The organism is Calothrix sp. UHCC 0171, assembly GCF_034931845.1.
GTDB lineage: Bacteria > Cyanobacteriota > Cyanobacteriia > Cyanobacteriales > Nostocaceae > Brunnivagina.
This window is the reverse complement of the sequence record NZ_JAYGHN010000028.1, coordinates 1-57,671: the sequence shown is the minus strand read 5'-3', so window position 1 is coordinate 57,671 and position 57,671 is coordinate 1. Positions and strand designations below refer to the sequence as shown.

Sequence of the window (57,671 nt, the reverse complement as noted above, 5' to 3'; positions counted from 1 at the left end):
GGGAATACAGCCGAGAGAGTCCGCGAAACCCTGGAACTTTTTGACCGTTTGATCGATAGTCCCGAACCCGCAGTCTTAGAAGCATTTGTAGCGCGAGTTCCAGCAATATTCCGTGTGGTTTTGGTATCCGTCCACGGTTGGGTTGGACAGGAAGGAGTTTTGGGAAGACCCGAAACCGCAGGACAAGTGATGTATGTATTAGAACAAGCCCACAGCTTAGAAAGTAAATTACGCGAAGACATAAAGCTAGCTGGGCTTGACTCTCTGGGAATTCATCCGAAAGTCATAATTCTTACTCGTCTCATTCCCAATTGCGAAGGAACCGCTTGTAACCTCCGCCTGGAAAAACTCCAAGGTAGTGAAAACGCTTGGATATTGCGTGTACCCTTTCCTGATACTAACCCGCCAATTACCCAAAACTGGATTTCCAAATTTGAAATATGGCCCTATCTGGAATCCTTCGCACTAGAAGCCGAACGGGAATTAATTGCCGAATTTCAAGGTAAACCCAATTTAATTATTGGTAACTACAGCGATGGGAATTTAGTCGCCTTTCTCCTCGCTCGCCGTCTCAAAGTTACCCACTGCAATATTGCTCACTCCCTAGAAAAGCCAAAATACCTATTTAGTAATCTTTACTGGCAAGATTTAGAAGACAAATATCATTTCTCCGCCCAATTTACATCTGACTTAATCAGTATGAATGCAGCTGATTTTATTATTAGCTCCTCCTACCAAGAAATCGTCGGCACACCCGATAGCATTGGGCAGTATGAATCCTACAAATGCTTTACCATGCCCCAGCTATATCATGTCGTCGATGGGATTGACTTATTCAACCCCAAATTCAACATGGTACCACCAGGGGTCAACGAAAACCTCTTTTTCCCCTATAATCAAATCGCAGATCGCGATCGCGAAGCCCGTGCTAAAATCCACGAACTTCTATTTACACAAGAAGATTCGCAAATTGTCGGTAATTTAGAAAACACCAAAAAACGTCCCATTTTTGCGGTTGCACCGATTAACTTCATTAAAAACCTCACGGGGTTGGCAGAATTTTTTGGGAAAAATAAAGAATTGCAGGAACGCTGCAACTTAATTTTACTCACCAGCAAATTCACCTCCGAACAAGCGACACACCCCGAAGAAGCCGCAGAAATCGAACGGCTCCATGAAATAATCAATCAGTACCAACTCCAAAATCACATTCGCTGGTTGGGGATAAGACTTTCCAGCCTCGATTTAGGGGAAGCTTATCGAACTGTAGCCGACTGTCGTGGTATTTTTATCCATTACGCCCGGTTTGAAGCCTTTGGACGTACCCTCCTGGAAGCCATGATTTCCGGTTTACCTACCTTTGCCACTCAATTTGGTGGTGCTGCGGAAATTATCGATGATAGCGAAAACGTCTTTCATCTTAATCCCACCGATTCCGAAGGAACTGCAAAGAAAGTATTGCATTTTCTAGACGAATGTGAGGCTAATCCCGAATATTGGCATGAAATTTCTGCAAAGGTAATTGAAAGAGTGCGTAACAAATACAACTGGACACTCCACTCGAAACAATTGCTATTAATATCGAAAATATCTAAATTCTGGGATTATGTCACCCCGGAAAACCGCGAAGCGAGATTACGCTATCTCGAAACTTTATACCATTTAGTTTTCAAACCAAGAGCCGAAAAAATTCTGGAACAGCATATACAAAGGTAAGTCAAGGGAAAGGAGTATGAGGGAGAGGGGGAGATGGGGAGACACGGAGAGGGGGAGATAGGGAGAGGGGGAGACACGGAGAGGGGGAGATAGGGAGAGGAGGGGGAGATAGGGAGAGGGGGAGAAAAATAAAATTTTATAATCTTCCATATATATCCTCGTCCCCGCGTCCCCGCGTCCCCTCGTCCCCGCGTCCCCACATCCTCGCATCCCCACATCCTCGCGTCGCGTCCCTCAACCCTATTGCCCATGCCCGATTCCCCGTATTAATAAGGAAGCAGTGCTGATGGATGCAAAAAATCTTAATCTTGATTTTATTTATACTGACTGGTCGTTAATTGAAACCCGATTCGACCCCGAAAAGATTCACCAACGCGAAACAGTATTCACGATTGGAAACGGTTATTTAGGAACGCGAGGCACTTTTGAAGAAAGTTATCCTCGTGCGACTACTGCGACTCTTCTCCAGGGTGTCTACGATGACGTTCCCATTGTCTATACAGAACTGGCAAACTGTCCCGACTGGCTACCGCTAACTGTTAGTATTGATGGCGATCGCTTCCGTTTGGATAGAGGCGAGGTTATCGGTTACGAACGCAAACTCGATTTACGGCGAGCTGTTCTCAGTCGCTTTATTCGCTGGCGTAGCCCCAATGGCAAAACTGTAGACTTGCAATTCGATCGCTTTGCAAGTTTGGCAGACCCCCACATACTTTGCCTGCGTTGTCAAATCAAACCTGTGGACTTTAGTGGCTTAATTGAAGTTCAAGCCAGTATTAACGGTTATCCAGAAAACCAAGGCTTTAACCATTGGGAATTAATCGATCAAGGTAAACATCATCAAAATGCTTGGCTACATCTCCGTACTCGTGGTTCGCGGATCAGTTTGGGAATCGCCACTGGCTTAACAGTTACCGATGCGGAAGCATCCCTACAAATTAACAATTCTCCGGGATATCCCACCCTGATTGCAGCTTTTCAAGGGACATCGGGGCAAGCTGTCACCGTTGAAAAAATGGTGACTATTTTTACATCCCGCGATGTCGAAAATCCTCTGGAAGCAGCCCAAGAAAAACTGACGACATTACCCCCATATCCCATCCTGTTAAAAGAACACCAACAAGCATGGGAGCAAATTTGGGATCAAAGCGATGTTGCTGTAGAAGGAGATGTCCGAGCAGCGTTAGCAATTCGCTATAACTTATTTCAACTACTAATTGCCGCACCCCAAAACGACGATAAAGTCAGTATTCCAGCAAAAACCCTATCGGGATTTGGCTATCGGGGTCATGTATTTTGGGATACAGAAATCTTTATCCTGCCATTGTTCATTTATACCCAGCCAGCCTTAGCTAGAAATCTACTCACATACCGCTACCACACCATCGCGGGTGCTAGACGTAAAGCCATCCACTACGGCTATAAAGGGGCAATGTATTCCTGGGAAAGTGCCGATACAGGTGACGAAGTTACCCCCCGTTGGTTGCCACCGAACGACCCCTACGGCGATGATATTCGGATATGGTGTCGCGATCGCGAAATCCATATTAGTGCTGATATTGCCTATGCCATGTGGTACTACTGGCTGGTGACAGGTGATGACGAATGGATGCGGGACTATGGGGCGGAAATTATTCTCGACACGGCGGTATTTTGGGGCAGTCGGGTAGAATACAACACCAAATACGAACGTTACGAAATTTGCGGTGTCATTGGTGCCGATGAATACCACGAACTCGCCAATAACAATGCCTTTAACAACCGCATGGTACAGTGGCATCTAGAAAAAGCCATTCATACCCAAGATTGGTTACGGGAAAAGTACCCCGACAAAGCCAAAGAACTGGAAGAAAAGCTGCAACTTACCCTAAGTCGCCGTTTGCGCTGGCAAGATATTATCGCCAATCTGTGGATACCCTACGACGCGAAAACAGGACTGATTGAACAGGCGGATGGATTTTTTCAACTCGAAGATATCAATCTTGCCGACTACGAACCGCGTACAAAATCAATGCAGTCTATTCTCGGCATCGAAGCTGCCAACAAACGTCAGGTTCTCAAACAGCCGGATGTGTTAATGCTGTTGTACTTGATGCGGGAATCGGAAGAGTTTCCCTACTCTTTAGAAGTGTTGGCGAAAAACTGGAATTACTATGCCCCGCGTACCGATATTACCTATGGTTCCTCCCTGGGACCAGCGATTCATGGGATTTTAGCTTCTGATTTAGGTAAATCAGAGGAAGCATACGGCTACTTCATGCAAGCTGCGATGGTTGATATTGAAGATGTACGCGGCAATGCGGACGACGGCATACATGCTGCCAGTGCCGGGGGAGTTTGGCAAGCTGTTGTCTTTGGTTTTGGTGGCATCAAACTCACAGAAAATGGTCCCGTTGCCACACCCCATTTGCCCAAAGGTTGGAAACGCTTGCAATTTAAACTTTATTGGCGTGGTGACTGGCACGAATTTGATTTGAAAGGTGAAACTGAAACCATGGAAGCACAAAATACGAATATGTCTGAGTCGTCAGGGCAAACACCCATCAAAGGCGTGATTTTTGATTTGGATGGAGTATTAACTGATACGGCGGAATATCATTATCGAGCTTGGCAAAGATTAGCAGATGAAGAAGGTTTACCTTTTAATCGTCAGGCAAATGAGGAATTGCGAGGGGTTTCGCGCCGTGAGTCCTTACTGAAGATAATTGGTGACAAGCATTACAGCGAAGCTCAAATGCAAGCAATGATGGAGCGGAAAAACCGCTATTATGTGGAATCAATTGAAAACATTTCCCCAGATGATTTGTTACCAGGGGCGCTCGACTTACTCAAAGAATTACGCAGTGCTGGTATAAAAATTGCTCTCGGCTCCGCGAGTAAAAACGCCCGTCCCGTAGTTGAGAAACTGGGAATTGGTGAATATATAGATGCGATCGCAGATGGTTTTAGTGTGCAGCAACCCAAGCCTGCACCCGATTTGTTTTTATTTGCGGCGAAGGAACTGGGTTTGGAGCCAGGGCAATGTATTGTAGTTGAAGATGCAGGTGCTGGAGTCGAAGCGGCATTAGCGGCAGGAATGCGTGCAGTTGGACTTGGACCAGTTGATCGGGTTGGGGAAGCAACCGTAGTTTTACCTAGTCTTGCAGGTGTTAATTGGCGTGACTTACAAGCCAGTTTAAATGGTTTAGTATTGCAAAATTAAAATTTTGGGAGAGGGTAGGATAGAGAAACTGTGGACACGGAAGTATTCTGCTGATTTTTCCGTGTCACATTCTGTTCGGCGGGAGCATCTTGCTCCCTAATCTCCAAGAAGCGGGCTAGAGCCGGATTTCTCAAAACCTTATAAAACTTGGGTTTGTGCGTTTCATACTGTAAAAAAATATTTCCATCAAAAACGCCTGAAATATAGTCTGGGCAAAGGTTATGATAAATGCGATCGCTAGGCTTGTGAGAAATGCGGGCTAGAAGCCCGCACTACTATTCCTGTAATAATGTTAACTCCATCCAATTACTTAGTTCTTTGGCAATTAAATCAAGCTCATGATTAGTCACAGCAAATGGAGAAAATTCACTAGTTGAGAACTCATACAATCTACGTCCTGAGGATATTCCTAAAAAATAACGATTCCATGAATTTTGAGTTTTCGTGATCCGAATTATTCCTTGTATTGCTGCTGGATAAGGGTCTTTTAATTTCCATCCGAATATTTCATAAGCCCAAGATATTTTTTTGCGAGTTATAGATAAACGTTTCTGGGCAAATTCTGATAATAAAATAATTCCTATTCCGACTACAGAGATTAAGAAATTAAAAATAATTACTGGAGCTAGAAATCTAGCATTTTGATAGGGCAGGGACAGCATAAACAGGTTAATTAAATATGCTGGAAAAATCAGAAAAACCAAATTTATAATTGTAAAACGTGAAAATAATCCAGATGCAGGGATAAAAATCTCGATAAAATCATCATTTTTCAGCAGTATCATTCTTCGTTGTAATCTGTTTTTAGAAACAAATTTAGAGACTTGAAAAATAAATTCAGATAAATTCATTTCAATAACTTAAATATGAGTTTTTAAACATGAGTTTTTAAACATTTTGATACTCAGTTCAGTTCTCTAAGCTGATGTGCGGCTAAATTGTATAAGGCGAAAACGTCCAATTACTGTAGTGCGGGCATCTTGCCCGCGTCTAATATACAAATTAAATGCACCACAGCTTAGTAGTTTCAATCTGATGAGATTGCTACCTTCCGAGCCGCAATTCTCGCAATTAAAGGTGTTATCTTTGATTGCAACTGAGTATGAGAATGTATCGCTTTTATAGCTTTACTTTATCGCTATATTCCACTGTAAGATTACTTATATAATTGCTAAACTGCTGGTTTAAGTAGTTTCGCTAGATTTCTTGTGTTTAAAACCCAAAAAATCGGATTTCTGATTAACTAATTCTGAGGATATCGCAGATTATATGAGGTTATTCTAAAATATAAAATGCCAAATCTGAAATCTACAATCCAGAATCCAAAATACAGAATCTAACATTAATATGAGTAAAACTTTTTCGCGGCTGGCTCCATTTATCCAAGAATATATATATAACAATAATTGGACAGAATTACGACCAGTTCAAGATGCTGCATGTGAAATTATCTTTGACAGTGATGCTCATTTATTAGTTGCTGCGGGGACTGCTACGGGAAAAACAGAAGCAGCTTTTTTGCCAGTTGTCACAGTGCTATATGAACAAAAACCTCAGAGTATTGGTGCAATTTATATTGGTCCCATTAAAGCTTTAATTAATGACCAATTTGAACGACTAAATGACTTATTACGAGAAGCTGACATTCCTGTTATTCCTTGGCATGGAGATGTGGCTCAAAGTCATAAAAATAAAGCTGTCAAAAATCCTCGCGGAATCCTGCAAATTACACCAGAATCATTAGAAAGTTTATTAATTAATAAAAGTAATGATTTAGTGAGATTATTTGGTGATTTGCGATTTGTAATTATCGATGAAGTTCATGCTTTTATGGGGACTGAGCGCGGTTGTCAGATACTTTGTCAACTGGCAAGACTTGCTTATATAACTGGAAAACAGCACCGTCGGATTGGTTTATCTGCGACTTTAGGCGACTATTTACTAGCAGAAGAATGGTTGCGATCGGATACAAATAAAGAAGTAATGACACCAAAAATTGAAGCTGGGAAAAGGAATATTAAATTAGCTTTAGAACATTTTTACACAGCACAATATCCCTCCTCTGGAAAGATTTCCGAATTTAGTAATTATGATAGATATATATTTAATTTGAGTAAGGGCAGTAAATGCCTAATTTTTGCCAATAATAAATCACAAACAGAGTCAATCATTGCTTCATTGCGACAAATTGCCGCAGCAGAGAGAGAACCCGATATTTATCATGTCCATCATGGCAGTATTGCCGCCAGTTTACGCCAAGTTGCTGAGAATGCAATGCGGGAAAAAAATCAACCGGCGGTGACTGCGGCAACTTTAACCTTAGAAGTTGGAGTTGATATTGGTAATTTAGAAAGAGTGATTCAATTAGAAGCACCGATGTCGGTAGCCAGTTTCTTACAACGATTAGGGCGCACAGGAAGGCGGGGAAAATCGGCAGATATGCGCTTCGTTTGTGTGGAGGATGAACCTTTACCAGAAGCACCAATATTCGAGCAAATTCACTGGCAATTGTTGCAGAGTATCGCGATTATTCAACTGTATGTAGAAGAACGTTGGGTAGAACCTTTTAAACCTGTGAAATACCCGTTGAGTTTGTTATATCACCAAACAATGAGTATTCTTGCTGCAATGGGAGAAATTTCACCGGCGGGATTAGCAAAACAGGTGTTGAATTTATCTGCATTTAAGTACATTTCCCAAGATGATTTGAAATTATTATTAAATTATTTGATAGATTTAGACCATATTCAAAAAACAGATACAGGTAAATTAATTTTAGGTTTAGCTGGTGCAAAAATTACTAATCGCTTTCAATTTTATGCTGTTTTCCCTGAAAATCTAGAATTCATCGTTAAGCATGATGTCAATCATATTGGTAGTATTGCGATGATGCCGAATGTGGGTAGTCAATTTGGTTTAGCAGGGAGAAATTGGCAAGTTGTAGAAGTTGATTTTCGCAAAAAATTAGTGAATGTGAAACCAGTGGAAGGACAAGCAGGTATTTTTTGGCGTGGCGGCAGTGGCGTAATTCACACGAAAATTTTGCAGAGAATGCGGCGAGTTTTGTTGGAGGATATTGAGTATAATTATTTGCAGCCAAATGCGTTAAAACGGTTGCAGGTTGTGAGGGAATTAGCGCGGGATTTAGAATTAGATCAAAATTATATTGTTAAACTACCGAAGGGTAAATGTGTGATTTTTCCTTGGATGGGGACTGTGGCATTTCGTACTTTAGAAAGGTTGCTAAATTGCTTTTGTCGGGAGTCATTGGGGATTAAAAGTATTGGCGGTGCAAATCCTTATTATCTGACTGTGAGATTACCGCAAGATAAGTTTGAAAGTTTGTATGGTGAGATTATTTCATTATGTGAACAAAGGATTATTCCTGAGCATTTAGTGAGTGATACGGAAGCTCCAGAAATTCAAAAGTATGATGAATATATTCCCTATCCGTTGTTAAGAAAAGCGTTTGTGCATGATTTTTTAGATTTGGATGAGGTAAAGAGTTTAGTTAAAGGGTGGTTATGACATCTCAGTTTGAGTAGGTTGGGTTAGACGCACGAGAAATCTTTGATGCTAAACAAACAATTTTCTGAAAGTGTCGTAACCCAACATAAATATTTCGGGAAAACGAAAATTATTTTGTCGTAGATTCAATTTTGTCAATGCTCAACAGCTATAATTTTGAATTACGTTAGAATCAAACTTTGAATTGCTACCGTTTACTGGGGTTTTGGCATTGGGAGAGAAACCCGGTTTCTTGGTTTTTTCGTGCTAATTTGAGCTTTTGCGTGGGGGAGAAACCGGGTTTCTAAGATGGTTTCTTGGGTAATTCTATTTTCGCCAAAGTGGAAGGGTGTTGTAGTTCCAGCACGACAAGCATATTCCCATTCTGCTTCGCCGGGGAGACGATAGTGATTGTGATGTCACTTTGTTCAAATTTAAGCACAATTCCTTGAATCCAACTGATATTTTTCTGTTATTACAGCTAAAACCAAGAATTGGGAGAAGTTGGGGGGGAGATTTTCTTCCCCCAAACTTCGGTGGGGATTCTCCCCCAAACCCCCTATTGGGTGAAGTTTGTGGGGAAGGTTTCCTTCCACAAAACTTCGGACGGTTGCGTCCCCCAAGCCCCCTCCAAATAAGAAAGACAAAAATTTTTGCAATCGACAAATTGCAGGGCTTCTTAATTCAAATGGAAACAAAACTCTTAACCCGAACTCAGGTTAACTACAATTTTACATCATTACGTAGGCGCAACCTTGCTTAAGCCATTGCTGCAACTTTCTCCAACAATCCGGCAAACATTTTCAACCCATCGCTACCACCTAAGACTTCATCGGCTGCGCGTTCTGGATGTGGCATCATTCCCAACACATTACCTGTAACATTGCAAATGCCTGCAATATTATTTAACGAGCCATTGGGATTTTCGCCTACGTAGCGAAAGACAATTTGCCCATTATCTTCTAAGGCTTTGAGGGTGTCTGCATCAGCTTGGAAGCGTCCTTCACCGTGGGCGATGGGTAAAGTAATCATCTCGCCTTGGCTATATCCTTGCGTCCAGATCAAAGTATTATTTTCCACAGTGAGAGGAGCGCGATCGCAAATAAAATGTAAATGCTGGTTGCGTGTCAAAGCGCCAGGTAAAAGTCCAGCTTCAGTTAGCACTTGGAAACCATTACAAATACCTAAGACGGGTTTACCTTGGTTAGCATGATTAGTCACCTGCTGCATTACCGGAGAAAATCGCGCGATCGCACCACATCTGAGATAATCACCATAGCTAAAACCACCGGGAATAATGATGACATCCAAGTCGGAAATATCCGTATCTTGATGCCAAACCATGCGAGTTGGTTGTTTGAGAATATCACGAGTTACATAAGCTACATCGCGATCGCAATTAGAACCTGGAAAAACTACAATCCCAAATTTCATCGGTTATTGATTATTGGTGAATTAATATTTGGCAATGGGTAGTGGAGAAGACAAGCAGAGGGGGAAATTATGAAGACATCCTTGTCTTGTTCCCGTTTCCCTGTCTCCGCATGTTCCCCTAGCTAAAAAACACCCGTCTGCGATTCGACTTCAATCAAATCAAAACGGTAATTTTCAATTACGGGATTTGCTAACATTTGATCGCACATTACCTCTAAGTCACGGCGTGCGCCTTTTTCATCTGGGGAAATGAGGGTTAATTCAATATATTTACCAATCCGACAAGATTCAACGTTGCTGTAACCTAACTGCTTTAGTCCCGATTGTACCGCAGTCCCTGCCGGGTCTAAGACAGATGGACGAAGGGTGACAAATATTTTGGCTTGATACTTTCTTAGCACTGGCTTGAATTGAATACTGCTACGCTCATACTATCTCTTTACTGGAGTCGGTAGATGAAAATCGCTTCATCATTTCCAAAATAGATTTCCCAGCAGATTCAAAAATATCATCAAAACCATCATCAAAATATATCCAATAAAGATAATCTTGGAGTTGGGTTGTATGAAGAAACAAAATTTACCAATATTTTATCCACAGAGAAGTGAAAAACGCTCAATTGCTTGTATAGTAGCATTTATCACAATTTGGCTCTCTTGACAATTGATGTAACATCATGAAAAATTATGAACTTGATTTTAATAATCCTATAGGTTTTTAAAATTACAGAAACATTAGAGTTAAGCTAGAGCTGGATAAACATCAAAGATCGACGATACTATTGGTACGCAAAGTCTCATGAAAGCTGTTCGCACGCGTAGTCAGGAGCGGATTTTAAACCTGCTCAAAACAACAAAACAAGGCATCTCTGCTCAGGATATTTACGTAGAGTTACGTAACAGAAATCAGAGCATGGGTTTAGCAACTGTTTACCGCTCTCTGGAAGCTTTAAAGCTAGAAGGCTTGGTGCAAATGCGAACCCTTGCCAACGGAGAAGCACTTTATAGCTTGGCACAACAAGACAAACATCATTTAACTTGTCTGCAATGTGGTACTTCAATACCCATTAATCAATGTCCAGCACATGCTCTTGAAATCGAATTGCAAGATACTCACAAGTTCAGAATTTTTTACCATACTCTGGAATTTTTTGGATTGTGCAGTCAGTGTCAATTAGCACATACTCCGGAAGTGAGTCATTCATGATAATTGCAATTGGGAATCGAAAGTATACTTGCAAAGCGTAAGCATTGAGCCTAGAATCAGCAAAAGTTTCTACCCTTGATGCTTGCCCTTCTCATCATGTGTGCTTCCCACTCCCTTCAATTCTCGGTTTTGACGTTGCTTACTGTTGATAATCCGATGTGGGCACTATGTGGGCATGGTAGGTATTACTGTGCCCATAAAGCAATCAGCGATCGCATCCAAAAATATTATTAGAGATTATTGATTAACTAAACCTGAAAACAAAGAAACCGGGTTGCTTGGATTGAAGTATTGAGCATCATCTGACTTTTTGATGAACGCTGGGTTTCTCCCTGTGCGACTATGCTGAATATTTACTTAATAAATGGTCTCCTATCCAAAAATTACTACTATTGAAGAAGGCTACCTAATTAACAATCTCACATCCAAAATCCCTATGACCTCAACTTTACCGGAGGAAAGTAAACCAAACACCCAGGCTTCCCAATGGGAAGAAGAAATGGATCGGGCTATTTTCAGCTTTGAGGAAATTCAAACTGAATTAAATTACCGACAAGCCCAAACAGCACTACGTAATTTAGTGGCAAAACTCGATTTAACGCCCCAAGAACAGCAAGGACTCGAAACCGAAATCAATGACTTGGAAACCATGTTGGCAAAATTAGACCGCATGGTAGTACAAATTGCCGCCTTTGGGATGGTGGGGAGGGGAAAATCTTCGTTATTAAATGCCTTAGTCGGTCAAAATGTATTTGAAACAGGACCGTTACATGGGGTGACTCGTTCCGCACAAAGTGTAAATTGGAGTATTAGCGAGGAAAGTGTAGGAGGAAGCGATCGCGCTTTGCGGGTAAGATTGCAAGGGAGTGGTCAATCCCAGGTAGAATTGATTGATACGCCGGGATTGGATGAAGTTAATGGCGAAACCCGTGCCAACTTAGCGCAGCAAATCGCGAAGCAAGCTGATTTAATCTTGTTTGTGATTTCTGGGGATATGACAAAGTTGGAACATGAAGCCCTCTCTTTGTTACGGGAAGCAGGCAAACCAATATTATTGGTATTTAATAAAGTTGACCAATACCCGGAAACAGACCGGATGGCGATTTACCAAAAAATTCGCGATGAAAGGGTGCGAGAATTATTATCACCCGATGAAATTGTTATGTCTGCGGCTTCGCCAATGGTGCGGACAATGGTGCAAAATGCAGATGGTACAAGACAGGTACAAGTGCGATCGCGTCCTTCTCAAATTGATAATTTAAAATTGAAAATATTAGAGATTTTGCAGCGTGAGGGCAAAGCTTTAGTTGCTTTGAATACGATGATTTATGCTGATACCGTTAACGAACAATTGGTAGAACGTAAGTTAGTTATCCGGGAAAGTGCAGCAAATCAATTAATTTGGCGAGCAACAATGACAAAAGCTGTGGCGATCGCTCTGAATCCAATTACAGTAGTTGATATTTTGAGTGGTGCTGTAATTGACATTGTTGTGATTCTTGGTCTTTCCCGGCTTTATGGCATTCAAATGAGTGAAACTGGTGCAGTAAAGCTACTCCAAAAAATTGCCTTGAGTATGGGTGGTATTAGTGCTAGCGAATTACTCGCAAATCTAGGGCTAAGTTCGTTAAAAACATTACTTGGTATTTCGGCACCAGCAACAGGTGGGATTTCCCTAGGAGCCTATGCAACAGTAGCAGTGACACAGGCGAGTGTGGCGGGAGTCTCCACCTATGGGATTGGTAATGTCACCAAAGCATATTTAGCCAATGGTGCAACTTGGGGAGACGATGCCCCAAAAGTTGTTGTCAATCGCATTTTGGCAAATCTGGATGAAGAGTCAATCCTTAACCGCATTAAGGAAGAATTAGAAATTAAGGTGAAGGGTGTGAGGAGAAGAATGTGAGGTGTGGAAGGGGACGCGGGGACGCGGGGATGTGGGGACGCGGGGACGCGGGGATGTGGGGACGCGGGGACGCGGGGATGTGGGGACGCGGGGACGCGGGGACGCGGGGATGTGGGGACAAAAAAGAAAGAGGTTTCTTTTATTAATCTCCCCCTCTCCGTGTCTTCCCCTCTCCGTGTCTCCCCCTCTCCGTATCTCCCCCTCTCCGTGTCTCCCCCTCTGCCCATCCCCATTTGCCAATAAAAAAAATACTGAACTCTAACACTACACACTTTTGATAATTTAATTTTTACTCTTAAACGAGTCCAGCCATTCTTGAACTTGGTTGCGAGCGATATCACGTCCACCTAAACCAAAAGCCAGGGCAATTGCCACTGCGATCGCACCTAATAATAAACCGAAAGCGAGGTTAACGATATCCGGTGCAACGCCAATTTGTTGTAGTGCCATTGCGGATACTAAGGTGACGATAGATATGCGGGCAACTTGTCCTAAAATCCGAGCTTGGGCATTACCAGAACTGGTAATAATGCTAAACGCGAGATTTGCAAAGAACAAACCAATGGCAAAGATAATTAATCCTGCCAAAATTCGAGCTAAAACAATCAGGATGCCATTTACTAACGCCGTTAAAGCCGGAATTCTCAAGATATCGACTGCGGCAACAGTTGCAAACAGCATGATACCAACTAAAACAATAATCCCCGCAATTTCCGAAGGAGTACGTACAGGTAGGATTGGTTCTGTGCTGCTGTTAGCAGGTGCAGGACGACTTAAGGAAGGTAATCCAATGATGTTGAAGATATTGTTGAAACCAATACTAGTAAGAATACTGGTGACTAAATCGGCTACAAACCTTCCTAAGAAGTAGGCGAGAATCAAAATTGCCGCCGCAGTAAAGATTAATGGCAAAGCATTGAGTATCTGTTGCAACATTGCGATCGCAGGCACGGAAATTGCCTGGATTTGCAGTGCATTCAATGCGGCAATGCCAATGGGAATCAGAATCAAGACATATACAATCGTACCAATAATGTTTGATAGCGACTGCATTCCCGATACACCACTGAAACCAAATCTACTGCCCAAATGATCTACACCAGTCGTCGCCAGTAAATTGGTGACAATCCGACGCACAATATTGGCAACAAACCAACCAACTACACCAATCAATATTGCTGCCAAAATATTCGGCAGAATTGACAAAATCTCCGTAATTAAGGTTTGTAATGGCAATAAAGCTTGTCGCAGTCCTAAAGTATCGAGAACTGGAACCAAAAACAGTAGGAAAATAAACCAGTAAAGGGCATTACCTACTGTTTCCGATAATGACAGTTGATTCAAGCTTGTACCGTCATCGCTAGGCGGGTTCAACCGCTCGTCAATCCGTAATGCATCCAGTGCGCGCACCGTAATCAGTCTTACGAGAGTTGCGATCGCCCAAGCAACAGCTAATAATATTCCTGCACCAACTAACTTCGGTAAAAATTCACCAATTTGGTTGAGGAAAGTATTAAGTGGCTGTGATGCCACCCGTAATTCTAGAGTATCCAGCACTGCCACTATGGCTATTAGCAGCACACCCCAAAATACCAAGCTAGAGATAATATTCTCAATTTGAGGTACATCTCTACCACCTGCAACGCTGCTGGCAATGCGATTATCGAGCTTTGTCCGGTTCAGTATTCCCCGCACAATTGCAGCTGCAATCAACGCAATTACCCAACCAACGATCAGAATTAAGACAGCTCCAAATAGTTTCGGTAGGAACTGAACCACCTGTTGAAGCGTTCCTTGTACGTAATCAATAGGCTGATTCACTGGCAAATTTGGCGACTGTGCCAAAAGTTGCTGACTCCCCATCCAAAAACCAAAGTCTATTACTTGGTTTATCTGTTGCCAAGTTGTATTCATGGTTTTCCGATATTAAAGTTCTGTGTTATTCACTAAAAACACAGGAAATATTCTGGTACCAACTGCCGAAACAAACCAGCACCTCGATTCAGTGTTTTAGTGTTTCGCATAGTAATTTACCAGTAAAATACTACAGTTTCTTGATTACGAAACTACTTTTTATTTTTTTATTTACAATTTATTTCTTTTTAGTCCCAAAACATCTCAAAAACAAAAATCATGAGTTTATTACTGATTGTTTTGTGATAAGATATACCATTTTTCCTTGTAATAATCACGATTTCAGGTTTTTAATGTTATTTAATGTTAAAAAAGTTTCCAAAATACTTAATCTCGATTAGTAATCTCTGCCTATCCGATTTCATCAAGATTTATATTCGTTAAATTATTTTATTTAGGTTTTAGATTTTAGATTTATCCAACAGAACAACTTTTTAGTTATATCGTCAATAAATTATGATTTATTTCTTAATCAGAGATTAATCTTTTTTCACTTCCGAGAGAAATTATAGAGATATTATTAGGGATGCGAGTAGAGAGAGGTTTTTGCAAACTGGCACACCCCAATAATCGGATATTTTGGCTCTTCAATACTGAATATAGACACTCACAAGCATCTACTTAGAGGTAAGTATCAAGTAAACGCCTAATATTTACTTTATCAATACTCTCTTACTATTACTGTTAATTCAATTAGTGCTTCTGACAGTAATTCCCGGAGCATAAGCCTCAATCACTTTTCCTGTGCGAGTGCAACTAACCATTAAATAATCACACACAGGACATTGGGTTCTCGTCAATTGGCTATGAGTAATATAGTGTCTTTCCCCTTCGCTACCACAATTAGGACAGCGAACTTTTTGGATTGTCTGCATTTTAACACCCCTGAGATTAACATTTTTTCTGCTTGGCGGGACTAAAAATCTAGAACTAAAAATCTAATTTTTAGACTGTTTACACAAATTGCTTTTAATTTGAGACAAAAATCTGAGGAATTTTGAATTCCCCGATAACTAAATTGGGATTTTAGGGAAATTGGTGAATTTACTGAGGATGATTTACAATCCTCTGCTCTAGCCTAAATTTCTTACCGAATATTTCACAGTACGCTAATCTATTGTTTTCTTTACATAACTAAACAAAATGCAAAATTTGCATTAATTACAAAACTTCTCAACACCCTATCTCATTATGCTAACATTTTGACTAATTGACCATATAACTTTAGATATAAATTTACTTTTTGTACTGATATTCTACTTAGAAAATTTGTGATCCCTATAACGTAAATGTTGAGACTGAATAGTTTGCTGTTATCAACAGAAATTATTTAGTGCTAAATATCTAGCTAGTTTATTTAAATACAAGACTATTATTTTGTAGCTATTTTTACCATTTGTCGAACTTTTTCTCAAAATATTTAATACAGCAGTATATAAAGCTGGATAAAGTGAAGAAATTTAAGTTTTTTTTAATATTTGCTGACTATAAAAATCTAGGTTGAATGGGAGTAAAAAAATTAATCAAAATTTCCAATGTTAGACGTTAACAATAATGACTAAATTTGCTAATCTAGTTCTTGGTAATGGGTAATGGGTAATCGGTAATGGGTGATTGATATTGGAGTTGTCCAATTCTCAATTGCCCATCATTTCTTTTGAATATTTTGAAAGCTTATTTAAAGCTTTAAAGTTGAGAGTTTTAGTGTTCAGTCAGAAACGAACTTTTGCTCACAAGTATTTAAGGTTTTTCTAATTACCTTGGTGATGACGTTATATCATGTCCGCCTAAATACCAACGACAAAACTGACGCGGAAATGGGAAGATAAAGGGACGTGAAGAAAACTAATAATAACTGACTTACCAGACTCGATTTTAGTTAATATTTATTTAATATTTTATTTAATAATTCTTTAATAATTATCTAAAAAGCAGCATTCAAGAGGGATGAAAGTAGTCGTAAATTTCTTGAGCTAAACGCGAACCGATTCCAGGGACTTCAGCTAGTTGTGCGGGTGTCGCTTGCCGAATATAGTCAACTGAGCGGAAATGAGCTAAAAGTTGTTTTTGTCGATGCTGTCCTAATCCAGGAATGTCATCTAAACGCGATCGCTTGAGTTTATCACTACGTTGTTGACGATGGAAAGAGACGGCAAATCTATGGGCTTCATCACGTAAGCGGCGTAAAAGTTGTACTCCAGGTTGTTCGGAGTCTGTTTCTAAAGGTAAAGATTCCCCTGGGAGGAAAATTTCTTCGCGTTTTTTTGCCAAACTACAAACGCGGACATCCTCCAGTAAATTCATTTCTTGGAGTACAGCCACAACTGAGGAAAGCTGTCCTTTGCCCCCATCTATCATTACTAAATCGGGAAAATCAGGATTTCCCTGGCGTTGTAAATCTGGTTCCTCAATAAACTTGCGAAATCTTCTTTGGATAACTTCTGCTAAAGAAGCAAAATCATCCGAATGTCCAATGGTGACGGTGGGATTTTTAATTTTGTAATGACGGTAATGTTGTTTTGCGGGGATGCCATCGACAAACACCACCTGGGAAGCGACTGCGTTAGAACCTTGGATGTGGGAAATGTCGTAACCTTCGATGCGGTGCGGTAATTCTTCTAAATCGAGTATAGTTGCTAAATCTTGTATGGCTGCGTGATTACGATCGCCAAATTTTTGCATCCGTTGTAATTCATACTGGGCATTACGTTCCACCATCTCAATTAATTCAGCTTTGAGTTGACGCTGGGGGGCAACAATCGTCACTTTTCGACCTTTGCGTTGCGTCAAAGCTGCCGCCAATATATCGCTATGAGGTGACTCATGTTGGACTAAAATTTCCGCAGGAATTTCCACATCATCGGCGGTTTGGTAATGTTCCTCTAGTACCCGTTGGAGAATCGCACCGGGTTCGGCATGGGCATCGGCAACAAAGGCGAGACGACCAACTAATTGACCAGCGCGAATCTGAAATAATTGAATACAAGCGTGATTTTCGTCTTTTGCTAAGGCGATCGCATCACGGGAAACAGTATCATCGGGTAGGGAGACTTTTTGGTCGGCATTCAGGGACTTTAAGCCGTGAATTTGGTCACGATATCGAGCCGCAGCTTCAAAATTGAGTGCTTCTGCTTGGGCTTGCATGGAATCACTGAGAATATCCACAAGCTCCTGGATTCTGCCTTGGAATACCATCGCCACCTTTTGGACAATTTTGCGGTATTCTTCCGGGGTTACGAGTTTTTGACAGACACCGGGACATCTCCCTAAATCGTAATTTAAACAGGGACGGTCTTTAAATAGGGGTTGGGGGCGTTGACGCAGGGGAAAAATCCGTTTGCAAATGCGTAAAATTTCCCGCAGCAAGTGGGAATCTGTATAGGGACCGTAATATTTATCTTTGGGTTTACCTAATTGGCGTTTGCGAGTAATAAAAATGCGGGGATAATCTTCCGACCATGTGATACAAACATAGGGATACTTTTTATCGTCTTTGAGCAGGACATTAAAATAGGGTTGGTGCTGTTTAATTAAATTTGCTTCTAATGCCAGTGCTTCAACTTCAGTATCGGTGACGATAAATTCAATATCGGTGACTTGCTTCACCATCGTCGCAATCCGTTCACTCAGACGTTGGGATTCGCGAAAATAGGAACGTACCCGCGATCGCAATTTTCGAGACTTACCTATATAGATAATGCGATCGCTACCATCACGCATAAAATAAACCCCTGGTTCGGGCGGGATTTCCGCGAGACGATTTTCCAAGCGATCGGGGTCTTTAACAAGTGGTAGTGTGTTAGCAGATATTTTCACAGTTTAAATAATGCTAATCCTATAAATCTACCGATATCCATAATATTTATTTTAGGGTAAAATTCACGATCCCAAACCAGGAAAATCAGGGGATAAATCAGCCGAGCAATCTAGAAATATCTATCTCTCTTGACTTATCAGCATCTGCGACAATATCGAATTCTTCATATTCAGTCTACTAGGCGATCGCAATTTTGATAAATAAAGCGTAAACAACTATGGCTAATTTTAAAGGCTGCGTATTCAGTGGGAATTAAGCGATCGTATCTCATCTACAGTGATGATTTTTCTTGATAATTTCGTCAAATCACTATTTGCGTTTATGTTTTCTTCTTAAAATCGAATAAATATCTGGCATAAGTCGTAAATTGTGCGGATATTTGCAAAAACCATTCTGATTGGGAGAATTAACGGATATATCTACTAATCTCCACTGATTATCATAAGTATCGTGAGAGATAAAGCTGAAGATAAGGAAAAAGTCATGAATTTGAACGAATTTGAATCCCAATACCGCGATGCAATGGTAGAAACTCTCAATGAATTACAAACAGCAATGTTGCTACTAGCCCAGGCACAGCGTAAAATTTCTCAAATTGGGAGTTCGGTACAAGGTCTTAGTCAAAGCGTGGAAGAATACATTAATAATCAAAAACCTGAATAAATTTAGAATTACTGGGCTAATTATGTAGTTCAAAATCGAACAAGTAGGTCGGTGTTAAAATTTGTCGTTATGACAAGGCAGGAGACAGAGGGCAGAAGGGAAGAGGGTTTTAGGTAACTTTACTTTTCGTTATATACTACTCTGCGAGAAGCCGCTCCGCGTCTATGGTTTATTTGCGCTGTTCTACTTATTGCATCGAATATTGTTTTACTGAAGTCATATTCTGGATTTGATGAATTAAACTTCTTAAAAATCATCAATAATCATTAAAAGCCACGGCTACCCTAGAAGTAGTAGCCGCATTTGCAAAATATCATCAATACTATTTGAGATTTAAGTTGGTACTAACTCACCCGGACGCAACTTAGACCATTTACCCTTCTCTTCTTGAAAACTCAGGCATCCCACTACATCCCATTCCATCTCAATGATGTCTCCTTGTGAACGGATGTTAACATTGATGGATGGCTCATTTGGATCGAAATCTGGTGTTTCGGTCAAATGTGGCTGTTGGTGTTGCCCTTCTACAGCATGGTAGGTAAGGCAACGGTCTACATAGTGGCAGTTGACACAAACGCACATAATAGAATCAACTCCAAAACCTTGTATTGTTAATCTAGCGTACACAAAAGCTTTCGTGACTAAACTTTTGACTTTTTTTTATTAAAATATGTAATCGTTAAGATGTATAAATCGGCTTTATCTTCTCTATCCCCTGAGAATTATCCCTTTGATTTGGACTTATTACCGCAACCTGTATATTTAGTTGGTGGTGCGGTGCGGGATGGGATATTGGGAAGAAAGCGCGAATATTTGGACTTAGATTTTATTTTGCCTCAAGATGCGGTCAAAACTGCCAAGAAACTGGCGACGCATTACAAAGCTGGGTTTGTCCTACTCGATAAAAAAAGGCAAATTGCACGGGTGGTATTTCCGAATGCAACTGTTGATATTGCCCAGCAAGAAGGAGATAATTTAGAGACTGACTTGAGAAGAAGAGATTTTACGGTAAATGCGATCGCTTTTAATCCTCACACACAGGAAATTATTGACCCATTGCAGGGTTATGATGATATTGAAAAGCGCCTGTTACGGATGGTATCGTCAAAGAATCTTGAAGATGACCCGTTACGACTGATGCGGGGCTACCGTCAAGCTGCACAATTGGGGTTTAATTTAGATGGTGAAACTCAAGTTGCGATTCGTCAGTTAGCGCCGCTTTTATGTAAAGTTGCCGCCGAAAGGTTTAGAACGGAACTTGGTTATATGCTGGTTGATTCCCCAGGTACGCAGTGGATAATTCGCGCTTGGGAAGATGGTTTACTGGCAGCCTTTTTTAAAAATGTCACCACAGCAGGATGTGAATATTTGCTAAAAGTCGAGGCAGCAGCAGTCAAACTTTCGCAAACTTGGCAGCAATTGGGGATTGAATTAAATAAATACGTGCGTGATACGGTGAAAACTAATTGGCTGGGGATTGCCAAACTTGCATGTTTAGTTAGTCCAGAACCAGAAACCGCAGAAATAGAACTTACCCAATTAACCTACAGTCGCGCGGAAATTAAAGGTGTTACTACTGCTTTAAAACTGTTCCCGAAGTTAAATAGGTTACAGATGCCCTTACGAGAACAGTATTTTTTATTTCAAGAAGCGGGATTAGTATTCCCGACGACCAGCATTTTAGCAGTAGCTCATGATACCTTGGTAGAGGGGATTGCACCCTTAATCTCCCGCTACCTCAACCCTGATGATCCGGTGGCTCATCCCACCCCATTATTGAGTGGGAAGGAGATAATTCTAGCATTGAATATACCTGCTTCGCCAGTAGTAGGTGACTTACTGACGGAAATTGCGATCGCACAAGTTGAGGGAAAAATTGCTACAGAGAAAGAAGCGATCGCATTTGCGCGACAATTGATCAAGTAGTTGAGAGTAAGTAATTTTCGCTACTTTTATTTTTTGTGATGTATGTTTTCGTGTTGTTAATTTGCTTGCCGATTTGCTGGATAACTAACTATATTGTTCAATAATATACGCAAAATTGCGATCGTGTTTTATGTGATATCACGTGCGGCTAATCTTTTCAATTAAAATTTCTCCGCGTTCCCGCGTCTCTAAGTCTCCGTGTCAGTCTTAATAATAAGTATTCAACCGGACATGATATTAGTCGCATATTCTAAAACTCTTTCCCAACCCCATCTCCATGCAGTCTCAACTAGCATTTCTTTCCCATTCATAAATTTAATATATTCTCTTCCTTCTTCAATAAAGATATCAGCAACTAATCGGTTTCTCACGTCATTACCCCATATTTTAGCCGCACCATCCCACCATTTCTGTCCTTGTGACTTTAATCCTTCTATCTGCAAAAAACTATCATCCCATTCTCTTGGTTTCCATTGTTCAGTTAATGCCCGTAACAATATTTGATTTGGTGCAATTTCTTTTTTCTGTTCATACAACCAAAAACTGTAGCTAATAGTTGCTTGCAATGCATCTTCAAGTCCATAATTACAGTTTTTTAACGCATCTTGAATATGATTATTTGCAAAGTTAACACCAATCGCAATTAGCGCTGGCTCATATTTTTTGAAAATCTCGTATTCAATCGAATCCTGATTCCACAACAAGCTTATTTGTCCTCTTTTTCACCAAATATATGATTACATATAGCAATATAACCGATTTGATGACAAAGATTAATTGAATTACAAGTACAGGTGACACTCAAATGAATGACTTCACAATTATCTAAGTAGGTGGATAAAATTAAATGTAGGATGGGTTAGCAAAGCGTAACCCATGCGGTTTTTAAGGTTGAGAGCTTATTTGGCATCAACATGCATTTTATAAAAAATTAAGCCTTTCTACTTATAAGTAGTTCAAATTAAATATGATAAGAAGTAGTCAGAGTTGGAAAGCTCGTATTATCAAGGGAACTACTATGTCGCTCGCTGGGTGGAATTAAAGCAAAGCAGATGCTTATCTAGTAGTGGCTTTGAGCATTTTGACTACGCTCAATGCTCAAAACAAATAATTCCGCCTTCCTAGCTTAACAAGAGTAGACTAAGTCAATATAAATCAAACCACATGACTATAATAATTCTAAATATTTTTTGACAAAATGGGTCTTCATTAATCAAAAACTGATATTATAATTTGTTTATAATAATATTAGGTATACTGATTTGGTTGGGCGTGGTTTAAGTCGAGTAGTCAGGCGAAAATTGACAATATTTTTACTACTATTTTTTTTAGTAGTCCTGATGGTATTACAAATTTCTCCACGAGAAACACAGTTAGGACAACGTGAAAGCAATTATGCAATACATAGTCGTCAAAATGTGAATCAACCTGCTTTTTATCCCGTCACAAAAATTCCACCCAAAAATCTGTATAAACCTGTTGCTAATTGGATAGGAAGGTTAATTTTACCGACGAAACAACAATTACAAGATGGTTTAGATTGGGTATGGATGGAAGTACAATATGCACCACCAACAGCACAAAATTTGGTAGGAAAAATTGTCCGTTTGCAATGGAAGAATAATCAAGAATTACGTACTTACATTCAAAATATCCAGCGAGATGTAGATTTCACCCCCGAAGTAATTACAAGTCAGCAAGCAGGAATTATTCATCCCTTTCGACTAAATGGTGTGCGTCAGGTAGGGGCTTTGCGTTCTTTGGCTGGTGCGAATCCTAACGATGATACGATTGTGGCACTAGATTTAAAGACAATAATTACAGAAAATAATCAAGAAAATAATCAAGAAAATAACTATATTTTACAAATAGATAACGAACCTATTTTAGTAACTGGTAGATTTTACAGTTTAGTGACAATAATTAAACCAATTCCATCTCATTCTCTAAATCTGTCATCTAAAAATTATCAACAATCCGAAAATTATTATCTAGTCAAACATTACAACCCTAATTCTCATCAATTTGACGGAGTCGAAGAAATAATTCAGATTCCTCAACAAGTAATAGATACACGACATTTTGCACCTTCAACCCCAGAGCAAATCGAAAAATCATCCGCAGGTAGAGATGGATGGTATATTTACGGAGCAAATAATGTCAATAATATTTTCGTTGTTCAAGCGATCGCACCCCGTTCTCTTTTTGCACTGCAATCAAATGAAACAATTACAAATAAAGACTTAGCGCTAAATTATATTCACAAACTAAATTGGCAAAATACGCAAAAAAATAAAGGTAAAATCAATACAACTTTAGTTGTTAACCAGAAAAAATCATCGCCACAGATTTGGCAAGAAGGAGATAAAGCCATCCTCCTACACTTATTTGGGGGAATTGGCGGGCGTAAAGCTGAACGCCTGGGAGTGCCATACACTATCACTGGACATTTTGCCTTTGGCAGTGCAGAAGTGATTCGCGACGAATTTACGCAGCAATTACGCTTTGACATCAAATATCACCAAGTTTACGCCCATAACCCCGATGGAATTATTGCCGGAATACATACCTGGGCAAACTATATGGGTAATTTACAATACGGATGGCTGGCAACCCGTCCAGTATCAGATATTCTCATTAAATTTGCTCCCGTCACCCAAGATTATGACTTTGATGGTATCAAAATTTCACCTCTAACTCAGTTACAGCAACAATTACAAATTGCGATCGCTCGTTATCGAATTGGAGATGGTACGGGTGGAGCAACAGTATCGCCTGCGACTTCCTGTGTTCAGGATTCTAGTCAAGCACTGTATGCAACAATACAGGCAATTAAAAAACAAGTGGCGACAAATCCACAAATTCAAACTTGGTTAAATGCCAACCCCAATCACCCACAAACATTACGCTTTCAGCAACTAGTCGAATTAGGTAAATCTTTAGAAAAACAACTAGTACCCTTAGGAATTATTCGTGCTGATTGGCAAAGTCAAGTAGATATGCTGGCAGGTACAGGGGCAAGTACGACAGAAAAACCCAGGAAACCATTTAAAGATGGTAGCATCTGGGCAGGATTGACAACATGGCGAACAATGATGCCAAGACAAGTGCATGATGACCTCGCCGCGATATTCTTAAAACATGGTGCAACTATGCAATTTTTGCGAACTAATCAAGTAGGTGGTTGGCAAGCTGATATTACACCTATTGCACCCACAGTATTTTTTGGACAAATTCAGATTCCTTTTACCGATATTGCACCGCTTCCTATTTGTCTGAATCGGATTTTAGCGTCTTTGGCGATTCCCAAATTACAAGATTGGTTAATTATCTGTGTAACACTAATCATTTATAGCCTCATTGCCATACCTTTGGGTTTCAAGTTTGGATTTTTACAGCTACAAATTTGGGCTGGAAATTGGTTTGAACAATACTTATTAATGTTGCGCTGCTTATTTTTGCCTGCAATTGTGGAAGAATTATTTTTCCGAGTTTTACTACTTCCCCATCCCAGTGAAATTATCAATTGCTGGAAATGGGGCATGTGGGGAATTTTAAGTTTATTCTTATTTGTTGTTTATCATCCCTTGAATGCGAAAACCTTGTTTAAAGCTGGATTTCCTACATTTTTTAATCGGGTTTTTCTGGGGTTAGCTGCATTATTAGGAATTGCCTGTACGATTGCATATGCAATTACAGGTTCTTTATGGGTGGTTGTTTTGATTCACTGGGCTGTAGTTGTAGTTTGGTTAATTATTTTTGGGGGGATGGCAAAATTGGATATTAGGAATCAGAAATTTGGGAATACTCAAATGTAGTAACTCTATGAGATATTCTACAGAAGGTGTTTATGCTTGGTTTGCCTGTCTTGCTTGCTGTCATCATCATTGTGATTACAGCTTTTATACTCAGCAAAGTTTGGAAACGTCAAAAAGCCCAAGTGCATGACATTTATCCTTCTCGAAGTGAAGAAAGTAGTGATTTTGATGTTGATTTTGATTACGCAAATACTAGCTACAAAGTTAGCAACACTTTAGAGACAAATGATGGTAGCGATAATTCTCATCATTGCTCAGATTCTCACCACAATCAAGACTATACCAACAGCAACAACGAGTATACAAATAGCGATAATAACAATATTTGCGAATCAAGTAGTAATTACGAATCTAATGATAGTTCCAGTTATAGCTATGATTCAAGTAGTAGTCACAGTTGTGATTCCAGTAGTAGCTATGATTCCGGTAGTAGTGACAACAGTTATGACTAAAGAACGGGAATTTAATAACTTGCAATTCTCACGGAATCTAAAATTGTGCGTTACATTGCGCTAACAGCACCCTACTTTTGTAATTTATTTAATCCATATTCCTAAATACTCCCCTAAATTTAATTTAGGAGAGTATAACGAACTAACCTTAAAATAAATCCAAATCCGTCACCGCACCCAAACTACTTGAAGATACCAACTTGGCATATTTAGCCAAAATACCTTTGGTGTAACGAGGCGGTTTTGGTTGCCAATTTGCCCGTCTTCTCGCTAATTCCTCTTCAGATAAATTCACTTGCAATAACCGTGCTGGTGCATCGATGGTGATACTATCGCCTTCCTCAACCAAAGCAATATTTCCCCCAACCGCAGCTTCTGGAGCCACATGTCCAACAACCATACCGTAAGTACCGCCAGAAAAACGTCCATCGGTAATTAACCCCACCGAGTCGCCCAAACCAGCACCAATAATTGCTGAGGTGGGAGCAAGCATTTCCCGCATTCCCGGACCACCTTTTGGTCCTTCATAACGGATAATGAGGACATCCCCCGGTTTGATTTTATTGGCGAGAATTGCATCCAAGCATTCTTCCTCTGACTCAAATACACGAGCAGGTCCAGTAATTTTCGGTAATTTAACGCCTGTAATTTTTGCTACTGCTCCTTCTGTGGCTAAATTACCTTTGAGAATTGCCAAATGTCCCTGTGCATACATTGGTTTATCCCAAGGGCGAATGACATCCTGGTCTGGCGATGGCTCAGAAGGTACATCTTTGAGGACTTCAGCAATTGTTTGTCCAGTAATGGTGATACAATCGCCGTGCAATAATCCTTTATCTAACAACATTTTCATCACCAGAGGCACACCTCCAGCCCTGTGTAAATCCGTAGCTACGTAGCGCCCGCTAGGTTTTAAATCACACAAAACAGGTACTCTTGCCCGAATACTCTCAAAATCATCCAAGTTAAATTCGACACCAGCAGCATGAGCGATCGCTAGAAAATGTAATACTGCATTTGTGGAACCACCGACTGCCATAATCACAGAAATGGCATTTTCAATGGATTTGCGGGTAATAATTTGTCGGGGTAAAAGTTGTTTGCGGATGGCTTCGACAAGTACATGTCCTGATTTTTCGGCACTATCAGCTTTTTCTGCGTCTTCAGCAGCCATTGTCGAGGAATAGGGTAAACTCATTCCCATAGCTTCAAACGCCGACGACATGGTATTTGCTGTATACATACCACCGCAGGAACCCGCACCAGGACAAGCACGACGTTCAATTGCCATTAATTCATCTTCGTCCATTTTGCCAGCTTTGAAAGCACCTACAGCCTCAAAGGAACTGACAACAGTCAAATCGCATTCTCTGTAACTACCGGGTTTAATTGTACCCCCATAGACAAAGATAGCAGGGATATTCATGCGAGCGATCGCAATCATCGAACCGGGCATATTTTTATCGCAACCGCCAATAGTTAGCACTCCATCCATGCTTTCGCCGTTACAAGCGGTTTCGATAGAGTCAGCAATAACTTCCCGTGACACCAGAGAATATTTCATCCCTTCAGTTCCCATCGAGATACCATCGCTAACGGTAATCGTACCGAAGATTTGCGGCATTCCCCCCGCCTTGCGAATTCCCTCTTGAGCGCGATTTGCTAAATCATTCAACCCCATATTGCAGGGAGTAATGGTACTGTAAGCATTGGCAACGCCAACTATAGCCTTAGAAAAATCCTCATCTTGGAATCCGGTTGCACGCAACATGGCGCGATTGGGTGAACGTTGTACCCCTTGGGTGATAGCTTGACTTCTAAGATTTTCCGACATTGTGATTCCCTTACGCGCCACCTTCATTAATCACGGCGCTTCTCCTCTGTGGTGATTATTTCAGCGTATCAGAAAGGGGGTTTATCTTGAATTTGCGATCGCTTGGTTAATTTTATTTTGATATGATTTTATCGTTTAGTATGCGATGAATATGCGATCGCTCCACTTAAATTTATCTCATCCTACTTACTGGCTTGCTGAACTTGGTTAATATCTAAACCCAGCGCTTCTGCTACTTGTTCGGCAGTCAAACCCAATGCTAGCAGCTTGGGAACCGCTTCTAACTTTGCTTCCAAACGTCCTGCTTGAGTTCCTTCCTTTCTTCCTTCCTCTTTTCCTTCTTCTTTTCCTTCTTCTTTTCCTTCTTGATATACCCGTGTTTGTTTCAAATCGCTTAATCCAAACATTGTTTCTATCTCCTTTCTTGTCATTGTGGGAAATTTATATACCAAGATTGTTTCAATTAATTCTAAGAGTCGCTGTTGTTGGAATGGTAAGTTATTAGTTTGCTTCGTACGTTCTATTATTTCCCTGGCTGTGGCAATTGCTGTATCTTCATTTTCGACGATTAATTTAATGGTAGCAAGACCAATTGGCAGCGATGCAGTTTCACCTAATTCGTTTAAATAAATTCGGGTAATGCGTTGACTGGTAAAGAATTCGTGACAATCTTTGATTTCTCCTGTGTCGGTGTTGCGATTAGGATGGATGACTACTCCTCGCCAAGTATTTTTACACGGATTTTGTCGCAAGTATAAAAATACTTCGGAAACAATGCGGGAATAGATGTCAGAGTCGGGTTGAAATTGAACTTCTGCAAAGTAAATTGGGTTTTCTTCATTTTGGATGGGAAGAAAGACACCATCGATTCTAAAGGCTGTTTGCTTGACTTCGATGGAGGAAAATTGGTAGAGATTAGCGGTTTCTGGTGGGCGATCGATTAGCTCAAAGAATATACTGGGAAATTCTTGAAATAGTCGATAAAAGATACTATCTGTTTTCACAGGTTGCTGCTTTTTTGTTTTTATTTTTGGGGAAATTCTTCAATTTCTAAAGGTGTATTTTCCCACGATTATTGTTCAAGTGTTCTAGTTTTACTTTATTCTGACGTTAGCGCGATCACGTAACTTAAATTCATATATAGTTTCCGATTACCCCTTGGTAAAATTAAGACTAGATAGAAATTTTTTTATAGACATATTTATGGATTCAACGACTAGCTTACTGACTCGTATTACCCAAACACCTGGTCAATGTGGTGGTCGTCCTTGCATTCGAGGGATGCGGATTCGAGTCAGCGATATTTTGGAAATGTTAGCCGAAAACGTTAGTATGTCCGAGATTTTAGAAGATTTCCCCGATTTGGAAATGGCTGATATCCAAGCTTGTCTGATTTTTGCAGCACGACGCACTGAGTTCCCCAGATTGACAGCATGAAGATTTGGGTTGATGCTCAACTTCCTCCGGCATTGGCAAACTGGCTAACAACAACCTTTGGCTTAGAAGCTTTTTCTCTACGAGATTTGTCACTTCGGGATGCTCAGGATATCGAAATTTTTGAAGCGGCACGTTCCGAAAATGCTGTAATCATGACCAAGGATAGCGATTTTATCGATTTGGTTTGTCGCTTGGGAAGTCCTCCTCAGATTTTATGGATAACCTGTGGCAATGTTACGAATCGTAATTTGCGACAATTGCTGACAGCGACTTTATCTAATGCATTAGAGCAACTGCAACAAGGGGAGGCGATCGTAGAAATTAGTAATACTCCCTAAATTTTGAAAATTTTGGTGTAAAAAAGAGCAAGAAGGCAAAGGGTAAGGGAATCCTCACGTCAAAAACAACACAACTCGAAAACCAAAGTTGCCGTTAAGATAGTTGCGCGTCTTGCTAATGCTATTGGCACTGCGACAGATGCCTGGGAAACTGAGCCAGGAACCACCACGTAGCAGTTTCGTTTCATTATTATCAATCCACGCACTACCATCAACGGGTGCACCATTGTAATTTTCATGCCAGGAATCTTGACACCATTCCCAAACATTCCCATGCATATCATATAAACCAAAGACATTAGGTGGAAATTTACCTACTTCTGTAGTTGCTCCTCTATAAACCCCTTTGGGTGCAGAAGCATAAGTGTAATTTCCATCAAAATTAGCGAAATCAGTGGTAATTGTCTCACCAAAATAAAAAGGTGTAGTGGTTCCAGCACGACATGCATATTCCCATTCGGCTTCACTGGGTAATCTATAGGTTTTTCCTGTTTTCTGGCTTAATTTTTGACAAAAGTCCACTGCATCATCCCAAGATACCGTTTCTACAGGTCGATTTACACCTTTAAATCTAGCAGGATTTTTCTTCATAATCGCTTGATACTGCGCTTGCGTAACGACATATTTCCCCATGAAGAAACTGGGAACATTAACTAGATGCTGTGGACTTTCCCTGCTAGTTCTTTTTTCTTCTGTTTTTGGGGAACCCATCATAAATGTTCCCCCTGGTATCTCTACCATTTCCAAGGTAATACCATTCCCTAAGTCTTCGACAAAATATCTAATAGGTTGATTTTGTGGTGCGTTTGAAACCTGTTTTGGTGATTTATTTATAGGTTGATGTAATAATTTCATTGCTTCTAGCGCTTCTGATGCATTTTGATAACGCCGACTAGCGCGACTATTTACCATCTTTCCCAAAACATTGGCAAAGCGACTATTCACACTCACTTTATCCTGCCAAATCACTTCCCCGTCTTCATCATCCAAGAATTCGGGTGATATTCCCGTCAGTGCTTGTACTCCCACCATCCCCACAGCGTAGATATCGCTGGCTAATTTGGGTTTCCCCATAATTTGCTCTACAGGCATAAAACCAAGTGTGCCAATTCCCATAGTCAAACTTGTTTGCCCGGTGCTTTTCACCATGATTTGTTTGACTGCGCCAAAGTCAATTAAGATAATTTTCCCATCAGTGTTGCGCCGCATGATATTTTGTGGCTTAATATCGCGGTGAATAATGTTTTCTTGATGGACAACTACCAATACTTCTAAAATTTCTGTTAAAAGTTGAATTACAGCAACTTCAGGAATTTTCTTCCCTGGTGTCATAATATTTGCGAGTTCGACACCATCGATATATTCTTGAACTAGGTAAAATTCGTTACCAACTTGAAAATATTCCGATAAGCTAGGAATTTGTGGATGCAGTCTGCCCAAATTGTACAAAGTGGCTGCTTCTTTGACAAAGGAATTTTTCAACCACTCCAATTCCTCATCTTTGAGATTTGCTGTTTTCAACCGTTTAACAACACATCTTGGCTTAGGTTCGATAGGAATACCTAAATCATCAGCAAGAAAGGTTTGACCAAAACCTCCTTCCCCCAGTAGTTTAATGATTTTATAGCGATCGCGCAATATTTCCCCTACCTGCATCATAATTTACCCAAGCCAAAGAATAAGCTAATTCTGGCAAATTTAGCTACAGCCGACAACTGGCAAGGTTTTATGGAGGTGTTTGAAATTTTTACGTGCGTATGGTGCGTGTTTGATGCGACTGAGAATAAAAAGGAGGCGCTGCTGAATATGGGAGAATTTCGCTCTATTTTGGACTAAGAGGCTATCTATAAAGTCAACCTTAAAACCCAATAAACCGGGTTTCTGGGATGGAAATATCGAGCATCATCTTACTGCTGGATGAGAAACCCGGTTTCTCCCTGCACGAATATGCTTAATATTTACTTTATAAATACTCTCTAATTATAAATAGTTTCCGATGCGAATTAATCCCACATTAATACAACGCCGAAAAACAGTTATTTGAAATAGTACAGTTGCCAGAAATAAGCCCAAGATATAAAAAAATAGCGAAAAAAGGCTATTTTATAGGTTTTATTTCTTTTGTCTACGGAGAATTTTACCCTGATGCTTCCTGAGCTTAACGAAGGACACAAAACATACAGCCTTTCGATTGCCGGGAAATCAAATTCCCTCACTTTCTTCAACTATTAATACTGGTGAATTTTGCCATCAGGCATCACTGCACCATCCCAGTTTGTGCCATTCGTATACGCACCATAAAGATTTGCTTCTACCAATTTCGCAGATGAAAAATCTGCATCTATTAAATCTGCCATTTTTAACTTTGCACCTTTTAGCAAGGCACCAGTAAGTTTTGCTTCATATAACTTGGCACCACTCAAATTGGCTCCACTTAAATTGGCACCACTCAAATTGACTCGAATTAAAGATGCCTCGGTTAAATCTGCCCCCACTAAAATCGCCTGACTCAAGTCAGCCTCACAAATCGAAGCACCCCGGAGATTTGCCCCACTCAAATCTATTCCATTGAGATAACTTCCAATCAGATTTACGCCTTTAAAGTTTCTTTCGCCAGCCTGATACCGAAATAAAAGTTCTTCTGTACTCATAACATTCTGATTAATCTGATTAAAGCTTCTATATATTAGCCTCACTAAGATTGCAATAATTAACAGTAAATTGTGTTACTTAATAGTTTTTGCATAAAGTTGCGATTAAACAGGAATTCAAAAACAACAAAAAAGAAATATAACAATAATGAAATTGATTTTTTTTTAATCCTACTTTCGATAGATATATCACAATTTGCTTCTTTTCAGAGAACTATTGAGGCTCAGATTGACAAAACTTTAGCTCTCAAACCCATTCTTAGTATATTTAACAAAGATTTAGGAGTATCCCAATTTTGCAAAAATACCATTTGTAGTGGGAGCATCTTGCTCCCTAGTCTCCAGGAAGCTCTTGCTCCCTAGTCTCCAGGAAGCTCTTGCTCCCTAGTTTCCAGGAAGCTCTTGCTCCCTAGTTTCCAGGAAGCTCTTGCTCCCTAGTCTCCAGGAAGCTCTTGCTCTCTAGTCTCCAGGAAGCTCTTGCTCCCTAGTCTCCAGGAAGCTCTTGCTCTCTAGTCTCCAGGAAGCTCTTGCTCTCTAGTCTCCAGGAAGCGGGCTAGAAGCCCGCACTACAAAAAACAATTTACACATTTGGAATGTTCCCAAAGATTTAGTGTAATTTCAGACAATACATATCAATAATTTGCATTACAAAACGTGAGTAGAAAAGACAGAGTTTTATTGTGTCATTGCAATTTCCCTCTCCTCCAATTCCTCATACCCCATCACTAATTTCTCAATTGCTTTATCCAACAAATCTACACCTTGTTGTGATGTCTCAACTTGATTCAACTCACCCCGCAACTCAGAAGCACCAACAAAACCCTTTGCATACCAAGCCATATGCTTACGTGCTTGGTAAATGCCGCGCTGTCCCTTATATGCAGCCAAAGCCTGTAAATGCTCCTTCGCACATTCCAATCTTTCTACAGGTGTTGCTGGTGGCAATATTTCCCCCATTTTCAAAAAATAATCAACCTCACCCACCAAAAACGGATAACCCAAAGTTCCCCGCGAACACATTACCCCATCTGCACCCGTTACTTGCAAACAGCGTAGCGCCGACTCCACCGAAAATATATCCCCATTGGCAATTACAGGAATTTCCAAAACTTCCTTCACCTTCCCAATCCATTCCCAACGTGCCTGACCTGTGTATCCTTGGGCACGAGTACGACCATGTACCGTAATCATTTTTGCGCCAGCATCCTGCATTCGCCGGGCAAATTCGAGTATCGTAATTTCATCATCATCCCAACCAATCCGAGTTTTTACGGTGATAGGGACATCAACAGCCTTTACCACTTCTCGGACAATTTCCTCGGCTAACTCCGGTTGCCGTAACAGCGAAGAACCACCACCTTTACGAGTAATTTTGTTTACCGGACAACCCATATTCAGATCAACAGTATCGGCACCTTCCGCCACTGCTTTTTGTGCAGCTTGGGCAAGAAAATGCGATCGGCAATCAAATAATTGGATACTTATGGGGCGTTCGTTGGGGTCTACCTCCATGATTTTTGGTAGTGTTTTCACATGCTGTATTTGTGATGCATGAACCATTTCCGTATACAACATCGAATCAGGTGCATAGCGACGCACCAAACGACGAAATACTAAATCAGTGACACCAGAAAGGGGTGATTGGAGAACACGACTATTAACTTCCACATTGCCAATTTTTAAAGGCGTGGAAAGTCTTGCTTTCAGTTGGGGAGACAATTGTAGCATGGGGAATTTCTAGAAATTTTCAGAATCCTGTACTAATCCTAAGTTGGGGGCTGTTTTTGTGATTCTTGGCGAAGTTGATCGATAGTTAAACCCAATTTTTAGTTGTATTTTTTAGACTTAAATTAATCGTAATAATACTGATAAAATTCTCAGTTTCTGCCTGATTACACCTTCTTGTTTAGCTTCCTACTTCGCTGTAAATCCCTCAATCCAACATACTGCGATCGCCCCTTTACTCATGACTCCATGCCCTATTCTCTGATTTTGTCGGCAAACACCACCCAAAGATTACGGTTCACGCGAATTACTTACAGTATTATTTCCCATACATTAGACGAAGTAAACAGATTAAATTACGAGGCGATGAGACAGCACATGGAGCGAAAAGGCATAACCGTCCTAAATATTGTTCGGGAAACCACCCTTCATGGATAGGCTGTACGAGCTTCAGTATATATATCAGCATAGTTATGGGTTTCCACCCTTAAAAAGCCAAAACCAAAGGTTATCTTGCTGAACTGGCTGCCTCTAAACCCAGTTAGTTCAAATATATCGCCCTTATTTAGACCCAAATTTTTTGTAGTTTTTTGTAGTTTTATACGGAGCCAGCACCTACAATGGCAAAAGTAGTTGGAATAGACTTAGGAACAACTAACTCCTGTGTGGCAGTCATGGAAGGTGGTAAACCCACGGTTATTGCTAACGCAGAAGGTTTTCGGACAACTCCATCGGTGGTTGCATTTGCGAAAAATGGCGATACTTTAGTGGGTCAAATCGCAAAACGCCAAGCGGTAATGAACCCCGAAAATACTTTTTATTCGGTAAAGCGCTTCATCGGTCGTCGTTATGAAGAAGTAACGAATGAAGCGACAGAAGTATCATATAAGGTTTTACAGAGTGGCGGTAATGTCAAACTAGCTTGTCCTCAAGCTGGTAAAGATTTTGCACCAGAAGAAATTTCGGCAAAGGTTCTCCGCAAGTTAGTTGAAGATGCCAGCAAGTATCTAGGCGAAACTGTTACTCAAGCTGTAATTACCGTTCCTGCTTACTTTAACGACTCGCAACGCCAAGCAACTAAAGACGCAGGTAAAATCGCCGGCATCGAAGTTCTACGGATTATCAACGAACCAACAGCAGCTTCTTTGGCTTATGGTTTCGACAAAAAGAGTAATGAAACCATCCTCGTATTTGACCTTGGTGGTGGTACTTTTGACGTATCTGTACTCGAAGTTGGTGATGGTGTATTTGAAGTATTAGCAACCTCTGGTGACACCCACCTTGGTGGTGACGACTTTGATAAGAAAATAGTTGATTTCTTAGCTGAAGAATTTAGAAAAGCTGAAGGGATCGAGCTTCGCAAAGATAGACAAGCACTGCAACGTCTCACAGAAGCGGCAGAAAAGGCAAAAATTGAACTTTCTAGCGTTACCCAAGCAGAAATTAACTTGCCTTTCATCACTGCGACTCAAGATGGTCCCAAGCACCTCGACACCACTTTAACCCGGGCGAAATTTGAGGAACTGTGTTCTGATTTGATCGATCGCTGCCGCATCCCCGTTGAGAACGCGCTACGGGATGCCAAGGTAGACAAGAGTGCCATTGATGAAGTTGTATTAGTGGGTGGTTCAACTCGGATACCCGCAGTCCAAGAAATTGTTAAACGTACCTTGGGTAGAGACCCCAACCAAACCGTAAACCCTGATGAAGTAGTTGCTGTTGGCGCGGCAATTCAAGCGGGTGTATTGGCTGGTGATGTTACTGGCATTTTGTTACTCGACGTAACACCACTTTCTCTAGGTGTTGAAACCTTGGGTGGTGTAATGACCAAGATTATTCCTCGTAACACTACAATCCCCACCAAGAAATCGGAAGTATTCTCCACTGCTGTTGACGGACAAACCAACGTAGAAATTCATGTTCTCCAAGGGGAACGGGAAATGTCTGGAGATAACAAGAGTCTGGGAACTTTCCGTCTTGATGGTATCCCCCCTGCACCCCGTGGTGTACCCCAAATCGAAGTTGTGTTCGATATCGATGCTAACGGTATCTTGAATGTAACGGCGAAGGATAAGGGTACCGGTAAGGAACAGTCGATTAGCATTACTGGCGCTTCCACCCTTGACAAAGGTGATGTTGAGCGCATGGTACGCGATGCCGAACAAAACGCTTCGACTGACAAAGAACGTCGCGAGAAAATCGATCGCAAAAACCAAGCTGACTCATTAGCTTACCAAGCTGAGAAGCAAATTCAAGAACTTGGCGATAAAGTTCCCGAAGCAGATAAAACCAAAGTCGAAGGTTTGGTTAAGGAACTGAAGGAAGCTGTTGCCAAGGAAGATGACGAGCAAATCAAGCGGATTATGCCGGAATTGCAACAAGCATTATTTGCTGTTGGCAGCAACCTCTATCAACAAGGTGGTGGTGCTGAAGGTGCTGCTCCTGGTGGTGACGCTGGTTCTGCTGGTGGTAGTAATACTTCTACCTCTGGTGGTGGTGATGATGTCATCGATGCTGATTTTACTGAAAGTAAGTAAGCTGTCATGAGTGATTTTTAGGCTAAATCCAAAAATCACTTCCAGAAAACAATAAAAATTTGATTGTCAAGTCAGTGGCGGGAGAGTCTTTTCTACCCCCACCACATTTAGGAGTTATAATTATTAACGAATAACTATTAACTTCTAACTAACAACTAATGCTCATTCAAGGTGTATTCTTGGGTGGGTGTTTTTTTGTTAGCTATTTCTGTTGGTGAACTCATCCTAAAAAAACTACAGATTAATTCACCGCCATCATCCTCCCCAAAAGCGATGAAATTGCGATCGCTCCCAATGCGAACCCGTTGACGACAATCATAAATCTCCACCGGACTTCTCACACCATCAATAATTACTGATGCCCGATATTCCCAGTAGTTTTTGGCATTTCTTTTAATACTGAGAATGCAGATTTTGTGATTGTTGTAATCACGACAGGTAAAAGCTTCTGCGGGAGATATAACAGTAAAACTTAGTAGCAAATTAAAAATCAAGGTAAATATAAATACCAACATTAGAGAAGCAATTGCGATCGGATAATTAGGAATCATGTAAAAATAAGTAGTGCAAGCGTCTCACTTGCTATTTCCCAAAGGTGGGCAAGACTTCGGCATGAGCGCTCAGTCGTTCGCGGAGCGTCTCCGAAGGAGATACGCTGCCCAGACTACTTGTTCAATTTATTTTTACAAGGATACTTAAGGCAAGTTTATAACAAAATTCTCAATAAAAAATAGATTACCCTAGAATTCTAAAATTCAACCGCAATAAATAACAAAGATAAAGGGGAAAGAAAAGTTTTTGTTCTTACTACCCTTTCCCCAATTAAATCAGGCAATTCCTAATACTTTCCTTAAGATAGATTGGTCTTCCGATTTAACTTTGAGACGACCATTTTCAATATCACGAATCCAACTCTGACTTTTTCCAGCTAGTTTTGCCAATTCACGCTGTGATAAATTCAAGTTTTTTCGTGCTTGTAAAATTTGCTCTCCTAACAATCCTCCTGTAGTTTTATTCTTTCTTTTATTTCTGACTGTTCTGTGTTTTTTTTCTGCCTCCGCAAGTTGCTGTTCTATTTCTGGAGGTAATTCAAATGCTAAAATCCGGGCATTCATTAACAGATTCCATTTGCCTCGCGGACCTGCATCTGTTAACCGCGAAGTCCCTCCACCATCATTAATCCAAAATTCGATCGCCTCATCTGGGTCTTCAGGTATATCTACTAATTTAGCCCATAAAGGTTGAATATTTGGCGGATAGGTAATCGGGTCAAACTTTGGCTTCATGCCATAGTGATTTAATACTTCTAAATCACTTTCAAAGGTGCGTAACAACCGCTTTCGGTCATCACGTTGCCTACAAGCTGTTGCCACTTTTTCTTCCCCGTAGGCTACCCGTAATAGAGTCGGAACTGTAATGCGTTGTTCCTTACCCATCTTAGTTTTAAATAACAGCCATAACATTAATCTGGCGGCACCTTCATGTTGCTGCCAAATACTCATAACTGTATTTAAAAGTGACTTTGGTAAACTACCATATTGATAGAATGCAGTACGTTCTTTGCAACCTTGTCTATTTAAAAAATACTGCGACCAAATACCAGCTTTCACTTTAAAAGTTAAGCCAATTAGATATTTACAGCCTTTATCATCTTCTTGGAAATGATGCTGAATATCAATTAAATGCCATAGAGGAGTTTTTTCAATTGTAAATCCTCGGACTCGACCTTGTTGTGCCCAATCAAGCGAAACTACTAGCGAACAAACTTGACGAACCAAGTTTTTGATTAATGATAACTTTGCTGTTTTATTGAGGTCTTTCCGTTTTTCCAACCCCAAATATTTCTCAATTTGTTTATCATCAATCGTAAATTCTTGTTGCCAAGGTTTATCTATAGCTGTTACATAAGCGGCAAAAATGAGGTGAATACTAGCAGCACGAATATCTAACATTTCCACTGCTGCCATTTTGGTTGCGAGTTTGTCATCGCTAAATGGTACAGTCAGATGAAAGGCGATCGCACCTTTTCCTTGATTTACCTGGCGACGATAGCAGATATGCCCATTCTCATCAACTTCCCAAGGTAGGGATGTCCTCTGTGATAAGACATTACAAGCTTCCCAAATTGCGATCGCAGATGCAAAAGGATTACTCTTACCATTAGAAAATAAACTCGGACTTGTTGCTTCCCTTGGTTCGACTTTGCATCTCCCCCGCTTCACTTGTAATGGAATCGGCGAAAGCGTTGGACATACAGACACACACTGAGGCTCTGGATAAAAACCCTCGCAGTTATTACATAAACAAGGATCAATCCAATATTCATTGTTTTCAAGCTTGATAGCACCCACAGGGCATTGAGGACGACAATCATCGCATCCAATGCAACTGTTATTTGGAATTGTGTAAGGCATAAGGCAATTGCCACGTTACTCTCTTCGTATGCTTTTACTCAAATCTCCACTGGATGTGTTCCTTCGATTCACTCACTCTTCCCAGTCATCGACAAAGAAGCGCTTGTGACGACAATTTTCTGGTAAGAAGAATATAATTTTGATTATTTAATTACCAAAATAATTATCCACATCCACACCCATATTCCCCCTTTTAAAAAAAGCTATTCAAGGTTATAAACCTTTGCTTTTTTGTATCTTTCTTTTTTACAATATTTCACAAAATTTGTTACCTATTTGTTCCTACTGAGCGATGATATAGTTTTTATGTGATTCATTGAGCATACCTACTAACATTTCTCTAATTTCACGCTGAAATCACACAATTAAATCGCACAATTAAATCACAAACTAAAATCTCTCAAAAACTATTAAGTGTTAGTGAATAACTCAAAAACACAGGATTAGCAAGCCCCCTCGCTTCATTAATATTATTAATAATTAAGAAGAATTATAAAAGTGTATTAATTATTACATTTTTCCAATAAAAATATCTTTAATTAAAATCACAATATTACTTTGAGGGCAAATTATATATTTTGATACGAGCCTTTTTTTAATTATGTTCTCAACATTCAATCTGCCAAGTATTAACTAATTGAAATTTTCTCTCAAGATTCATTAAAATAACTGGATTGTACAAATTAAGTAGATTTTTATTCTAGATAACTTAAATGTTTTTACGGTTGATTAGTTGAAAACATCGGCAAAAGTCAAAGAAAATAAATTAGTGAAAAAGAAGATAAAATAAATATATACTCTGAATCTACTACCTTTTCCAAGGTATCACCTACATTAAATATAAAATTATTGCATTTATAATTTGACAATTGGGAAGTACATAAAATCAGGTGGATTAAAGCATTATCGGATAATATTCAATATTTGAAAGCCTAAATATATGCGAATTAGCTAATTAAAAGTTACATATTTAGTTATTGAATAACTTAGTAGTATTAATAGTAAATTGCAGTTAGAGATAAAAAATAAATCAGATAAATGCCAGAGATTGACTACAGATATAAACGTTACTATTTCATTACAAATCATTTGTTAACATCAAAAACAGAGCAGTAATCATGCACTAACAAAAGTAGAAATTCCAAAGGTGGACGAACAATGGCGACATTAACAGGATTGACATTTGGTGGTAAAACTTGGACACCTAAATTTGTTCAAGCAATTAATCAAGATAAATGCATTGGTTGTGGTAGATGTTTTAAAATTTGCGGGCATAATGTTTTAGAACTAAAAGCCATGAATGAAGAGGGAGAATTTGTCGAAAATGAAGAAGACGACGAAATCGAGAAGAAAGTGATGACTATTGCTAATGCTGATAACTGTATTGGTTGCGAGGCATGTGCAAAAATTTGTTCTAAAAATTGCTATACTCACGCAGCTATAGACAATTAATTGCTTGTAGTATTTATTTATGTGATTTGTTCATTTAACTACCAGATATTTCTGATACTGGTAAGGGTAATTCAACTTATTCACATATTGTCATTTTGGACTGTAGATGATGAATTTTGAATGCTAGATAGTGGATTATGAAATTATCATGGTGTGATTTTTCGACAATCCATTTATCTGTAAAGCATGACAAAATTTAGTTCAATTAAATAGTCCAATATGGTGTATTTAAGGGGAATGTTCTCTGCAAACTAAATCTTTAATCTTTACTTTCGGCTATAAAAATTAATCATAGATTTTATTTGTTATAGCAACTTGCATCATAAAAATTATGTTATTTACAAACAAAATATTATAGTTTTCTGTGTTTGTTTTTTGGAAACAATATATTAAAAAAAACTAAAAAACAAGCAAAAAAATATTTATCTGTGTCAAGAATGGATTAGTAAAAAACGCAAAAAAATATCTACATAAAGGTATCTTTGCAATAAATGCCTACTTGTGGGGAAGAGAGTAGAAATAGCTAGTGGTTCGCCAACCCAGAATTAACGGGTTGAGATTGACTAGGAGAGACGGAGACGCGAAGATTTTTGTCCCTGCAAAGTTACTTGGGTGAACTACTAGCACCAAAAACAAAACCAAATTCGATTCCAGACAATAACACCTTTCATAATAATTTACAGAGTTTTGTTTATATGCAACAAATCCCTGTTTCCCTATTAACGCTGGTTGCAGGAATACTCATCGCCTTAATTAGTATGTGGGTTGGGCAGTATTCTTATGTTCTCATGCCAGAACAAGCATCCGCACAGGCTCCATTGGTTGATGACTTTTTTCAAGTAATGGTCATCATTGGTACTGCTTTGTTTTTAGTCGTTCAAGGCGCGATCGCAATTTTTCTGTTTCAATATCGCCAGCGCCCAGGTGATGAGCGTGATGGTAGTCCAATTGAAGGAAATTTTGCCTTAGAAATATTCTGGACAGCTATCCCTTCCATCATTGTCATCGGTTTGGGAATATATAGTGTTGATGTTTATACCCAAATGGGTGGTTTAGGTACTGGTAGCCATCACGCAATGGTTAGCCATAGTCAGACAACGCCGGGAACTGCTTTTGCAGCAACATTAGATGAGGCTAGTGATGCTGTAGATGATACAAATATTATCACTGAAGCGGTGGAAACACCTGCGGAAACAACAACAGTATTACCCATTCCCGAATTAGCTGAAGAATCAGTTGAGACATCGGAAACATCGGAAACTTCTATAGAAACAATATCTGTGCAAACACCTGATGAAGCAACCACAGCAGCATCAGTTGAATTACCAGATGAAATAACTGATGAAGTCATCGACGAAACACCAATTGAAGCACCCATTCAAGTACCCGTAAAAGTACCTGTCAGAAGTAAAATTGCAGTCACTCAACCAGATATTGGGATTGGTGCGAGTCCCCAGAAAACAGGAAAATCAGCCGATTTACTGGTGAATGTTACGGGGATGCAATTTGCTTGGATATTCAATTATCCCGGTAGCGAAATCACATCTGGTGAACTTCATGTCCCCGTTGGTGCGGATGTTCAACTCAACATTGCTGCAACCGATGTGATTCATGCTTTATGGATACCCCAATTCCGACTCAAACAAGACGCAATTCCCGGACAAGCCACCGAACTCAGATTTGTTGCTACTAAACCAGGAACTTATCCAATTGTTTGCGCTGAACTTTGCGGAGGATATCATGGCTCCATGCGTAGCCAAGTCATTGTCCACACACCAGAAGACTTTGACAACTGGCTAGAAACCAATCGTATCGCCCAAGCTGAAAACCCTGAGCAAATTGTAGCCTTCCAACCAAGCGAACTCTCAAAAGCTGAGTATCTTGCACCTTATGTTCAAGCAATGGGAGTAACAAATTTCCGATAGATATTGGATTTTGGATTAGCACAGGATTTATCAGGATTTATGAGTATTTCTGAGTATTCATTAACCTGTATCTGCGGTTAATTCTTCTCAATCCAAAATCCAACCAGAAATTGCCATAAATCAAAAATCCTATGACATTACAACTTCCACATAACACTCCCCCTGATAAACAAGTTGGACATGTGGTGGTTAGTCATACCACCCATACTGAGCCTTGGAAATGGTATCATTACTTCACCTTCAATACCGACCATAAGGTAATTGGAATTCAATATCTAGTCACCTCCTTTTTCTTCTATTTAATTGGTGGTTTGATGGCAGTAGCATTACGAACAGAGCTTGCCACACCCGATTCCGACTTTCTCAACCCAAATCTCTACAATGCCTTTATGACCAACCATGGGACTATTATGATATTCCTGTGGATTGTACCGAGTGCGATTGGTGGATTTGGTAACTATTTAGTCCCGCTCATGTTAGGTGCGCGGGATATGGCATTTCCAAAACTGAATGCGATCGCCTTTTGGTTGAATCCACCAGCTGGACTTTTGCTGGTTGCCAGTTTCATTTTTGGCGGTTCCCAATCGGGTTGGACAGCATACCCACCGCTATCGATAATTACAGCCCCCAAGGCTCAAACATTATGGATTCTGGCGATTGTCTTGGTGGGAACCTCTTCGATTTTGGGTTCCCTCAACTTTGTGATCACCATCCTGAAAATGAAAGTTCCCAGTATGCGCTGGGATCAATTACCCTTATTTTGTTGGGCAATCTTAGCAACCTCAGTTTTAGCGTTAGTCTCGACACCCGTACTTGCCGCAGGTCTGGTGTTACTTTTATTTGATATAAATTTCGGTACATCATTCTTTAAACCTGATGCTGGTGGTAATGTCGTACTTTACCAGCATTTATTCTGGTTTTATTCTCACCCGGCAGTGTATTTAATGATTCTGCCTATCTTCGGGATTATGTCCGAAGTCATTCCTACCCATGCCCGCAAACCCATCTTTGGTTACAAAGCCATCGCCTATTCTAGCTTGGCAATTTGTTTAGTTGGTTTAGTTGTCTGGGTTCACCACATGTTTACCAGTGGTACTCCCGGTTGGATGCGGATGTTTTTTACCATCTCGACTTTAATAGTTGCCGTACCCACAGGAGTGAAAATCTTTGGTTGGGTTGCTACCCTTTGGAAAGGCAAAATTCGCTTTACTAGCGCCATGCTATTTGCGATCGGTTTACTATCAATGTTTGTCTTGGGTGGTATTGGTGGTGTAACTTTGGGCAATGCTCCCTTCGATGTCCACGTTCATGATACATATTACGTCGTTGCCCACTTCCATTACGTTCTCTTTGGTGGTTCGGTGTTTGGTATCTATGCGGGAATTTATCATTGGTTCCCGAAAATGACTGGACGGATGCTGAACGAAAAATGGGGAAGAGTTCACTTTGCCATGACTTTTGTGGGAACTCATCTGACATTCCTGCCTATGCATGAACTAGGGTTGCAAGGAATGCCTCGTCGTGTGGCAATGTACGATCCACAATTTGCATCAATTAACCAGTTGTGTACAGTTGGCGCATTTTTGTTAGCAATATCGGTGATACCTTTTACTATCAACATTATTCAAAGTTGGAAGCAAGGATCATTAGCAGGTGAGAATCCCTGGAATTCACTCACTTTAGAATGGACAACTGCTTCACCTCCAATCATTGAAAATTGGGAAGTATTACCAGTTGTAACTCATGGTCCCTACGACTATGGTATGACTGATTACCATCGTGCTGACTCGTTAGAAGCTATTTCCATGAGGGGATAGGGGGAGAGGGGGAGACACGGAGAGGGGGAGACACGGAGAGGGGGAGATACGGAGAGGGGGAGACACGGAGAGGGGGAGATACAAATCAAATTTTCTATTTTTCTATATATTTGTCACCGCGTCCCCACATCCCCACATCCCCACATCCCCACATCCCCACATCCCCACATCCCCACATCCCCACATCCCCACGTCCCCACGTCCCCACATCCCCGCGTCCCCGCGTCCCCACAATCCCCACGTCTCTACGTCCCCTCGTCCCCACATCCCCGTGTCCCTACATCCCCTAATTACCCCTATGACAGCAACATCTCATCATGAGGAACATCCAGATTTAAGGGTTTTGGGTTTATTAACCTTCCTTATTTCCGAATCATTAATGTTTGGTGGATTTTTCGCCACTTATTTATTTTTCAAAGGTACAACTCCTGTTTTCCCTCCCCAGGGAATCGCAGTCGAGTTATCTTTACCCGCAATTAACACAGCAATTCTAGTTTCCAGTAGTTTTGTGATTCATTTGGGGGATGCAGCGATAAAACGTAATAGCGTTTGGGGAATGCGGTTTTGGTATTTTGTTACCGCTATTATGGGAGCCATGTTTTTAGCAGGGCAAGTCTATGAGTATCAACATTTGGCATATGGTTTGACAACAAATATATTTGCCAACTGCTTTTATATCATGACCGGATTTCATGGTTTGCACGTCTTTATTGGACTACTGTTAATCTTAGGTGTATTATGGCGATCGCGTCGTCAAGGTCATTATTCTGCCACTAAACACACTGGTATTGAGATGGCGGAAATTTATTGGCACTTTGTCGATATCATTTGGATTATTTTGTTTATTTTGCTCTACATTCTGACTCAGTTTTAATTACTCGCGCATGGGGTAATGGGTAACAAATGGGTATTTTCCCTTTTCTCCCTGGCAGTGGCGATAACAACTGAAACCCCTCATATCATGTTCCGCTAATCACTTACAGTTAAAATTTCTCCGCGTCCCCGCGTCTCTAAGTCTCCATGTCAGTCTTAATAAGAAATATTTAACCGGACATGATATCACTGCCTCCCCTTTTCCCTTTCCTCTTCTCTTTTTCCCTATGTTCTCTTGGTTTCAAGTTCCCGAAGATATTAAGCAGTTGTTAATTCTGGCTGCTGATAATTGGCAAAATACATCTGTATCGGAAGCATATTTAAATCAAGCTTTAGCGCAAACAAACGATTATATCGATGTTTTAGTTGCTGGATATCGATATTTTTACTATAAAAATAACTATCAAATGGCACTTACAACCGCTACAAAAGTTATAGATAAAGTAAAATGTTCTGAGAATTTACCCGACAATTGGCAACAGCGTAAACAGATATTAATTAATCGCAAAGAAGACGAATCAATTAGGCTGTATTTAACAGCTTATGCTTCTTCTGGATTAGTTTTGGCAAAGCTGGGAGAAATAGAAAAAGCCAAAATCATTTGTACACAAATTCAAGAAATTGATTTAAATAATGAATTTCAGAGTGCTAGTATTTTATTGGATATTTTGACGCGATCGCCTGAAGAAGATGAGTAATTAGCTACAAATAAATTTATTAACAAAGGGAATCTTAACAAAGCGGATTTGCTATATCACCAGATATAAATTTGCTTGTTGCCGAGACGCAGTAACTCACCAATCCCTTATAAATCAATTACCACAAACGAAACAGATCGACTTTTTTGGAGGGGGTTTGGGGGATGCAACCGTCCTCCAATCGGGGGTTTGGGGGAGAATCCCCCAAATCTTGGTTCTTAAGCGTAAAACGCAGGCTACGCCAACAAAAATCAAATAGTAATCCTATAGTAAATATTTTTGTAGTAAATTGAGTATTTTAGGAGCAAATGAATGCGAATTGCCCGTAATGTTGTCGAACTAATTGGACGGACTCCTTTAGTTCAACTTAACAAAATTCCTCAGTCGGAAGGATGTGTGGCGACAATACTTCTGAAACTTGAAGGTATGAACCCAGCCGCTTCGGTAAAAGATCGGATTGGTGCAAATATGATTCAAGTAGCAGAGGAAGAGGGCTTAATTCAACCTGGAAAAACTATTTTAGTAGAACCAACATCGGGAAATACAGGTATCGCCTTGGCAATGGTAGCAGCAGCTAAGGGTTATCAACTCATTTTGACGATGCCGGAGACAATGAGTTTAGAACGTCGGGCAATGTTGCGTGCCTACGGTGCATCTTTAGAGTTAACACCTGGTTCCGAAGGTATGAAAGGAGCCATTTGCCGAGCAGAGGAAATAGTGGCGGCGACTCCAAATGCATATATGTTGCAGCAGTTTAATAATCCAGCCAACCCCCAAATACACCGTCAAACTACGGCAGAAGAAATTTGGACGGATACCGACGGAAAGGTTGATTTCATCGTCGCTGGGGTGGGTACGGGAGGAACAATTACTGGGATTGCTGAATTTATCAAACAACGTCAACCCAATTTTCGCGCGATCGCAGTGGAACCTGTCAATAGTCCTGTCCTTTCTGGAGGCAAACCAGGAGCGCATAAAATTCAAGGTATAGGTGCTGGATTTATCCCCCAAATTCTCCGCACTGATTTGATTGATGAAGTGATTCAAGTCAATGATGATGTGGCAATGGTCTATGGGCGCAGGCTCGCACGGGAAGAAGGCTTATTATCGGGGATATCTTCTGGTGCAAATTTGTGTGCAGCGATACAAGTAGCCCAGCGTCCCGAAAATGCTGGCAAGTTAATTGTCGCGATTCAGCCCTCCTTTGGTGAACGCTATTTGAGTTCCCCCATGTTCCAAGATTTATAAGAATGTTAGGTTGAAAACCCTGTGACTTTAGCCCAGGGATGAAAACCACGACGCAGGATTTATCCTGCCGTGACACAATATTTTCAGTACCTCCACACAAATCTTATGCTTGATGTGTTAGCATAAAAGAGTAGTTGGTTAGGTCGAGCCGATGATAATTTACGAGTTCAAAGTTAAAGGAAAAAATAAGCAATACCGTGCAATAGATGATGCTATTCGCACATCGCAATTCATTCAAAATAAAGCTTTGCGCTATTGGATGGATAACAAAAAAGTTAGTAAATACGACCTGAATAAATACTGTGCGGTATTAGCCAGTGAATTTTCCTTTGCGGATGAACTCAATTCTATGGCTAGACAATCTGCGACTGAACGCGCTTGGAGTGCAATATCTCGGTTTTACGATAACTGCAAAAAGAAAGTTAAGGGCAAAAAGGGGTTTCCAAGGTTTAAGAAAAACTGCCGTTCTGTTGAATACAAAACATCGGGATGGAAACTTTCAGAAACTCGAAAAGCCATAATTTTTTCAGACAAAAAAGGAATAGGGACTCTGAAACTAAAGGGAACCTATGACTTAAACTATTACGACATCAAACAAATTAAACGTGTTCGGTTGGTGCGTCGTGCAGATGGCTATTATGCTCAATTTGCAATTGATGTGAATATCAAAGTAGAAACACAGCCATCTGGACAAGTAGTAGGTATTGATTTGGGATTGAAATACTTCATTGCTGATAACAAAGGCAACGTAGAACAATCGCCCCAGTTTTACCGCAAGTCTGAAAAACAGCTTAATCGTTCTAACCGCAAGAAGTCTAAGAAATTCAGCAAGGACAGAAAAAAAGCCAAGCAAGGACAATCTAACAACTACTACAAGGCTAGAAATCGATATCAAAGGAAGCATTTAAGAGTAAGTAGGCAACGAAAAGAATACTGCAAGCGTGTTGCGTATTCAGTTATCCAATCTAACGATTTGGTAGCCTATGAAGATTTAAATGTGAAGGGTTTGGTGCGTAATCGTCATCTAGCTAAGTCAATATCTGATGCTGGTTGGTCAACCTTTCGAGCATGGTTAGAGTATTTTGGTAACAAATATGGGAAGGTAACGGTTGCCGTCCCTCCCCATCACACAAGTCAAAATTGTTCAAACTGTGGCGAAAAAGTCAAAAAATCTCTATCTACTCGTACTCATGTTTGCCCTCATTGTGGATATACCGAAGATAGAGACATCAATGCAGCAATCAATATTTTGAGACTAGGACTCAGTACCGTGGGACACACGGGAACTCACGCTTGGGGAGATTTGCCCTCTTGGGCGATTGGTGTAAACCTGTCGTCTAACGGCGAGTCAGCGAACCAAGAATCCCCTCGCCTTTAGGCAGGGGAGTGTCAAAATCAAGCAAAAAACAACCAGAGCGCCATGCTAATAATGTTTAATAGGGAATGAATAAATATTTAGTTTTGTTAAGTTAATGATGATTAGATTTTGGCAAGTTCTGACTGGTTTCGTTTTAGCATTTTTGTTGCTCTTCCCTGTATCTGCCCAAGCTGCAAGTTCTTCAGGGGTAACGAGTTCAAATTCTTTGATACAACAAAATTTCAAGGGTCAAGATTTCTCCGGTCAAAGTTTGGTCACACAAGATTATACCAGCGCTAATTTAGAGAAAGCTAACTTTAGTAATGCTGATATGCGCGGAGTCGTATTTAATGGTACGGTGTTGCGCGATGTCAACTTGCATGGAGTGGACTTCAGTGAAGGTATTGCTTATTTATCAGATTTTAGAGGCGCTAATCTCAGCGACGCAGTGTTAACCAACGCCATGATGTTACGCTCTGTCTTTGATAATGTTGATGTTACCAATGCTGACTTTACCAATGCGGTTTTAGATGGAACTGAAATTAAGAAATTGTGCGCCACAGCAAGCGGTATCAACTCCAAGACTGGGGTAGCGACTCGCGAATCATTGGGTTGCAAGTAGATAACTTGGAAACGGGGATAGGCACAGCCAATTGACTGTCCCTCCCCATCTCCCCTATTTCCCTATTTCCCTATTTCCCTATTCTATCTCCCAATCCCCGCGTCCCCCCCTCTCCCCCTCTCCCCATCTTCCCTGTTATTCTAAGCAAATAAATGGGTAACTTGTAATTGGATGGTATATTTGTGTTGCCAAAGGCACAATAAAAATTGCGATGAAGTCTGTTGCAGATACTCCCAAAATTGAATTGAATACCACAGAGAATCTCATAATTCTTACTTCCGAGTTGCGAAAGGTTTATAACACTGGCTTTTTCATGAACCAAAAAGTCGTGTCTCTGAAAAACTGCTCGCTGAAGGTATATAGAGGTGAAACTTTTGGATTACTGGGGCCAAATGGTGCTGGTAAGACAACGCTATTAAAACTATTATTAGGTATTATTCGTCCAACTTCCGGACGCGGTTTGCTCCTGGGTAAACCATTGGGCGATCGCACAGTCAAGCAACGCATTGGTTATCTACCAGAAAATACCTATCTATACGAATATCTCACAGGTTGGGAGTTCTTGCAATTTGCGGCTGGGATATTTGGAATTTCCTCCAAAGTGCAGCGTCAGCGCATTCCCCAGTTATTGGAGTTGGTGGGGTTATCGCAGGCAGATGCCAAGAAAAAACAGATGCGTCGTTACTCCAAAGGGATGTTACAGCGCGTAGGCATGGCGCAGGCTTTGATTAACGACCCGGAACTGGTATTTTTAGATGAGCCAATGTCAGGACTTGACCCGTTAGGACGTTATCAAATGCGGGAGACTATTTTAACCTTGAAAGCTCAAGGAAAAACAATTTTCTTCAATAGTCATATTTTGAGCGAAGTCGAGAAAATTTGCGATCGTATTGCAATTCTCTCCAAGGGTGAACTAGTTTGTTCTGGTTCTTTAGATGAGCTATTGGGTAACACCAATGCCTACCGCCTCAAAGGACAGGGCGGAGATTGGGATGTGTTAAAAAAATGGATACCCGAAATTCAATTTACTGCTGATGGTTATTGGGAAGGTGCATTAGAGGGAGATTATTATGATTTTCTTGCTAGTCTCCGATTGATGGGGGCAAATGTAGTAGCGATGAATTTGTCGCGTCCATCTTTGGAAGAATTTTTTATCGGGCAAATTCAAGGCTAGCAGTTCACCGGAAATGAAACTACCCCTTGCCGAAGTAGCGCTCACGTGGCTCGACTGAGCTTCGCCGAACGTCCGAAGTCTTGCCCACCTTTGGGAAATAGCAAGCGAGACGCTTGCACTACTTATTTTGTAAGCTGATACACAGTTAAATTATATAAAGAGAAAATATCTAGCTATTGTTGTAGTGCGGAGAGGAGTTTCCGGGGAGATATTCTTCACGGAAAACTCCGGGGCATCCTGCCCGCTTTGTCTAAGTGCTTAAGCAAAATTAATTATATATTGTCATTGCGAGGAACGTAGACGGAGACTTCCCGCAGGGTAGCAATCGCAAAGGCTTCAATTTTTCGGAATGTACAATTAATTTTGCACAACTACTTATATAAATTAGACGCTTTGTCTATATAAATTAGACGCTTAGGAATGTGGATTAAATAAAGTACAAAAGTAAGCAACCGGACATGATATAAGACGCGGGCAAGATGCCCGCACTACAATAATTTTGCGGACATGATATTATCTCTCACAGACGTTAATAAGCTCCACTTTTGAGCAAAACCACTGATACTGTTTTGAAGAGTATTTGCAAGTCCAACCAAATCGACCAATTTTCAATATAGTGAATATCTAGTTTCACCGCATCCTCGAATTTGTCTATGTTGGAACGTCCCGACACCTGCCAAAGTCCAGTAATTCCAGGTAAAACTTCCTGACGAATAAAGTGATGGTTTTGAAATCTTTCGACATCACGAATTGGTAAGGGACGAGGACCAACTAAACTCATCTCCCCAACAATAACATTAAATAATTGTGGCAATTCGTCAAGACTGTAGCGGCGTAAAAATTTGCCAATTCGAGTAATCCGAGGATCATCTTTCAGTTTAAATAAAACCCCATCTTTAATTTCGTTTTTAGCCTCCAGTTTCGCTTGAATTTTGTCCGCATCTGCTATCATTGTGCGGAATTTCCAGATTTTGAACTCTTTACCACTTAAGCCGACTCGCTTCTGGCAAAAGAAAATACATCCAGGGGAGTCAAGTTTAATTAAGATGGCAATGAGTAGATATACTGGTGCTAGTAAAAAAATCAGAATAGCTGAAAAAATCAAGTCAAAGCAACGTTTCAACCAAAAATCTGCGCCGACAAACATGGGTGCAGAAATTTTTGGACAAAGGACATTATCTATCCAGGTGAATTCAGATTTGGGATGATGATATTCTTCTTGAGTTGGTAATATACGGATGTGAATTCCCGCAGTTTGGAAATGCCAACATACATATTGTCGTCTTTTAATCGCATCCCAAGATATAAAAGCTTCAGTGATTCCCAAATGGCGGATATATTCAAATGTGGCTTCGCGATTGGCTAAATCTAAGCAACTGGAGTCAGCAATTCGTAAAACTTTATAAGCTTTTTCTTTCTCAACTAACTTAGTATGGTATTTTTCGTCCTGTTTATCGCTAATTAAGAATACAGGGTGACGAAGTTTTCCACATGTACGAATAAATGATGTGATGGCATCAATCAAATAGCGAGAGATGCATATACAAATAATGGATAATAACCAGAATAATAAAAAACTGGAACGGGATATGTAGCGATTGGGTTCGTATAAAAAAGCAATTAATAGCAGAATTAATATTGACAGCGAAACAGCTTTGACTATGCCAACATAGTTACGACGGCTACTACCTTGCTTGTAGAGCTTTATAGCTGTAAAAATACTAATTTGAACAGTTGTATTAATTAGTACAAAAGAAGGCTTTTCTGTCCAAGGTGATTGAGCATCTGTACCCAGAAATAGTGCTGTCTTCCAAGCAAAGACAAGAGAAATAACATCAAATATTACCAGTGTCACTATCCGTAGAGAGCGGATGATTATTCCTTTTTGCAGTCTGAAGAATTTAGCGGCTCTTAAATCCGGTTTGAAACTCTTAAGCGGAGTCTTATTCATAGGGATATTGCGATCGCTCGTTGTTGTGTGAGTGGAAGTGTGAGTAAGTTGGAAAGTCAATATTGATTAAAAGTAAATGTCAACCTCGTCTAACTTGAGAACTGCCATTTCTCATAAATATTTGGGTTTGGGTGCAACTGTTTTCTTCTCCCACTATTTAAACTGTGGTGCGAGTGGACGACGGGGTGTGCCGCCACCACCAACACTGTCTGGAGCGTTGTTTGTCACTACTTTTAGGTATTTTGGCAGTTCTTGAAGACCACTCCATGGAAGTTCGGCAGCCTCTTCTTTTGCTTGAGGTTCGACGTAAAGGTTGAGATGACCCCGATCCACAACATATGCGCCGTAGTCTTGGAGCGATCGCGCCAGTTCGTAGAGTGGCGTGCCAGGAGAACCTGCAATCTCCTCAATATTCACCTCCGGCGGGATTGCCAACAATGACCCCATATACATATTGCCTGTACCTGTATAGTTATCTTCAGCAGAGTTGGCAGGCCAGACGTAGGATTTCCCACTAGGAGTTTTCTGGTTCAAGATGGAAGTAGTTATAGACATACGCAGTGCATGTCTGATGCCATTCCGGAGTTCTCCTTTACGGATCAGTCCAGCCGTGCAAGAACCACCATAGGCACATGATCCGATGTACTTATCGGAGATACCAAAACTTCGCAAGTCGATCTTGTTTGGGAACGGCGCTTCAAAATCTCCATCGGCGCGCCGACGTGCCGAGAGCATCTCGTTGACGAAGTTGTGGGTCTCGTCGATGATATGTAGATGGGCATCCCCAGCTGGATCGGGTGTCGCGGCTTCTGGTACGCGCATCTCGAAAGCAACATAACCATTCTCTCCCCCATCTGTACGGTAAATTTTGCGAATTGGGTCAGATTCTTCGGCAATAAATACTGGGATAGTCCACTCCGATGAATTGATGAGTAGTCCGTACTTCAATGCTTCTGTTGTCCAATTAGGCGAACTGATAGTCTCATATTTTGCCCCTGATCCAATTGGCATGTTCCACGGACTCCTTGTATCGAAAGGCCAATAGGCAGGATCGCGTATCTCGCTACCATTGACCATCGATATACAGATCACCGTAAGTGCAGTCAAAACAACCACAATCTTACAGATCAGCATAGTGAGACGGCGACGAGAATAGATTCCGTAGCGAGGGAATGATTGTTGGTAACTCATTGACAAAACCTAACTAAGACCCAGATAAACTCAATTTCTGCTTAAGCACTAGCAAAATAAAAATGGCGTTTCCAAAAAAGTAGCGTTGCCATAAACGTCGAGGTTCAGCAAGCAAGCGAAAAAACCACTCTAAACCTGATTTCTGCATTAATTTTGGTGCTCTTTTCACCATACCCGCAACTAATTCAAAGCTAACTCCAATACCAATTGATACTGGAACACCAAGCTGTTGGTAATTATCGTATATCCAATACTCCTGCTTCGGAGCGCCTAACCCGACAAAGAGAATATCGGGTACTGCTGCTTGAATAGTAGAATTAATTTGTTGTAATTCTCTGATATCTGACTCAAATCCATAGGGTGGACAATAAGCCCCAACAATTTTGAGGTTTGGATATTTTCTTTTCAGAATTTGTGTAGCTTTCTCTGCTGCTAGAGGACGACCACCTAATAAAAAAACCTTCAGTCCTCTGTCTGCACTAAGTTTACATAACTCCTCGAACAAATCTGTTCCATTTACCCGACCAGACAAAGGTGTATTTAATAACTTAGCTGCCCACAAAAGAGGAACACCATCAGGTACAACGAGAAAAGCTTTGCGATAAATCTCACGAAACCGAGCATCACGTTGTAGAGTGACAATATGCTGTGCATTAGGTGTAACTACATATTTAGGCTTTCTGTTAGTGATTACATGATGTGCGATCGCTTCTGTAACTTGTTCAAAGGAGTATTTGTCAATATTGATACCGCAGATATTGACTCTAGTTAAATCACTCATAGATTGTTTATCTTGAAATCAAAAAGTTACAACTTCAGTAAAAATAGTGCGTTTTGTGTTAAGCCGATGTGCAGCTAAATCATATAAGTCAAAAACCCAAAATAATTGTAGTGCGGGCATCTTGCCCGCGTCTCATGTACAAATTAAATACACGGCAGCTTACCACGCTCCATACTGATCTGAAGATAATTTTCCAATTCTTTGCCGAAGAAAACCTTTTACTTTTAAAGCAATTAGCGGATCGAAATACTTAATAGGAAGAGTGGCTATTTCACGCAAAAGCCAATTGAGATAGAAAAAGCGACGTTTGATTTTTATTTTTTCTGAGGCTTCACCAGTAATACTAGAAGCAATTTGCCAAGTTTCTTGAAGCAATTCCAGTCTGTTTAAAAGCTGACCGCTCTTACCATTTAGGGAGAAAGAAGCAAGAGGAGTATCAACGTAGTAAAACTTTACTCCAGAGATGTAAGCTTGGGATATAAAGTTATAATCAGCAGCCATTGTGTAAGTTAAATCAAATAGACCTACTTGTTCATATATTTTCTTTTTCACAAAACAGCTAGGATGACCAATTGTGAATTTCATTGCCAAGTTTTCTAATGCTCCTGGTTGAAATGTGCTGATATATTGACCATTCACATAATTTTTGACAGGTGAATAAACAATAGAAACTTCTGGATGATTTAGAAATACTTGCTCAACTACACTGAGAGCATTCTCGTTATACCAATCATCAGAGTTAATAATACCAATTACATCTCCTGTAGCCAGATTTATTCCTTTATTCATTGCATCATAGATGCCTTTATCTTTTTCGGAGATTAATAAATTGATTTGGTGAGAATATTGATTAATAATTTCTAGGGTTTTATCTTGTGAACCCCCATCAATAATAATGTATTCAATTTCTGAGTTTATTTTTTGATTAATCACACTCAAAATAGTCTGTTCAAGTGTTTTTTCGGCATTATAAACAGGCGTGATAATTGATATTTTCACGTTTGATTTACCTCAGAATATTTGTTTGTATTGAAGTTCAATTAGAAAACTGTTAATGATTTACGCCCTGTTTTATGCCAATTGATAGCAGTTTTGTAAATATTTATTATCATTTGATAGTTTTTATCAGGGGAGTAGTGGTCTTCATATTGTTTTCGAGCCATGACACCCCGACGTTTTAGTTCTGTGGTATCCAACCAAGCTTGTTCTACTGTACGAGCTAAATCTTGGGCATCTTTTGGGGTAAAATCCCAGCCAGAATATCCTTCTTTAACAAGTTCTGTAATCCCACCCACACGACTTGCTATAACAGGTAAACCTGTGGCAAAAGCTTCAGTAATAGTCATGGGGAATCCTTCATACCATTCAGAAGGAAATATTAATACGCTAGCATTTTGCATCAGGTGAATAACTTTATCTCTTGGTAATGAACCCAAGTATTCAACATTGTTAGCTAGATTACTCTGAAGCAAAATTTCTAATGGTCCCTGACCAACAATTTTCAAAGGAATATCTTGATTTAAGAGATGCCAAGCTTTCAGGAGTGTTTCTATTCCCTTATATTGCACAAGCTTACCAACAAATAATGCATATCCACCTGTATGCTCACCTACTTGAATATCTGAGGTCACAAAATTAGGTTTAACGGCTATTTTTTCAGCAGGTAGACCACCTTCAATAAATTTTTGTCGTGCAAATCTAGTTAAAGCAATATATATATCGACATCGTTTTTATAAGTTTTTTTGAAACGATGATTTGTCAAGCCTGCAACTGCAACAGATGTTTGAGAACGGCTACCACGATAGCAACCATGAATTACAGCAGGAAAGGGAATAGATTTTCCAATACATTCTTCACAAATACCATCATCGCGGTAAAGATAAGCTCCAGGACAAATAAGTTTATAGTTGTGTAAAGTGTGAATTACGGGAATCCCAGCATCATTACAAGCAGCATAGACTGAAGGTGAAATTAAAGGAATTGTATTGTGTACATGAACTATATCTGGTTGAAAATTCTGTATTTTCTTGTAGATGTTTCGGTAAGATTCCGCAGACCAAATTGATTGTAAGCCAATCTTTGCTTTCGTGAGAAAATTAGAATTTTCAATACCTGAGTTTTCAACAATCCACTGATAAATTTCATGACCATACTGTTTAAGAATTTCATACTCAGCTGCAACAACAACTTCTTCACCGCCCATATGTTGGTAGGCGTTGTGTACTTGGAGAATTTTCATTCTATAGTTTCCTATGACAAAATATTAGCAGAATATTATTTATTAAATTCATAGTATATTGTCTCTAATTATATAGGAGTCGGATTTGATTATTGAAAATATACTTAGGGTGTGTTAGAACTCCGTTCTAACACACCCTACAAGACGAGATTTGGTTCAACAATCAAACATGATTCCTATATCTATCAATATAATTAATATTTGGTACAATTGATAAAATTCAAATTAAATAACTAAAGTATTGATAACTAATTGATTTAGAATGCTATCCTGATTAATTTTGATAGAATTAGTATTTATTGCCTCATGCATAAATAATGATTTTGACTATCAAGACGTTGTCGTTAATTTTGTAAACTTAATTTCTTAAAAAGATGATTCAAATTATTAATATCGACTATCATGTCACCTCTACTTTCCCTAAGCTTTTCACTGTAAGGCTGCCGACAATCAAGACACCAATAAGGGAAATCTAGTATATTCGAGATTAGATAGTAATGAGGACTAACCCAGGGAGTGACAAACTCGATAACTATTGGTTGTTTCTGCGAAAATATGATATTAGTGAAGCCAGCACCATGAGGACCTATAATTATTTCTGCGGATGAGAAGAGTTGAATTTGTTCCATAAAATTCATAGTTTCTAATGAATAGCTTACAAAACCATATGGAGCTAAAAATTGCATTACCTCATCTTCATTTATCACTCTGCGTCCTGATGCTTGAGAACGTGAAATATATATTCTTTTTGAAGAAAAATGTTGATTTATATCAGCAGTAGGAAGATTGCTAAATATGCGCTGGCGCAGCCAATGCAATGCAGAAGGCGATACCCAGTTACCTGGCTGTCTAAATGCTGGTACTACTAGTTTTTTAACAGTTACTTTTGTCTTGTCCCACTGTATGCAATCATCTAGACTATAGCCTACAAGTTTCAAAGACTCTATTTGCCATGAGGTAGGATTCGAGTCAATAATTAAGAGGGGTTTGCAACCTGCCTGTTCTTGATAATACTCAAGTCCTTCTATACGTGTTAAAAAGTCTAAAAACCAGTGATAATAAGTTTTGCTCCATAAACTCACCAATGAACAAGCTGTAGATAACTGATGTGTTTTTAATTCAGGTAATTTTTTTATCAATAAACTTTGTAGAGGAATACTACCTTGATATCTAGGACTTAAGTCACCAACGGGAGGTAAAGTAGTTTCTGCAATAATATTTGCTTTATTATCAAAGCCAATTGCTGTAGAGCCTACAAGTTGGGCATTTGCTATCTCAGAAACAAATGGTTGACTTATGGTGTGTGCAACACTTGTTATTTTGATTGCCTCTGGTATTTCTCCTATATTGTTCGGCTTCTTTGGTTGGACATATTCTTGAGAGCCAAAATATAAAATAGTATATCTTATATAGTCACTGACTAGCTGTTTTCTTTGTATAATTTCTAAATTAAGAAGTTTCAGGATAGAAGTTAATATTACTTTTTCTTGTTGATGCCTACGTAGTAGATTGATAGGTATTTTGAAAATTCCATTGATACTCATAATAGTATAGTCATTGTCAAAATAATAGAGTGGTTCGTATTTTCCAAATTCTTATTAATTCTTATATACTGGATTCAAATTGAGAATGTTGTACTTTTTTAGAAGTAACTGGTTTTATTGACATCATGATTTCATCATAGTAAGTAGAGATTTTAAGAGCTACTTGTTTCCAAGTTTGCGACTTTGCAAAACTATAGCCAGATATCCCCATTGCCAGACGTTCTTCTGAATTTTCATACATATACTCAACTGCCTGAGCAAGTGCAGTAACAGTTTCTGTTGGGTTTTTAATAGGAATCTT

Annotated in this window: 46 protein-coding genes and 1 pseudogene (1 of these 47 running past the window's edge); 23 read left to right on the top strand and 24 right to left on the bottom strand. The window is 40.0% G+C overall.

The genetic code is table 11. From position 1 onward, the window contains the following. Both VB733_RS19385 and pgmB read left to right on the top strand, forming a co-directional pair. On the top strand, window positions 1–1,716 hold the 3' portion of the coding sequence (locus tag VB733_RS19385) for a sucrose synthase (protein WP_323341698.1). Its footprint begins 696 nt before the window's first position; the window shows 1,716 of its 2,412 coding nt (coding positions 697–2,412); its start codon lies beyond the left edge, outside the window; the stop codon is at window positions 1,714–1,716. 286 nt (window positions 1,717–2,002) lie between these two features. Next, window positions 2,003–4,918: a beta-phosphoglucomutase gene (gene pgmB / locus VB733_RS19380; protein WP_323341697.1), complete on the top strand. Its 2,916-nt coding sequence runs from the start codon at window positions 2,003–2,005 to the stop codon at window positions 4,916–4,918. Window positions 4,919–5,193: 275 nt separating this feature from the next. Here pgmB and VB733_RS19375 read toward each other — a convergent pair whose 3' ends face one another. After that, a complete protein-coding gene (locus VB733_RS19375) occupies window positions 5,194–5,769 on the bottom strand; it encodes a hypothetical protein (RefSeq protein ID WP_323341696.1) in 576 nt (191 codons plus the stop codon). A 496-nt stretch (window positions 5,770–6,265) separates the two neighbouring features. On the opposite strand from VB733_RS19375, the gene VB733_RS19370 reads away from it, so the two are divergent. Next, window positions 6,266–8,446 carry a DEAD/DEAH box helicase gene (locus tag VB733_RS19370; RefSeq protein WP_323341695.1) on the top strand — a complete coding sequence of 727 codons (2,181 nt, stop codon included), beginning with the start codon at window positions 6,266–6,268 and terminating at the stop codon, window positions 8,444–8,446. Window positions 8,447–8,739: 293 nt separating this feature from the next. On the opposite strand, the pseudogene VB733_RS19360 reads toward VB733_RS19370, so the two are convergent. The 3 genes and pseudogenes from VB733_RS19360 to purS all read right to left on the bottom strand — a co-directional run. Continuing rightward, window positions 8,740–8,835 (bottom strand): annotated as a pseudogene (locus VB733_RS19360) (SUMF1/EgtB/PvdO family nonheme iron enzyme); the annotation flags it as partial. Window positions 8,836–9,184: 349 nt separating this feature from the next. Then, window positions 9,185–9,859 carry a phosphoribosylformylglycinamidine synthase subunit PurQ gene (purQ, locus tag VB733_RS19355; RefSeq protein WP_323341693.1) on the bottom strand — a complete coding sequence of 225 codons (675 nt, stop codon included), beginning with the start codon at window positions 9,857–9,859 and terminating at the stop codon, window positions 9,185–9,187. A gap of 122 nt (window positions 9,860–9,981) precedes the next feature. Further along, entirely contained in the window at window positions 9,982–10,260 is a 279-nt protein-coding gene (purS, locus tag VB733_RS19350; RefSeq protein WP_323341692.1) for a phosphoribosylformylglycinamidine synthase subunit PurS, read from the bottom strand. 397 nt (window positions 10,261–10,657) lie between these two features. On the opposite strand from purS, the gene VB733_RS19345 reads away from it, so the two are divergent. From VB733_RS19345 to VB733_RS19335, 3 genes are all read left to right on the top strand, one after another. Next, the gene (locus tag VB733_RS19345) at window positions 10,658–11,065 is read left to right on the top strand and encodes a Fur family transcriptional regulator (protein WP_096610074.1); all 408 of its coding nucleotides are present in this window, start codon (window positions 10,658–10,660) and stop codon (window positions 11,063–11,065) included. Window positions 11,066–11,501: 436 nt separating this feature from the next. Further along, window positions 11,502–12,971 (top strand): GTP-binding protein, encoded by a 1,470-nt coding sequence (locus VB733_RS19340; RefSeq protein ID WP_323341691.1) that lies wholly within the window; start codon window positions 11,502–11,504, stop codon window positions 12,969–12,971. Beyond that, the gene (locus tag VB733_RS19335) at window positions 12,968–13,117 is read left to right on the top strand and encodes a hypothetical protein (protein WP_323341690.1); all 150 of its coding nucleotides are present in this window, start codon (window positions 12,968–12,970) and stop codon (window positions 13,115–13,117) included. Before VB733_RS19340 ends, VB733_RS19335 begins: the two co-directional genes overlap by 4 nt. A gap of 136 nt (window positions 13,118–13,253) precedes the next feature. Here the strand turns inward: VB733_RS19335 and VB733_RS19330 are convergent, their stop codons facing one another. The 3 genes from VB733_RS19330 to uvrC form a co-directional block, all read right to left on the bottom strand. Beyond that, entirely contained in the window at window positions 13,254–14,885 is a 1,632-nt protein-coding gene (locus VB733_RS19330) for a mechanosensitive ion channel (RefSeq protein WP_323341689.1), read from the bottom strand. Window positions 14,886–15,574: 689 nt separating this feature from the next. Continuing rightward, a complete protein-coding gene (locus VB733_RS19325) occupies window positions 15,575–15,760 on the bottom strand; it encodes a replication restart DNA helicase PriA (RefSeq protein ID WP_323341688.1) in 186 nt (61 codons plus the stop codon). A 1,063-nt stretch (window positions 15,761–16,823) separates the two neighbouring features. After that, the gene (gene uvrC / locus VB733_RS19320; RefSeq protein ID WP_323341687.1) at window positions 16,824–18,701 is read right to left on the bottom strand and encodes an excinuclease ABC subunit UvrC; all 1,878 of its coding nucleotides are present in this window, start codon (window positions 18,699–18,701) and stop codon (window positions 16,824–16,826) included. A gap of 484 nt (window positions 18,702–19,185) precedes the next feature. Here uvrC and VB733_RS19315 point away from each other — a divergent pair, with 484 nt between their 5' ends. Beyond that, window positions 19,186–19,365 carry a hypothetical protein gene (locus VB733_RS19315; RefSeq protein ID WP_096610086.1) on the top strand — a complete coding sequence of 60 codons (180 nt, stop codon included), beginning with the start codon at window positions 19,186–19,188 and terminating at the stop codon, window positions 19,363–19,365. Window positions 19,366–19,698: 333 nt separating this feature from the next. On the opposite strand, the gene VB733_RS19310 is transcribed toward VB733_RS19315, so the two are convergent. Further along, window positions 19,699–19,947, bottom strand: coding sequence for a Ycf34 family protein (locus VB733_RS19310; protein ID WP_096610090.1), 249 nt, complete (start codon window positions 19,945–19,947; stop codon window positions 19,699–19,701). A gap of 102 nt (window positions 19,948–20,049) precedes the next feature. On the opposite strand from VB733_RS19310, the gene VB733_RS19305 reads away from it, so the two are divergent. After that, window positions 20,050–21,291, top strand: coding sequence for a CCA tRNA nucleotidyltransferase (locus VB733_RS19305; protein WP_323341686.1), 1,242 nt, complete (start codon window positions 20,050–20,052; stop codon window positions 21,289–21,291). A 221-nt stretch (window positions 21,292–21,512) separates the two neighbouring features. Here VB733_RS19305 and VB733_RS19300 read toward each other — a convergent pair whose 3' ends face one another. After that, the gene (locus VB733_RS19300) at window positions 21,513–21,995 is read right to left on the bottom strand and encodes a hypothetical protein (RefSeq protein WP_323341685.1); all 483 of its coding nucleotides are present in this window, start codon (window positions 21,993–21,995) and stop codon (window positions 21,513–21,515) included. 636 nt (window positions 21,996–22,631) lie between these two features. Between VB733_RS19300 and VB733_RS19295 the strand changes: the two genes are divergently transcribed. Together VB733_RS19295 and VB733_RS19290 are read left to right on the top strand one after the other, a co-directional pair. Next, the gene (locus tag VB733_RS19295; protein WP_323341684.1) at window positions 22,632–25,109 is read left to right on the top strand and encodes a type II CAAX prenyl endopeptidase Rce1 family protein; all 2,478 of its coding nucleotides are present in this window, start codon (window positions 22,632–22,634) and stop codon (window positions 25,107–25,109) included. Between the two features lie 32 nt (window positions 25,110–25,141). Beyond that, window positions 25,142–25,561, top strand: a complete 420-nt coding sequence (locus VB733_RS19290; RefSeq protein WP_323341683.1) for a hypothetical protein — start codon at window positions 25,142–25,144, stop codon at window positions 25,559–25,561. 148 nt (window positions 25,562–25,709) lie between these two features. On the opposite strand, the gene ilvD is transcribed toward VB733_RS19290, so the two are convergent. Both ilvD and VB733_RS19280 read right to left on the bottom strand, forming a co-directional pair. After that, window positions 25,710–27,395, bottom strand: a complete 1,686-nt coding sequence (gene ilvD, locus VB733_RS19285; RefSeq protein ID WP_323341682.1) for a dihydroxy-acid dehydratase — start codon at window positions 27,393–27,395, stop codon at window positions 25,710–25,712. Between the two features lie 182 nt (window positions 27,396–27,577). Continuing rightward, window positions 27,578–28,399, bottom strand: coding sequence for an Rpn family recombination-promoting nuclease/putative transposase (locus VB733_RS19280; protein ID WP_323341681.1), 822 nt, complete (start codon window positions 28,397–28,399; stop codon window positions 27,578–27,580). A gap of 199 nt (window positions 28,400–28,598) precedes the next feature. Here VB733_RS19280 and VB733_RS19275 point away from each other — a divergent pair, with 199 nt between their 5' ends. Beyond that, a complete protein-coding gene (locus tag VB733_RS19275; protein WP_323341680.1) occupies window positions 28,599–28,832 on the top strand; it encodes a DUF433 domain-containing protein in 234 nt (77 codons plus the stop codon). Further along, entirely contained in the window at window positions 28,829–29,170 is a 342-nt protein-coding gene (locus VB733_RS19270; protein WP_323341679.1) for a DUF5615 family PIN-like protein, read from the top strand. Before VB733_RS19275 ends, VB733_RS19270 begins: the two co-directional genes overlap by 4 nt. Window positions 29,171–29,224: 54 nt before the next feature. Here the strand turns inward: VB733_RS19270 and VB733_RS19265 are convergent, their stop codons facing one another. The 3 genes from VB733_RS19265 to dusB all read right to left on the bottom strand — a co-directional run bounded on the left by VB733_RS19265 (window position 29,225) and on the right by dusB (window position 33,549). Continuing rightward, a complete protein-coding gene (locus VB733_RS19265) occupies window positions 29,225–30,829 on the bottom strand; it encodes a bifunctional serine/threonine-protein kinase/formylglycine-generating enzyme family protein (RefSeq protein ID WP_323341678.1) in 1,605 nt (534 codons plus the stop codon). 569 nt (window positions 30,830–31,398) lie between these two features. Further along, the gene (locus VB733_RS19260) at window positions 31,399–31,821 is read right to left on the bottom strand and encodes a pentapeptide repeat-containing protein (protein WP_323341677.1); all 423 of its coding nucleotides are present in this window, start codon (window positions 31,819–31,821) and stop codon (window positions 31,399–31,401) included. Between the two features lie 675 nt (window positions 31,822–32,496). After that, entirely contained in the window at window positions 32,497–33,549 is a 1,053-nt protein-coding gene (dusB, locus tag VB733_RS19255; protein WP_323341676.1) for a tRNA dihydrouridine synthase DusB, read from the bottom strand. Window positions 33,550–33,723: 174 nt separating this feature from the next. Here dusB and VB733_RS19250 point away from each other — a divergent pair, with 174 nt between their 5' ends. Together VB733_RS19250 and dnaK are read left to right on the top strand one after the other, a co-directional pair. Then, window positions 33,724–33,984 (top strand): hypothetical protein, encoded by a 261-nt coding sequence (locus VB733_RS19250; protein ID WP_323341675.1) that lies wholly within the window; start codon window positions 33,724–33,726, stop codon window positions 33,982–33,984. Between the two features lie 182 nt (window positions 33,985–34,166). Further along, the gene (dnaK, locus tag VB733_RS19245) at window positions 34,167–36,083 is read left to right on the top strand and encodes a molecular chaperone DnaK (RefSeq protein WP_323341674.1); all 1,917 of its coding nucleotides are present in this window, start codon (window positions 34,167–34,169) and stop codon (window positions 36,081–36,083) included. 155 nt (window positions 36,084–36,238) lie between these two features. Here dnaK and VB733_RS19240 read toward each other — a convergent pair whose 3' ends face one another. Both VB733_RS19240 and VB733_RS19235 read right to left on the bottom strand, forming a co-directional pair. Further along, window positions 36,239–36,634: a hypothetical protein gene (locus VB733_RS19240; RefSeq protein WP_323341673.1), complete on the bottom strand. Its 396-nt coding sequence runs from the start codon at window positions 36,632–36,634 to the stop codon at window positions 36,239–36,241. Window positions 36,635–36,910: 276 nt separating this feature from the next. Further along, window positions 36,911–38,497 carry a helix-turn-helix domain-containing protein gene (locus VB733_RS19235; protein ID WP_323341672.1) on the bottom strand — a complete coding sequence of 529 codons (1,587 nt, stop codon included), beginning with the start codon at window positions 38,495–38,497 and terminating at the stop codon, window positions 36,911–36,913. A 1,158-nt stretch (window positions 38,498–39,655) separates the two neighbouring features. Here VB733_RS19235 and fdxB point away from each other — a divergent pair. From fdxB to ctaD, 3 genes are all read left to right on the top strand, one after another. Further along, window positions 39,656–39,949 (top strand): ferredoxin III, nif-specific, encoded by a 294-nt coding sequence (gene fdxB / locus VB733_RS19230; protein ID WP_323341671.1) that lies wholly within the window; start codon window positions 39,656–39,658, stop codon window positions 39,947–39,949. Window positions 39,950–40,644: 695 nt separating this feature from the next. Further along, entirely contained in the window at window positions 40,645–41,874 is a 1,230-nt protein-coding gene (locus VB733_RS19225) for a cytochrome c oxidase subunit II (RefSeq protein ID WP_323341670.1), read from the top strand. Window positions 41,875–42,005: 131 nt separating this feature from the next. Beyond that, complete coding sequence (gene ctaD, locus VB733_RS19220) at window positions 42,006–43,691, top strand: cytochrome c oxidase subunit I (protein ID WP_323341669.1); 1,686 nt, start codon at window positions 42,006–42,008, stop codon at window positions 43,689–43,691. A gap of 94 nt (window positions 43,692–43,785) precedes the next feature. Here ctaD and VB733_RS19215 read toward each other — a convergent pair whose 3' ends face one another. Then, window positions 43,786–43,956, bottom strand: a complete 171-nt coding sequence (locus tag VB733_RS19215; RefSeq protein ID WP_323341668.1) for a hypothetical protein — start codon at window positions 43,954–43,956, stop codon at window positions 43,786–43,788. A gap of 33 nt (window positions 43,957–43,989) precedes the next feature. Here VB733_RS19215 and VB733_RS19210 point away from each other — a divergent pair, with 33 nt between their 5' ends. The 6 genes from VB733_RS19210 to VB733_RS19185 all read left to right on the top strand — a co-directional run bounded on the left by VB733_RS19210 (window position 43,990) and on the right by VB733_RS19185 (window position 49,663). Then, window positions 43,990–44,565, top strand: coding sequence for a heme-copper oxidase subunit III (locus tag VB733_RS19210; protein ID WP_323341667.1), 576 nt, complete (start codon window positions 43,990–43,992; stop codon window positions 44,563–44,565). Between the two features lie 226 nt (window positions 44,566–44,791). Continuing rightward, window positions 44,792–45,262 carry a hypothetical protein gene (locus VB733_RS19205; RefSeq protein ID WP_323341666.1) on the top strand — a complete coding sequence of 157 codons (471 nt, stop codon included), beginning with the start codon at window positions 44,792–44,794 and terminating at the stop codon, window positions 45,260–45,262. 312 nt (window positions 45,263–45,574) lie between these two features. Then, on the top strand, window positions 45,575–46,510 hold the full coding sequence (cysK, locus tag VB733_RS19200; RefSeq protein WP_323341665.1) for a cysteine synthase A: 936 nt from the start codon (window positions 45,575–45,577) through the stop codon (window positions 46,508–46,510). A 151-nt stretch (window positions 46,511–46,661) separates the two neighbouring features. Next, window positions 46,662–47,888 (top strand): transposase, encoded by a 1,227-nt coding sequence (locus VB733_RS19195; RefSeq protein WP_323341664.1) that lies wholly within the window; start codon window positions 46,662–46,664, stop codon window positions 47,886–47,888. 97 nt (window positions 47,889–47,985) lie between these two features. Then, window positions 47,986–48,489 carry a pentapeptide repeat-containing protein gene (locus tag VB733_RS19190; RefSeq protein WP_416336336.1) on the top strand — a complete coding sequence of 168 codons (504 nt, stop codon included), beginning with the start codon at window positions 47,986–47,988 and terminating at the stop codon, window positions 48,487–48,489. 211 nt (window positions 48,490–48,700) lie between these two features. Further along, a complete protein-coding gene (locus tag VB733_RS19185; protein WP_323341663.1) occupies window positions 48,701–49,663 on the top strand; it encodes an ABC transporter ATP-binding protein in 963 nt (320 codons plus the stop codon). A 529-nt stretch (window positions 49,664–50,192) separates the two neighbouring features. Here VB733_RS19185 and VB733_RS19180 read toward each other — a convergent pair. The 7 genes from VB733_RS19180 to VB733_RS19150 form a co-directional block, all read right to left on the bottom strand. Beyond that, window positions 50,193–51,614, bottom strand: coding sequence for a sugar transferase (locus VB733_RS19180; RefSeq protein WP_323341662.1), 1,422 nt, complete (start codon window positions 51,612–51,614; stop codon window positions 50,193–50,195). Between the two features lie 153 nt (window positions 51,615–51,767). Then, a complete protein-coding gene (locus VB733_RS19175; protein WP_323341661.1) occupies window positions 51,768–52,169 on the bottom strand; it encodes a hypothetical protein in 402 nt (133 codons plus the stop codon). 649 nt (window positions 52,170–52,818) lie between these two features. Continuing rightward, on the bottom strand, window positions 52,819–53,586 hold the full coding sequence (locus VB733_RS19170) for a WecB/TagA/CpsF family glycosyltransferase (RefSeq protein WP_323341660.1): 768 nt from the start codon (window positions 53,584–53,586) through the stop codon (window positions 52,819–52,821). 159 nt (window positions 53,587–53,745) lie between these two features. After that, window positions 53,746–54,585, bottom strand: coding sequence for a glycosyltransferase family 2 protein (locus VB733_RS19165; protein ID WP_323341659.1), 840 nt, complete (start codon window positions 54,583–54,585; stop codon window positions 53,746–53,748). Between the two features lie 41 nt (window positions 54,586–54,626). Next, the gene (locus VB733_RS19160) at window positions 54,627–55,826 is read right to left on the bottom strand and encodes a glycosyltransferase (RefSeq protein WP_323341658.1); all 1,200 of its coding nucleotides are present in this window, start codon (window positions 55,824–55,826) and stop codon (window positions 54,627–54,629) included. Window positions 55,827–56,170: 344 nt separating this feature from the next. Next, window positions 56,171–57,370, bottom strand: coding sequence for a glycosyltransferase family 61 protein (locus tag VB733_RS19155; protein WP_323341657.1), 1,200 nt, complete (start codon window positions 57,368–57,370; stop codon window positions 56,171–56,173). A gap of 61 nt (window positions 57,371–57,431) precedes the next feature. Continuing rightward, window positions 57,432–57,671: hypothetical protein (locus VB733_RS19150; RefSeq protein WP_323341656.1), on the bottom strand; the 240-nt coding region annotated here is incomplete at its 5' end.

Coding starts and splice junctions, on each gene's coding strand:
- dusB (WP_323341676.1), bottom strand. CDS start 33,549: ATGCTACAATTGTCTCCCCAACTGAAAGCAAGACTTTCCACGCCTTTA.
- VB733_RS19155 (WP_323341657.1), bottom strand. CDS start 57,370: ATGAGTATCAATGGAATTTTCAAAATACCTATCAATCTACTACGTAGG.
- VB733_RS19340 (WP_323341691.1), top strand. CDS start 11,502: ATGACCTCAACTTTACCGGAGGAAAGTAAACCAAACACCCAGGCTTCC.
- ctaD (WP_323341669.1), top strand. CDS start 42,006: ATGACATTACAACTTCCACATAACACTCCCCCTGATAAACAAGTTGGA.
- VB733_RS19370 (WP_323341695.1), top strand. CDS start 6,266: ATGAGTAAAACTTTTTCGCGGCTGGCTCCATTTATCCAAGAATATATA.
- VB733_RS19225 (WP_323341670.1), top strand. CDS start 40,645: ATGCAACAAATCCCTGTTTCCCTATTAACGCTGGTTGCAGGAATACTC.
- VB733_RS19310 (WP_096610090.1), bottom strand. CDS start 19,947: ATGTGCGTTTGTGTCAACTGCCACTATGTAGACCGTTGCCTTACCTAC.
- VB733_RS19190 (WP_416336336.1), top strand. CDS start 47,986: ATGATTAGATTTTGGCAAGTTCTGACTGGTTTCGTTTTAGCATTTTTG.
- VB733_RS19160 (WP_323341658.1), bottom strand. CDS start 55,826: ATGAAAATTCTCCAAGTACACAACGCCTACCAACATATGGGCGGTGAA.
- VB733_RS19330 (WP_323341689.1), bottom strand. CDS start 14,885: ATGAATACAACTTGGCAACAGATAAACCAAGTAATAGACTTTGGTTTT.
- VB733_RS19235 (WP_323341672.1), bottom strand. CDS start 38,497: ATGCCTTACACAATTCCAAATAACAGTTGCATTGGATGCGATGATTGT.
- ilvD (WP_323341682.1), bottom strand. CDS start 27,395: ATGTCGGAAAATCTTAGAAGTCAAGCTATCACCCAAGGGGTACAACGT.
- pgmB (WP_323341697.1), top strand. CDS start 2,003: ATGGATGCAAAAAATCTTAATCTTGATTTTATTTATACTGACTGGTCG.
- VB733_RS19305 (WP_323341686.1), top strand. CDS start 20,050: ATGTATAAATCGGCTTTATCTTCTCTATCCCCTGAGAATTATCCCTTT.
- VB733_RS19170 (WP_323341660.1), bottom strand. CDS start 53,586: ATGAGTGATTTAACTAGAGTCAATATCTGCGGTATCAATATTGACAAA.
- purQ (WP_323341693.1), bottom strand. CDS start 9,859: ATGAAATTTGGGATTGTAGTTTTTCCAGGTTCTAATTGCGATCGCGAT.
- VB733_RS19295 (WP_323341684.1), top strand. CDS start 22,632: ATGGTATTACAAATTTCTCCACGAGAAACACAGTTAGGACAACGTGAA.
- VB733_RS19275 (WP_323341680.1), top strand. CDS start 28,599: ATGGATTCAACGACTAGCTTACTGACTCGTATTACCCAAACACCTGGT.
- VB733_RS19260 (WP_323341677.1), bottom strand. CDS start 31,821: ATGAGTACAGAAGAACTTTTATTTCGGTATCAGGCTGGCGAAAGAAAC.
- cysK (WP_323341665.1), top strand. CDS start 45,575: ATGCGAATTGCCCGTAATGTTGTCGAACTAATTGGACGGACTCCTTTA.
- VB733_RS19325 (WP_323341688.1), bottom strand. CDS start 15,760: ATGCAGACAATCCAAAAAGTTCGCTGTCCTAATTGTGGTAGCGAAGGG.
- VB733_RS19175 (WP_323341661.1), bottom strand. CDS start 52,169: ATGTCTATAACTACTTCCATCTTGAACCAGAAAACTCCTAGTGGGAAA.
- VB733_RS19180 (WP_323341662.1), bottom strand. CDS start 51,614: ATGAATAAGACTCCGCTTAAGAGTTTCAAACCGGATTTAAGAGCCGCT.
- VB733_RS19240 (WP_323341673.1), bottom strand. CDS start 36,634: ATGATTCCTAATTATCCGATCGCAATTGCTTCTCTAATGTTGGTATTT.
- fdxB (WP_323341671.1), top strand. CDS start 39,656: ATGGCGACATTAACAGGATTGACATTTGGTGGTAAAACTTGGACACCT.
- VB733_RS19185 (WP_323341663.1), top strand. CDS start 48,701: ATGAAGTCTGTTGCAGATACTCCCAAAATTGAATTGAATACCACAGAG.
- VB733_RS19345 (WP_096610074.1), top strand. CDS start 10,658: ATGAAAGCTGTTCGCACGCGTAGTCAGGAGCGGATTTTAAACCTGCTC.
- VB733_RS19265 (WP_323341678.1), bottom strand. CDS start 30,829: ATGATGCAGGTAGGGGAAATATTGCGCGATCGCTATAAAATCATTAAA.
- VB733_RS19315 (WP_096610086.1), top strand. CDS start 19,186: ATGAATTTGAACGAATTTGAATCCCAATACCGCGATGCAATGGTAGAA.
- VB733_RS19205 (WP_323341666.1), top strand. CDS start 44,792: ATGTTCTCTTGGTTTCAAGTTCCCGAAGATATTAAGCAGTTGTTAATT.
- dnaK (WP_323341674.1), top strand. CDS start 34,167: ATGGCAAAAGTAGTTGGAATAGACTTAGGAACAACTAACTCCTGTGTG.
- VB733_RS19195 (WP_323341664.1), top strand. CDS start 46,662: ATGATAATTTACGAGTTCAAAGTTAAAGGAAAAAATAAGCAATACCGT.
- VB733_RS19210 (WP_323341667.1), top strand. CDS start 43,990: ATGACAGCAACATCTCATCATGAGGAACATCCAGATTTAAGGGTTTTG.
- VB733_RS19375 (WP_323341696.1), bottom strand. CDS start 5,769: ATGAATTTATCTGAATTTATTTTTCAAGTCTCTAAATTTGTTTCTAAA.
- VB733_RS19290 (WP_323341683.1), top strand. CDS start 25,142: ATGCTTGGTTTGCCTGTCTTGCTTGCTGTCATCATCATTGTGATTACA.
- VB733_RS19270 (WP_323341679.1), top strand. CDS start 28,829: ATGAAGATTTGGGTTGATGCTCAACTTCCTCCGGCATTGGCAAACTGG.